This window comes from Streptomyces sp. NPDC058092 (assembly GCF_042884935.1).
Lineage (GTDB): Bacteria > Actinomycetota > Actinomycetes > Streptomycetales > Streptomycetaceae > Streptomyces.
Window position 1 is genome coordinate 1 of record NZ_JBHVSY010000007.1, and the last position, 57,671, is coordinate 57,671.

The 57,671-nt window shown below is 71.3% G+C and carries 51 protein-coding genes and 1 pseudogene; 42 read left to right on the plus strand and 10 right to left on the minus strand.

Going from position 1 to position 57,671, the window contains the following annotated elements:
- Positions 1–242: 242 nt before the first annotated feature.
- On the plus strand, positions 243–950 hold the full coding sequence (locus ACFVV1_RS13550) for a tetratricopeptide repeat protein (RefSeq protein ID WP_389989583.1): 708 nt from the start codon (positions 243–245) through the stop codon (positions 948–950).
- A 58-nt stretch (positions 951–1,008) separates the two neighbouring features.
- Here ACFVV1_RS13550 and ACFVV1_RS13555 read toward each other — a convergent pair whose 3' ends face one another.
- On the minus strand, positions 1,009–2,286 hold the full coding sequence (locus ACFVV1_RS13555; RefSeq protein ID WP_389989093.1) for a DUF1015 family protein: 1,278 nt from the start codon (positions 2,284–2,286) through the stop codon (positions 1,009–1,011).
- Between the two features lie 71 nt (positions 2,287–2,357).
- On the opposite strand from ACFVV1_RS13555, the gene ACFVV1_RS13560 reads away from it, so the two are divergent.
- Both ACFVV1_RS13560 and ACFVV1_RS13565 read left to right on the plus strand, forming a co-directional pair.
- On the plus strand, positions 2,358–3,386 hold the full coding sequence (locus ACFVV1_RS13560; RefSeq protein WP_389989095.1) for an HAD hydrolase-like protein: 1,029 nt from the start codon (positions 2,358–2,360) through the stop codon (positions 3,384–3,386).
- Between the two features lie 136 nt (positions 3,387–3,522).
- Positions 3,523–4,365 carry an ABC transporter ATP-binding protein gene (locus ACFVV1_RS13565; protein ID WP_389989097.1) on the plus strand — a complete coding sequence of 281 codons (843 nt, stop codon included), beginning with the start codon at positions 3,523–3,525 and terminating at the stop codon, positions 4,363–4,365.
- Between the two features lie 49 nt (positions 4,366–4,414).
- On the opposite strand, the gene ACFVV1_RS13570 is transcribed toward ACFVV1_RS13565, so the two are convergent.
- Positions 4,415–4,762, minus strand: a complete 348-nt coding sequence (locus ACFVV1_RS13570; RefSeq protein WP_389989099.1) for an SCP2 sterol-binding domain-containing protein — start codon at positions 4,760–4,762, stop codon at positions 4,415–4,417.
- A gap of 43 nt (positions 4,763–4,805) precedes the next feature.
- Between ACFVV1_RS13570 and ACFVV1_RS13575 the strand changes: the two genes are divergently transcribed.
- The 6 genes from ACFVV1_RS13575 (at position 4,806) to ACFVV1_RS13600 (ending at position 11,071) form a co-directional block, all read left to right on the plus strand.
- Entirely contained in the window at positions 4,806–5,177 is a 372-nt protein-coding gene (locus ACFVV1_RS13575) for a hypothetical protein (protein ID WP_389989101.1), read from the plus strand.
- 7 nt (positions 5,178–5,184) lie between these two features.
- Positions 5,185–6,000 (plus strand): TlyA family RNA methyltransferase, encoded by an 816-nt coding sequence (locus ACFVV1_RS13580; protein WP_389989103.1) that lies wholly within the window; start codon positions 5,185–5,187, stop codon positions 5,998–6,000.
- Complete coding sequence (locus ACFVV1_RS13585; RefSeq protein WP_389989105.1) at positions 5,997–6,902, plus strand: NAD kinase; 906 nt, start codon at positions 5,997–5,999, stop codon at positions 6,900–6,902. The genes ACFVV1_RS13580 and ACFVV1_RS13585 overlap by 4 nt, the downstream gene beginning before the upstream one ends.
- Before the next feature lie 108 nt (positions 6,903–7,010).
- Positions 7,011–8,756, plus strand: a complete 1,746-nt coding sequence (gene recN / locus ACFVV1_RS13590; protein WP_389989107.1) for a DNA repair protein RecN — start codon at positions 7,011–7,013, stop codon at positions 8,754–8,756.
- Between the two features lie 163 nt (positions 8,757–8,919).
- Positions 8,920–9,684, plus strand: a complete 765-nt coding sequence (locus ACFVV1_RS13595) for a hypothetical protein (protein ID WP_389989109.1) — start codon at positions 8,920–8,922, stop codon at positions 9,682–9,684.
- 289 nt (positions 9,685–9,973) lie between these two features.
- Positions 9,974–11,071 carry a glycosyltransferase family 4 protein gene (locus ACFVV1_RS13600; RefSeq protein WP_389989111.1) on the plus strand — a complete coding sequence of 366 codons (1,098 nt, stop codon included), beginning with the start codon at positions 9,974–9,976 and terminating at the stop codon, positions 11,069–11,071.
- A gap of 28 nt (positions 11,072–11,099) precedes the next feature.
- Here the strand turns inward: ACFVV1_RS13600 and ACFVV1_RS13605 are convergent, their stop codons facing one another.
- Together ACFVV1_RS13605 and ACFVV1_RS13610 are read right to left on the minus strand one after the other, a co-directional pair.
- The gene (locus ACFVV1_RS13605; protein WP_389989113.1) at positions 11,100–12,725 is read right to left on the minus strand and encodes a PucR family transcriptional regulator; all 1,626 of its coding nucleotides are present in this window, start codon (positions 12,723–12,725) and stop codon (positions 11,100–11,102) included.
- 331 nt (positions 12,726–13,056) lie between these two features.
- A complete protein-coding gene (locus ACFVV1_RS13610) occupies positions 13,057–14,859 on the minus strand; it encodes a glycoside hydrolase family 15 protein (protein ID WP_389989585.1) in 1,803 nt (600 codons plus the stop codon).
- 417 nt (positions 14,860–15,276) lie between these two features.
- Between ACFVV1_RS13610 and ACFVV1_RS13615 the strand changes: the two genes are divergently transcribed.
- The 13 genes from ACFVV1_RS13615 to ACFVV1_RS13675 all read left to right on the plus strand — a co-directional run bounded on the left by ACFVV1_RS13615 (position 15,277) and on the right by ACFVV1_RS13675 (position 29,996).
- Entirely contained in the window at positions 15,277–16,962 is a 1,686-nt protein-coding gene (locus ACFVV1_RS13615) for a CTP synthase (RefSeq protein WP_389989115.1), read from the plus strand.
- An 87-nt stretch (positions 16,963–17,049) separates the two neighbouring features.
- Positions 17,050–17,676: an NUDIX domain-containing protein gene (locus ACFVV1_RS13620; protein WP_389989117.1), complete on the plus strand. Its 627-nt coding sequence runs from the start codon at positions 17,050–17,052 to the stop codon at positions 17,674–17,676.
- Positions 17,677–17,899: 223 nt separating this feature from the next.
- A complete protein-coding gene (locus ACFVV1_RS13625; protein WP_389989119.1) occupies positions 17,900–19,963 on the plus strand; it encodes a tetratricopeptide repeat protein in 2,064 nt (687 codons plus the stop codon).
- Positions 19,964–20,106: 143 nt separating this feature from the next.
- Positions 20,107–21,222, plus strand: a complete 1,116-nt coding sequence (gene ald / locus ACFVV1_RS13630; RefSeq protein ID WP_389989586.1) for an alanine dehydrogenase — start codon at positions 20,107–20,109, stop codon at positions 21,220–21,222.
- Positions 21,223–21,591: 369 nt separating this feature from the next.
- Positions 21,592–22,710: a ParA family protein gene (locus ACFVV1_RS13635; protein ID WP_266745359.1), complete on the plus strand. Its 1,119-nt coding sequence runs from the start codon at positions 21,592–21,594 to the stop codon at positions 22,708–22,710.
- Positions 22,707–23,342, plus strand: coding sequence for a hypothetical protein (locus tag ACFVV1_RS13640; RefSeq protein ID WP_389989588.1), 636 nt, complete (start codon positions 22,707–22,709; stop codon positions 23,340–23,342). Before ACFVV1_RS13635 ends, ACFVV1_RS13640 begins: the two co-directional genes overlap by 4 nt.
- A gap of 114 nt (positions 23,343–23,456) precedes the next feature.
- Positions 23,457–24,491 carry a segregation and condensation protein A gene (locus tag ACFVV1_RS13645; protein WP_389989121.1) on the plus strand — a complete coding sequence of 345 codons (1,035 nt, stop codon included), beginning with the start codon at positions 23,457–23,459 and terminating at the stop codon, positions 24,489–24,491.
- The gene (gene scpB / locus ACFVV1_RS13650; RefSeq protein WP_389989123.1) at positions 24,488–25,135 is read left to right on the plus strand and encodes an SMC-Scp complex subunit ScpB; all 648 of its coding nucleotides are present in this window, start codon (positions 24,488–24,490) and stop codon (positions 25,133–25,135) included. Before ACFVV1_RS13645 ends, scpB begins: the two co-directional genes overlap by 4 nt.
- On the plus strand, positions 25,135–26,301 hold the full coding sequence (locus tag ACFVV1_RS13655; RefSeq protein ID WP_389989125.1) for a pseudouridine synthase: 1,167 nt from the start codon (positions 25,135–25,137) through the stop codon (positions 26,299–26,301). Before scpB ends, ACFVV1_RS13655 begins: the two co-directional genes overlap by 1 nt.
- A gap of 140 nt (positions 26,302–26,441) precedes the next feature.
- Positions 26,442–27,140, plus strand: coding sequence for a nicotinamide riboside transporter PnuC (pnuC, locus tag ACFVV1_RS13660; RefSeq protein ID WP_389989127.1), 699 nt, complete (start codon positions 26,442–26,444; stop codon positions 27,138–27,140).
- Between the two features lie 26 nt (positions 27,141–27,166).
- Positions 27,167–28,246: an AAA family ATPase gene (locus ACFVV1_RS13665; RefSeq protein ID WP_389989129.1), complete on the plus strand. Its 1,080-nt coding sequence runs from the start codon at positions 27,167–27,169 to the stop codon at positions 28,244–28,246.
- Complete coding sequence (locus ACFVV1_RS13670; protein WP_389989131.1) at positions 28,243–28,977, plus strand: NUDIX domain-containing protein; 735 nt, start codon at positions 28,243–28,245, stop codon at positions 28,975–28,977. Before ACFVV1_RS13665 ends, ACFVV1_RS13670 begins: the two co-directional genes overlap by 4 nt.
- Positions 28,974–29,996, plus strand: coding sequence for an ADP-ribosylglycohydrolase family protein (locus tag ACFVV1_RS13675; protein WP_389989133.1), 1,023 nt, complete (start codon positions 28,974–28,976; stop codon positions 29,994–29,996). The genes ACFVV1_RS13670 and ACFVV1_RS13675 overlap by 4 nt, the downstream gene beginning before the upstream one ends.
- A gap of 151 nt (positions 29,997–30,147) precedes the next feature.
- On the opposite strand, the gene ACFVV1_RS13680 is transcribed toward ACFVV1_RS13675, so the two are convergent.
- On the minus strand, positions 30,148–30,837 hold the full coding sequence (locus ACFVV1_RS13680; protein ID WP_389989135.1) for a DNA polymerase beta superfamily protein: 690 nt from the start codon (positions 30,835–30,837) through the stop codon (positions 30,148–30,150).
- A gap of 223 nt (positions 30,838–31,060) precedes the next feature.
- On the opposite strand from ACFVV1_RS13680, the gene ACFVV1_RS13685 reads away from it, so the two are divergent.
- The 6 genes from ACFVV1_RS13685 (at position 31,061) to der (ending at position 36,233) form a co-directional block, all read left to right on the plus strand.
- Complete coding sequence (locus tag ACFVV1_RS13685; RefSeq protein WP_389989137.1) at positions 31,061–31,510, plus strand: YidB family protein; 450 nt, start codon at positions 31,061–31,063, stop codon at positions 31,508–31,510.
- A 251-nt stretch (positions 31,511–31,761) separates the two neighbouring features.
- Positions 31,762–32,124, plus strand: coding sequence for a chorismate mutase (gene aroH / locus ACFVV1_RS13690; RefSeq protein WP_389989139.1), 363 nt, complete (start codon positions 31,762–31,764; stop codon positions 32,122–32,124).
- Entirely contained in the window at positions 32,121–33,206 is a 1,086-nt protein-coding gene (locus ACFVV1_RS13695; RefSeq protein WP_389989141.1) for a prephenate dehydrogenase, read from the plus strand. Before aroH ends, ACFVV1_RS13695 begins: the two co-directional genes overlap by 4 nt.
- Positions 33,207–33,330: 124 nt before the next feature.
- On the plus strand, positions 33,331–34,047 hold the full coding sequence (cmk, locus tag ACFVV1_RS13700; RefSeq protein ID WP_389989143.1) for a (d)CMP kinase: 717 nt from the start codon (positions 33,331–33,333) through the stop codon (positions 34,045–34,047).
- Positions 34,044–34,700, plus strand: a complete 657-nt coding sequence (locus ACFVV1_RS13705; RefSeq protein ID WP_389989145.1) for a lysophospholipid acyltransferase family protein — start codon at positions 34,044–34,046, stop codon at positions 34,698–34,700. The genes cmk and ACFVV1_RS13705 overlap by 4 nt, the downstream gene beginning before the upstream one ends.
- A 63-nt stretch (positions 34,701–34,763) precedes the next feature.
- Complete coding sequence (der, locus tag ACFVV1_RS13710; RefSeq protein ID WP_389989146.1) at positions 34,764–36,233, plus strand: ribosome biogenesis GTPase Der; 1,470 nt, start codon at positions 34,764–34,766, stop codon at positions 36,231–36,233.
- Between the two features lie 69 nt (positions 36,234–36,302).
- Here der and ACFVV1_RS13715 read toward each other — a convergent pair whose 3' ends face one another.
- On the minus strand, positions 36,303–36,659 hold the full coding sequence (locus ACFVV1_RS13715; RefSeq protein ID WP_389989148.1) for a hypothetical protein: 357 nt from the start codon (positions 36,657–36,659) through the stop codon (positions 36,303–36,305).
- 137 nt (positions 36,660–36,796) lie between these two features.
- Positions 36,797–37,588: a hypothetical protein gene (locus ACFVV1_RS13720; RefSeq protein WP_389989590.1), complete on the minus strand. Its 792-nt coding sequence runs from the start codon at positions 37,586–37,588 to the stop codon at positions 36,797–36,799.
- 365 nt (positions 37,589–37,953) lie between these two features.
- Between ACFVV1_RS13720 and ACFVV1_RS13725 the strand changes: the two genes are divergently transcribed.
- From ACFVV1_RS13725 to ACFVV1_RS13740, 4 genes are all read left to right on the plus strand, one after another.
- Positions 37,954–39,237, plus strand: coding sequence for a glycosyltransferase (locus ACFVV1_RS13725; RefSeq protein WP_389989150.1), 1,284 nt, complete (start codon positions 37,954–37,956; stop codon positions 39,235–39,237).
- Positions 39,234–40,157: a transferase gene (locus tag ACFVV1_RS13730; RefSeq protein WP_389989152.1), complete on the plus strand. Its 924-nt coding sequence runs from the start codon at positions 39,234–39,236 to the stop codon at positions 40,155–40,157. Before ACFVV1_RS13725 ends, ACFVV1_RS13730 begins: the two co-directional genes overlap by 4 nt.
- Before the next feature lie 58 nt (positions 40,158–40,215).
- The gene (locus tag ACFVV1_RS13735; protein ID WP_389989154.1) at positions 40,216–41,175 is read left to right on the plus strand and encodes a helix-turn-helix transcriptional regulator; all 960 of its coding nucleotides are present in this window, start codon (positions 40,216–40,218) and stop codon (positions 41,173–41,175) included.
- 516 nt (positions 41,176–41,691) lie between these two features.
- The gene (locus ACFVV1_RS13740) at positions 41,692–41,907 is read left to right on the plus strand and encodes an I78 family peptidase inhibitor (RefSeq protein WP_389989156.1); all 216 of its coding nucleotides are present in this window, start codon (positions 41,692–41,694) and stop codon (positions 41,905–41,907) included.
- Between the two features lie 110 nt (positions 41,908–42,017).
- Here ACFVV1_RS13740 and ACFVV1_RS13745 read toward each other — a convergent pair whose 3' ends face one another.
- Positions 42,018–43,046: a phosphatase PAP2 family protein gene (locus ACFVV1_RS13745; protein ID WP_389989158.1), complete on the minus strand. Its 1,029-nt coding sequence runs from the start codon at positions 43,044–43,046 to the stop codon at positions 42,018–42,020.
- A 546-nt stretch (positions 43,047–43,592) separates the two neighbouring features.
- Between ACFVV1_RS13745 and ACFVV1_RS13750 the strand changes: the two genes are divergently transcribed.
- Both ACFVV1_RS13750 and ACFVV1_RS13755 read left to right on the plus strand, forming a co-directional pair.
- Positions 43,593–45,299: an MFS transporter gene (locus tag ACFVV1_RS13750; RefSeq protein WP_389989160.1), complete on the plus strand. Its 1,707-nt coding sequence runs from the start codon at positions 43,593–43,595 to the stop codon at positions 45,297–45,299.
- A gap of 73 nt (positions 45,300–45,372) precedes the next feature.
- Positions 45,373–46,584 (plus strand): acyl-CoA dehydrogenase family protein, encoded by a 1,212-nt coding sequence (locus ACFVV1_RS13755; RefSeq protein ID WP_389989162.1) that lies wholly within the window; start codon positions 45,373–45,375, stop codon positions 46,582–46,584.
- Between the two features lie 22 nt (positions 46,585–46,606).
- Here the strand turns inward: ACFVV1_RS13755 and ACFVV1_RS13760 are convergent, their stop codons facing one another.
- The gene (locus ACFVV1_RS13760) at positions 46,607–47,050 is read right to left on the minus strand and encodes a cell division protein SepF (RefSeq protein WP_389989164.1); all 444 of its coding nucleotides are present in this window, start codon (positions 47,048–47,050) and stop codon (positions 46,607–46,609) included.
- A gap of 366 nt (positions 47,051–47,416) precedes the next feature.
- Between ACFVV1_RS13760 and ACFVV1_RS13765 the strand changes: the two are divergent.
- Positions 47,417–48,083, plus strand: a pseudogene (locus ACFVV1_RS13765) (DUF5685 family protein); the annotation flags it as partial.
- Between the two features lie 41 nt (positions 48,084–48,124).
- Here ACFVV1_RS13765 and ACFVV1_RS13770 read toward each other — a convergent pair.
- Positions 48,125–49,069, minus strand: coding sequence for an ABC transporter substrate-binding protein (locus ACFVV1_RS13770; protein WP_389989166.1), 945 nt, complete (start codon positions 49,067–49,069; stop codon positions 48,125–48,127).
- Positions 49,070–49,535: 466 nt separating this feature from the next.
- On the opposite strand from ACFVV1_RS13770, the gene ACFVV1_RS13775 reads away from it, so the two are divergent.
- From ACFVV1_RS13775 to ACFVV1_RS13805, 7 genes are all read left to right on the plus strand, one after another.
- The gene (locus ACFVV1_RS13775; RefSeq protein WP_389989167.1) at positions 49,536–50,405 is read left to right on the plus strand and encodes an amino acid ABC transporter permease; all 870 of its coding nucleotides are present in this window, start codon (positions 49,536–49,538) and stop codon (positions 50,403–50,405) included.
- On the plus strand, positions 50,402–52,258 hold the full coding sequence (locus tag ACFVV1_RS13780) for an FAD/NAD(P)-binding protein (RefSeq protein WP_389989169.1): 1,857 nt from the start codon (positions 50,402–50,404) through the stop codon (positions 52,256–52,258). Before ACFVV1_RS13775 ends, ACFVV1_RS13780 begins: the two co-directional genes overlap by 4 nt.
- 162 nt (positions 52,259–52,420) lie before the next feature.
- Positions 52,421–53,173 carry an amino acid ABC transporter ATP-binding protein gene (locus tag ACFVV1_RS13785; protein WP_389989592.1) on the plus strand — a complete coding sequence of 251 codons (753 nt, stop codon included), beginning with the start codon at positions 52,421–52,423 and terminating at the stop codon, positions 53,171–53,173.
- 92 nt (positions 53,174–53,265) lie between these two features.
- Positions 53,266–54,333, plus strand: coding sequence for an LLM class flavin-dependent oxidoreductase (locus ACFVV1_RS13790; RefSeq protein WP_389989171.1), 1,068 nt, complete (start codon positions 53,266–53,268; stop codon positions 54,331–54,333).
- Positions 54,330–55,670, plus strand: coding sequence for an NtaA/DmoA family FMN-dependent monooxygenase (locus tag ACFVV1_RS13795; RefSeq protein WP_389989173.1), 1,341 nt, complete (start codon positions 54,330–54,332; stop codon positions 55,668–55,670). Before ACFVV1_RS13790 ends, ACFVV1_RS13795 begins: the two co-directional genes overlap by 4 nt.
- Positions 55,671–55,674: 4 nt before the next feature.
- Positions 55,675–56,490, plus strand: coding sequence for a DUF1684 domain-containing protein (locus ACFVV1_RS13800; protein ID WP_389989175.1), 816 nt, complete (start codon positions 55,675–55,677; stop codon positions 56,488–56,490).
- Positions 56,491–56,740: 250 nt separating this feature from the next.
- A complete protein-coding gene (locus tag ACFVV1_RS13805; RefSeq protein WP_389989177.1) occupies positions 56,741–57,640 on the plus strand; it encodes a S1 family peptidase in 900 nt (299 codons plus the stop codon).
- Positions 57,641–57,671 lie beyond the last annotated feature (31 nt).

A 57,671-nucleotide genomic window follows, 5' to 3' on the forward strand; every position in this document is an offset into this window, starting at 1 on the left:
ACCGGCCGCGTGGGCCGCGTCGGGACGATGACAGCCGTGGTGGCGGGTTCCGTCGGGACGACCGCGACCGCGACCGTGGGCCGCGTCGCGACGACCGTGGCGACCGGGGCGGTTACCGCGGGCGCGACGACCGGGGTGGGTACGAGCGGCGGGACGACCGGGACCGTGAGCCCATCAAGCGGCTTCCGATCCCTGACGACGTCACCGGTGACGAGATCGACAAGGGTGTGCGGCAGGAGCTGATGAGCCTGCCGAAGACGCTTGCCGAGGACGTTGCCAGGAACCTCGTCATGGTGGCCCGGCTGATCGACGAGGACCCCGAGCAGGCGTACGCGTACTCGCGGATCGCCTTGCGGCTGGCCTCGCGGGTCGCTGCGGTGCGCGAGGCGGCCGGGTTTGCCGCGTACGCGACGCAGAAGTACTCGGAGGCGCTGGCGGAGTTCCGGGCGGCCAAGCGGATGACCGGTTCCGTGGAGCTGTGGCCCGTCATGGCGGACTGCGAGCGTGGACTCGGGCGGCCCGAGCGGGCGATGGCCATGGCCGGCGAGCCCGAGGTGCAGAAGCTGGACAAGGCCGGTCAGGTCGAGATGCGTCTGGTGGCTGCGGGGGCCCGCAGGGACATGGGGCAGATCGATGCCGCCATCGTCACGCTGCAGAGCTCCGAGCTCGCCTCGAACGCCGTGCACCCATGGACGCCGCGGCTGCGCTACGCGTACGCGGACGCACTGCTGGCGGCGGGGCGCGAGGACGAGGCGCGTGAGTGGTTCGGGAAGGCGCTGGAGGCCGACAAGGACGGCGCCACCGATGCCTCGGACCGGCTCGCCGAACTGGACGGTGTCGAGTTCGTCGATGCCCTCGGTGACGACGAGGACCAGGACAGCGACGAGAACGACGTCGCGGACGACGACAAGGGCGAGGCCACGGACACGGACGGCACGTCCGAGGCGTAAGGCATGAGAGAGGGCGGCACTCCGGAAGGGGTGCCGCCCTTTTTTGTTGCCGCGTGCGTCAATCGAGAGTGAGGCTTCGCAGGACCAGGCCGGTGGCCGGCTTGGGGCCGAAGGAGGTCGACTTGCGGGGCATGGTGACGCCCTGCCGGGCGAGGTCCCGGACGACCTCCTCGCGTACCGGATGCATGAGGACCGCCGTGGCGTTGTGACGTTCGGCCTGTTCGACGGCTGCCGCGGTGTCGTGGATGTACGCGATGTGTTCCGGGGCGTCGGGGATCTGCCAGACGTGGTCGAGCAGAGCCGCGTGCAGGACCGTCGCGTCGAGGGTCTGCCAGGCGGTCGGGCGGTCGGCCGGAATCGTACGGTGCAGAAGGCCGGTGTCGGGGCGGTCGACGAGATGGAAGCCGCCGTCGCCCGCGAGCAGGAACGCGTTGCCTTCGGCGGCCGCCTCGGCGAGTGCGTCCAGGGCCTCGGGGAGGGGGCCCGCGACGTCGCGGATGCGGAAGAGGCCGTTCAGCGCTGTGAGGGCGTCGGCGACCGGGAGGCGGTGCAGCAGCCGGTGGATGGCGCGGACCCGGAGCGGGTAGCGGGCCGTGTCGACGAGGAGGACCAGGCCGAAGTCCCAGGGGCCGGGAGCGGTGTGCTCCTGCTGGAGGCGGAGGTAGGTGGCCCAGCGGTGATGGCCGTCGGCGATCAGGGCCTGGTGGTGGGCGAGATCGGCTTCGATCTCGGCCCGGTCGGCCGCGTCGGTGACCGCCCAGAGCCGATGGCTGTAACCGTCCTCGGTGGTGGTGGCGAGCAGCGGTGGTCGCTCGATGGTCCGCTCGATGACGGCGGTCGCGCCCGAACCGTCGCCGTTGTTGCGGTACGTGAGCAGCAGGGGTTCGAGGTGGGCGGCCGTGGTCCGCATCAGGTCGGCCCGGTCCTCGACGACGTGCGCCATCACGTCCTCGTGCGGCAGGACGATGCCGTCGGCCGGGTCGGAGAGCGCCAGTGCGCCGACGATGCCGCGTTGCAGGATCTCGTCGTTGCGCTGTTCGTAGACGTACAGGGCGGGCTCGGGATCAGGAGCGAGTATGCCCTCGGCCAGCCAGCGGTTCAGGGTCTCGGCCGCCTGCGCGTGGCGGGCCTCGGCGGTGTCGGCCTGCGGCAGGATCAGCCGGACGATGTTGTGCGGATCCGCCGACTCCAGGTGATGCAGCCCGTCGGGGCGCACCACGACGTCGTACGGCGGCGAGGTCACCGCGGCGAGACTGCCGACGCGCTCGGGGACGTATCGCAGTCCACGGAACGGGATCAGACGCAATCCCTGGCCTGCCGGACCTGATGTGTTCATTTCTGCATGGTATGTGCGCGGCCGCGATGCGCGATGATCGGGACAGAAGCATGGAATGAGGAGCGCAAAGAATGAGTCAGGCGAGCAGGACCAGGCCGGGCGGCAGCAGCACCGCGTTGAACGAGGCGTACGACACGGCGCTGCTCGATCTCGACGGGGTGGTGTACGCGGGCGGCCACGCGATCGTCCACGCCGTCGACTCGCTGGGAGCGGCGCGGGACGGCGGGATGCACCTCGCGTATGTGACCAACAATGCGCTGCGGACCCCGGCCGCGGTGGCCGAGCATCTGACCGAACTCGGGGTTCCGGCCGAGCCCGCCGATGTGATCACCTCGGCACAGGCGGTGGCCCGGCTGATCGCCGATCAACTGCCTGCCGGAGCGCGGGTCCTGGTGGTGGGTGGCGAGGGGCTGCGCGTCGCGTTGCGGGAGCGCGGTCTGGTGCCGGTGGAATCGGCGGACGACGAGCCGGTCGCGGTGGCGCAGGGGTACGGCGGGCCCGACATGACGTGGGGGCGGTTCGCCGAGGCGGCGTACGCGATCGCGCGCGGGGTGCCGTGGTTCGCATCCAATACGGATCTGACGATTCCGAGTGCCCGGGGGATCGCGCCGGGGAACGGTGCGGCGGTGGAGGTCGTACGGATCGCGACCGGGGCCGAGCCGCAGGTCGCCGGGAAGCCATTGCCGCCGATGCACCGGGAGACGGTGCTGCGGACCGGGGCCGAACGCCCGCTGGTGGTCGGGGACCGGCTGGACACGGACATCGAGGGGGCGTTCAACGGCGGTGTGGACTCGCTGCTGGTGCTCACCGGGGTGACGGACGCGGCGCAGTTGGTGGCCGCCGAGCCGAAGCACCGGCCGACGTATGTGGACGCCGATCTGCGGGGGCTGCTGACCGGGCAGCCCGAAGTGACGCGTACGGGCGACGCATTCGGCTGTGGCGGCTGGACGGCTTCGGTGCGCGGCGACGCCCTGGTGCTGGAGGGGGACGGGGATGTGCTCGACGGGCTGCGGGCGCTCTGTGCGGCGGCATGGTCCTACGCCGGGGACGGCTCGTGCGGGCTGGACAGTGGGAAGGCGGTCGCCAGGCTGGGGCTGTAGGGCGGACGGCTCCCGGTGAATCGAACATAAAGGCGAGCATGGGAGAGGGTAGGCTAACCTAACTTCACCTCTGTGTGGTGTGCCGCCGTCCGGATGGCCCTCGCACCCGATCACCTCCGACTCCGGGAGTACGACCATGCAGCGCCTCACTGCGGACTCGGTGACCCTCGGCTACGACCAGCGGGTCATCGCGGAGAATCTCTCGGTCGAGATTCCCGACAACTCTTTCACGGTGATCGTCGGCCCCAACGCCTGTGGCAAGTCGACCCTGTTGCGCGCGCTTTCGCGGATGCTGAAGCCGACCAGCGGGCGGGTGCTCCTGGACGGGCGGACGATCCATGGGATGCCGGCGAAGAAGGTCGCCAAGACGCTGGGGCTGTTGCCGCAGTCCTCCATCGCACCGGACGGCATCACGGTGGCCGACCTCGTCGGGCGCGGCCGGTACCCGCACCAGGGGCTGCTGCGTCAGTGGTCGCCGGACGACGAGCGCATTGTCGAGGAATCGATGACGGCGACCGGAGTCGGCGTGCTTGCGGATCGCTATGTCGATGAATTGTCCGGCGGGCAGCGGCAGCGGGTCTGGATTGCCATGGCGCTCGCCCAGCAGACACCGCTGCTGCTGCTCGACGAGCCGACGACGTACCTCGACATCCAGCACCAGATCGATGTCCTCGACCTCTGTGCGGAGCTGCACGAGTCGCAGGGACGCACCCTGGTGGCCGTCCTGCACGATCTGAATCACGCCGCGCGGTACGCCACGCACCTCATCGCGATGCGGGAGGGCGAGGTGATCGCCGAGGGGGCGCCGGGCGAGGTCGTCACCGCGGAGCTGGTGGAGCGGGTCTTCGGGCTGCGCTGCCAGGTCATCGACGATCCGGAGACGGGGACGCCGTTGGTGGTGCCGGCCGCGCGCAAGCCGCGGAGCGGCAGGGTGGGCGTGCAGGGCAAGGCGTCCGCCGGGGTATCGGCCCGGGGCTGACCGCGCTGACCGCCCGGGACCGCTCTCAGGGAAACGGCCCGTCCCGCGGCTACAGCAGAGACCTGAGCCTCAGCAGATCGCGGAAGCCGGCCTCCAGCCGGACCCGGCCCGAACCCCACGCCTTGGCGAAGTTCAGCTCGCCGTTCACCATCGCCACCAGGTCGTCGCCGGTCATCGCGAGCCGGATCTCCGCCTTCTCCCGGGGCGGGCCCTCGACCGTGTCCAGGACCTGGATCCGGCCATTGGCCAGCCGGCCGGTGAAGGTGACCTCGAGATCCTTGATGTGGCAGCTCAGGGAGCGGTCGAGGGCGGCCGCGCTGCGCACGTCGCCGTCGGCCCCCGCGAGGTTGTCGGAAAGTTTGTCGAGTGCGCTGCGGCACTCCGCCATGGTCGCCATTGCGATCGACGGTACCGCAGGCCTTCGCGGTAGCGTTTCCCGCATGAGCGACTCGATGCCGGGGCCCGGGACGGCGCCCGGAACAGCGCCCGGAGCGGCCCCCGTGGATGTGGCGGAGGACCCGTCCGCGGGAACCCCGGACGGCGAGGGCGCGACTCCGGCCCCGGCCGCGGCGCCCTCTCCCGAACCCGCCGCACCCGCGCCCCTCGGCATCGGACGCACCCCCACCGGCAACGCCGGGGTCGACGCGCGGCTGGAGCGTCTCGCCGATGCGGACCACCTACCGGCGGACGGACACATCGAGGTGTACGAGGATGTACATCGTGGGCTGCGCGACGCGCTGACCGCGCTGGACGCCAGGCCCGCACCCGCACCGGTACCCGCACCGATGCCCTCGTACGACAACAGGAGCTGAACCGAACGTGGCAGGAGTGGCACGACGCCGCCTCGACGCCGAGCTGGTACGCCGTAATCTCGCCCGCTCACGCGAGCATGCGAGCCAGCTGATCGCCGCAGGGCGGGTGACCGTCGGCGGCAACACCGCGACCAAACCCGCCACCCAGGTCGAGACCAGCGCCGCTGTCGTCGTGATCAAGGACGACAGCGACCCCGAATACGTCTCGCGCGGCGGGCACAAGCTCGCCGGCGCCTTCGCCGCCTTCGTGCCCCTCGGGCTGAAGGTCGAAGGGCGGCGGGCGCTGGACGCCGGGGCGTCGACCGGCGGCTTCACCGACGTACTGCTGCGGGCCGGCGCCGGTCATGTCGTCGCCGTCGACGTCGGCTACGGGCAGCTCGCCTGGTCGCTCCAGTCCGATGCGCGCGTCACCGTGAAGGACCGCACCAACGTGCGGGAGTTGACGCTCGAAGCGATCGACGGGAAGCCGGTGGACCTGGTGGTCGGCGATCTGTCGTTCATCCCGCTTGGCCTTGTCCTGCCCGCCCTGGCGCGCTGCGCCGCCCCCGACGCGGACCTGGTCCTCATGGTCAAGCCGCAGTTCGAGGTCGGTAAGGAGCGGCTCGGCAGCGGCGGTGTGGTGCGCAGCCCCGAGTTGCGGGCAGAAGCGGTACGGGAGGTGGCGCGCCGGGCGTGGGCGCTGGGCCTCGGAGTGCGGGGGGTGACGGCGAGCCCGCTGCCGGGGCCCGCGGGAAATGTCGAGTACTTTCTCTGGCTGCGGGCCGGAGCACCTGAGCTGGATCCCGCGGATGTCGACCGTGCAGTGGCGGAGGGGCCTCGTTGACGACGAATGCGGCACGAACTGTCTTTCTTTTGGCACACACCGGCCGCCCGGCCGCGATCCGCAGCGCCGAGCTGGTCGTGCAGGGACTGCTCCGCAGCGGCCTCGGCGTCCGCGTGCTGGCCACCGAGGCGGCCGATCTGCCGCTGCCGCCGTCCGTCGAGACGGCCACGGACACCACGCCGGCAGCCGTGGACGGTTGTGAGCTGCTGGTCGTGCTCGGCGGGGACGGGACGCTGCTGCGCGGCGCCGAGCTCTCCCGGGCCTCAGGGGTGCCGATGCTCGGCGTCAACCTCGGCCGGGTCGGCTTCCTCGCCGAGGCCGAGCGCGACGACCTGGACAAGGTCGTCGACCGGGTCGTCACCCGGGCGTACCAGGTCGAGGAACGCATGACGCTCGACGTCGTCGTGCGCAGCAACGGCGACATCGTCCACACCGACTGGGCGCTCAACGAAGCGGCCGTGCAGAAGGTGTCGCCCGAGCGGATGCTGGAGGTCGTCCTGGAGATCGACGGCCGCCCGGTGACCGGTTTCGGCTGCGACGGGATCGTCTGCGCGACCCCGACCGGATCGACCGCCTACGCCTTCTCGGCGGGCGGCCCCGTCGTCTGGCCCGAGGTCGAGGCGCTGCTGATGGTGCCGATCAGCGCCCACGCGCTGTTCGCCAAGCCGCTGGTGACCTCGCCGACCTCGGTGCTCGCCGTCGAGGTCCAGCAGCACACCCCGCACGGGGTGCTCTGGTGCGACGGACGCAGGACCGTGGAGCTGCCCGCGGGCGCGCGGGTCGAGGTGCGGCGCGGTGCGGTGCCCGTACGGCTGGCAAGGCTGCACCACGCCTCGTTCACGGACCGGCTGGTCGCGAAGTTCGCACTGCCCGTCTCGGGGTGGCGGGGCGCGCCGCAATGACCGGCGGACATCTTCCCGGGGGCGGTGCACATTCCGAAGGTGCACACGGGAGAGTGAACGCTGGAGGGCGGGGTCCGTCGCACATCGGGGCCCGGACCTCGTAAGGTCATGTCCGTGTTGGAGGAGATGCGGATACGGTCGCTCGGAGTCATCGACGACGCGGTGGTCGAGCTGTCGCCCGGTTTCACCGCGGTGACGGGTGAGACCGGCGCGGGCAAGACCATGGTCGTCACCAGCCTGGGGCTGCTGCTCGGCGGGCGTGCCGATCCCGCCCTGGTACGGATCGGGGCCAAGGCCGCCGTCGTCGAGGGGCGGATCACGGTGTCCGACGGCGACGCCGTGGCCCTGCGGGCCGAGGAGGCCGGGGCCGAGTTCGACGACGGCGCGCTGCTGATCAGCCGGACCGTTTCCGCGGAGGGGCGCTCCCGGGCGCATCTCGGCGGCAGGTCCGTGCCGGTGGGAGTGCTCGCCGAGCTCGCCGACGAACTCGTCGCCGTGCACGGCCAGACCGACCAGCAGGGGCTGCTCAAGCCCGCGCGGCAGCGACAGGCACTCGACCGGTACGCGGGCGACGGTGTCGCCGTGCCGCACGCCGAGTACGCGGCGGCGTACCGGCGGCTGCGGACCGTCGCCACGGAGCTCGACGAGCTGACCACGCGCGCCCGCGAACGCGCCCAGGAGGCGGATCTGCTGCGCTTCGGGCTCAACGAGATCGCCGGGGTCGAACCACGGGCGGGTGAGGACGGCGACCTGGCCGCCGAGGCCGAGCGGCTCGGCCACGCCGAAGCGCTCGCCTCCGCGGCGTCCCTCGCGCACACCGCGCTCGCGGGCAACCCGGAGGACCCGGAGGGCGTCGACGCGACGACCGTGGTCGCGGCCGCCGGACGGTCCCTGGACGCCGTACGGGCCCACGATCCGGCGCTGGCCGCGCTCGCCGACCGGATCGGCGAGATCTCGATCCTGCTCGCCGACGTGGCGGGCGAACTGGCCGGGTACGCCGACCAGCTGGACGCCGATCCGCTGCGGCTCGCCGCGGTGGAGGAGCGGCGCGCCGCGCTCACCGGCCTCACCCGCAAGTACGGCGAGGACATCACCGCCGTGCTCGCCTGGGCCGAGGAAGGAGACGCCCGGCTCACCGCACTGGAGGGCGACGACGACCGCATCGGCGAGCTGACGGCGGATCGGGACGCGCTGCGCGCCGAACTCTCCGGCCTCGGACAGACGTTGACCGATGCGCGTACGGGTGCGGCGGAGCGCTTCGCCGAGGCGGTGACCGCGGAGCTGGCCTCCCTGGCCATGCCGCATGCCCGGGTCTCCTTCGACATCCGGCAGACCGAGGCGGCCGACGAGGCGTCCGGCATCGAGATCGGCGGGCGGAGCGTGGCTTACGGGCCGTCCGGCGCCGACGAGGTCGAGCTGCTGCTGGCCCCGCACCCCGGCGCGCAGCCGCGGCCGATCGCCAAGGGCGCGTCGGGCGGTGAGCTGTCCCGGGTGATGCTCGCCGTCGAGGTGGTCTTCGCCGGCTCCGATCCCGTACCCACGTACCTCTTCGACGAGGTCGACGCGGGGGTCGGCGGCAAGGCCGCCGTCGAGGTCGGGCGGCGGCTCGCGAAGCTCGCCAGGTCCGCGCAGGTCGTCGTCGTGACGCATCTGCCGCAGGTGGCGGCCTTCGCCGACCGGCAGCTGCTGGTCGAGAAGACGGTCGACGGGTCGGTGACCAGCAGCGGGGTCACGGTCCTGGAGGGCGAGGACCGGGTACGGGAGCTGTCCCGGATGCTCGCGGGCCAGGAGGACTCGCAGACGGCACGGGCCCATGCGGAGGAACTGCTGGCCGCGGCGCGGGCGGACGGGTAGCGGGGGCGGCGCGCACGGGTAGCGGGTTCGACGCGCACAAGTAGCGGGGGGCTGCGCGGCCGGTCGACGCGCGTCTGTGCCGAATTGCCGGGGTCCGCCCGGTGGTCTCCGTACGGGGCGGCCGCCGGGCGGAGCCTGCGGACGGGTGCGTAGCCTGGCCCGTATGGGAGCAGCATTCAGCAGGGCCGCCGTGTCCGGTGCCGTCGCAGCCGCCGTCGCGGGGGGTGTGTACCGGGCGTTGCGGACCCGGCCGCGCAGGGGCTGGCAGCGCACCAACTACGCGGGCCGCACCGTCGATCTGTACGCGGGACCGGCCGTCGCCCTCGGCGCCGCAGCCGGAACCGCCGTCCTCCCCCTCCCGGCCCGTACCAAGTACGCCGCCGCGCTCGCCGTACTCGCGGCAGGCGGCTGCGGGGCGTACGACGACCTTGTCGGTACGGACGATCCGCGCCGCGGGTTCCGCGCCCACCTGGGGGCTCTGCGGGGCGGTGAGGTGACGAGCGGCGCGGTGAAGCTGTTCGGAATCGGGGCCGCCGGGCTCGCCGCCGGTGCGCTGCTCAAGGACCGGCCCGTCGACCGGATCCTCGCCGGGGTGGTGATCGCCGCGACCGCGCACCTCGTCAATCTGACGGACGTACGGCCCGCCGCGGCCGCCGCCACCGTGCTCGCCCTCGGGGCCCCGGGCCTGTTGGGCGGCCCGCTCGCCGCCGCACCGATGGGGGCAGTGGCGGCCCTCGTAGCCGACGACCTGGGGGAGCGCACCATGATCGGGGACACCGGGGCCCACGCCCTGGGCGCCGCGGTCGGGGTCGCCATCGTCGCGGGCCGTGGCCGGGCCGGGCTCGTCGCCCATGCGGCGGGACTCGTCGCGGCGACGGTGTACGGGGACCGGGTCAGCCGGCTCGCCCAGTTGACGGCGGACCGCTGACGGGAAGTCCCGGGCGCACGACCACGGCAACATTGCGCCGCTTCATCACCCGTACGAGTGGTACGCCACGACCGGTTGCTGTTGTATGCACCGCGACAGTGGCCCGACTGTGCCGGAACGTGCGTACGGACTGGCATCCTTGGCGGTGCCATCACCCCGACTAGTGCCGTGACCGGCAAGGTTCTGCCCGGAAGGAGCGTCGTCCAGTGCGTGCGAGCGTGCGTGCTGGACGACGCGACGGGGCAAACCTTGCCGGGAGGGACACAGGGACTCCCGGGAGCCATTCAACGTGTCACAGCTGCGTACGGTCCAAGTCCTGGGCGGCGGCAGCGCGGGCAGCAGCGCCCACGTCGGCTCGCTGGCCGCGGGGCTGGTGGCGAGAGGCGTGCACGTCACCGTCTGCGCCCCGGCCGAACTGGACCACGCCTACGACTTCTCCGGTACGGGCGCCCGGTTCACCCCCGTACCGCGGCGCAGCGATCCCGCGGCCGTCGCCGCGCTGCGTACCGCCTGCCTGACGGCGGACGTGGTCCACGCGCACGGTCTGCACGCCGCCGTGCGCGCCGCTCTCGCGCTCGGCGGCCGGAGTGTCCCGCTGGTCGTCACCTGGCACGCCCGCGCGCACGCCGAAGGCGCCCGTAGCCGGCTGCTCCACCTGATGGAGCGAAGGGCCGCCCGTACGGCGGCGGTTGTGCTCGGTACGACATCGGACCTGGTCGACCGGGCGCGGCTCCGAGGCGCGCGCGATGCCCGGCTCTCGCCGGTCTCCGCCCCGGTGTCGCCCCCTGCCGCCCTCGTCCACGAAAACAAGACGCGGGCCGAACTCGGTGCGGTGGAACGTCCGTTGATCATGTCGTACGGGAGTCTCGTACCGCACCACGGGTACGACATGCTGCTCGACGCCGCACGGGTATGGCGTGAAATCGACCCCGTACCGCTGCTGATCATCGTGGGGGAGGGGCGCGAGCGGGCCGCTCTGCAGCGCCGGATCCGGAACGAGGAGCTGCCCGTACGGATCGTCGGCAGCCGCGACGACGTCGCGGAACTCCTCGCCGTCGCCGATCTGGCCGTGCTGTCCAGTCGGTGGGAGGCGCGCTCGGTGCTGGCCCAGGAGGCGCTGCGGCTCGGCGTTCCGCTGGTCGCCACCGCGGTCGGAGGGGTGCCCGAACTCGTGGGGGACGCGGCGGAGCTCGTACCGTACGGGAACGCTGAGGCGCTCGGGCGGGCGGTGGTCAGGCTGCTCGGCGATCCGGAGCGGCGTGCGGAGCTGGTGGACGCGGGGCGTGCGCAGGCCGCGAGTTGGCCGACGGAGGACGACACGATCGCTCAAGTGCTCAGCGTCTACGACGAGTTGACGCAGCCGCTGGCGGCAGCCCGGACACGGTGAACGGGCTGCTCGGCGGACCGCTCCGGCGCTACGACGTGTGGCGGCGGGCGCGCAGGGCAAGGCTCAGGGCCAGGACGGCCTGGGGGTCGTCCAGATCGGTGCCGAGGAGCTCGCCTATGCGGGCCAGCCGGTTGTACAACGTCTGGCGGTTCAGGTGCAGTTCGCGTGCCGTCTCCGCCTTGCGGCCCGCGTGGGCGAGATACGTCTCCAACGTCGGCAGCAGCGGAGGGCGCGAGGTGCGGTCGTGATCGCGCAGCGGACCGATCGCCCGGTCCACGAACGCCGCCAGATCCGGATGGTCCCGCAGCCGCCACAGAAGCAGATCGATGTCCAGGCGCCGGGCGTCGTACCAGGGCCGGTCGCCGAGACCGTGCGCGGCCGTCGCCGTCTCCGCCGCGTGCCGCAGCCCCGCTCCGGCCGCCGCCCAGCCGCCCGCCACGCCCACCACCACGACCGGCGGATGCGAGCCGGCACGCTCAAGACCGGCCCGCTCCACGCCGGCGCGCAGCGCCGCCGCGACCCGGTCCGCGACCGCCGTGCGCTCCGTCTCCGACCGCAGCCCCAGCAGCACCGGAACCCGACCCTCCACGGGCCGCACGCCGAGCAGCACCGGCACACCCACCGATGAGAGTTCCTCCAGCACCGCCCGTGCCAGCAGTGCCCAGTTCCCCGACACGGACAGCTCGGGGGCCAGCCGCATCACCACCGGCAGCAGCGGCATCTCACCCGGCTTGAAGCCCAGCACGCGGGCCTGCGCCGGCGCGTCCTCCGGCGTGATCCGGCCCTCCGCGAGATCCGTCAGGAAGTCGCCCCGGCCGCGCGCCGCGAGCTCCTCCTCCTGGCGGGCCTGCATCAGCACGACGGCGAGAATCCCGGCCGCCCGCTCCGCCGCCATCCGGTGCACCGGCACCAGCGGCCCGGACACGGCCAGCAGCACCAGCCTGGCCCGTACCGAACCCGTCCCCGGACCGCCACCCGGCACATCCACCAGCACCGAACCGGCGGGCGGCGACTCACGGGCCGCCCGGCCGCCGCGCATCCCGTCCCACACCTGGAGCGGGTCGGCGCCGACCGGGCCGGACGTGGGTCCCGCCGCGTACAGCAACTGGCCGTCCGCCGTCTCCAGGAAGACCGGATTGGCCGCGAAGTCCGCGAGGATGCCCAGCACCTGGGGCACGCCGCCGCCGCCGAGCAGCGCCTCCGTGCACCGCCGGTGCACGTCCTCGGCCTGCCGCAGCAGCGCGTAGTGACCGTTGACGATCTCGGTGTGGATCTCCTCGGTCACCGTCACGAACGGCACCTCTCGGTGCAGCTGCACCAGCGGCAGACCGGCCGCGCGGGCGGCGTCCACGATCGACGCGGGCAGCCTGCTGAACCGCGGTCCGAGCTCCACCACCAGGGCGGCGATCCCGCGGTCGGCGAGCCTGCGGACGAAGGCACGCTGCTCGGCGGGGCGCGTGCCGAGCCCCAGGCCGGTGGTGAGCAGCAACTCGCCGCCCTTGAGCAGCGAAGCGATGTTCGGGACCTCGCCCGCGTGCACCCAGCGCACCGTACGGTTCAGCCGGTCCGCGCCGGCCACCACCTCCGGCAGCCCGCTGCGCAGCCCCGGCAGCTCAAGGGCCCGCTGCACGGTGATTCCGCCCTGATTGTCCATGGGGCCGGACGCTACCCGTGCTCGCGCTCCGGAGACATCACCGGGTGGTCATGGACCGGACAGCGAGGCTTTTCTGCCCGACAACTCGGCGGGCAGCCAAGTGAATTGAACGACCCCCTGTCGATTGTGGCGTACGCCACACGGGGCCGGGCCGTGAATGGCGCAGCGAGTCCGTCTCACACGCTGCTTGATCTGGCGGCGGGTGAGCAGCTCGGGCTGCGGCCGGGACGAGGCGGCCGCCGGAAGTCCTGAATCCCATCCCCGTGTCCTGCCGGCCATGCGGTGGACATCGCCGCCGGGAAAGGACACGGGGTGGGATCCCACCCGGCGCTCAGCCGACGTACGCCCCGCTCGCCGTCAGGCGCAGTGCCGTGTCGATCAGCGGCACATGGCTGAACGCCTGGGGGAAGTTCCCCACCTGGCGCTGCAGTCGGGGATCCCACTCCTCCGCGAGCAGGCCCAGATCGTTGCGCAGGGACAGCAGCCGCTCGAAGAGCTGGCGGGCCTCGTCGACCCGGCCGATCATCGCCAGGTCGTCGGCCAGCCAGAACGAGCAGGCCAGGAACGCGCCCTCGTCGCCCTCCAGGCCGTCGACGCCGGCGTCCTCGCCCTTGGTGGGGTAGCGCAGCACGAAGCCGTCCTCCGTGGACAGCTCGCGCTGGATCGCCTCGATCGTGCCGATCACGCGCTTGTCGTCCGGCGGCAGGAATCCCATCTGGGGGATCAGCAGGAGGGCGGCGTCCAGCTCCCTCGATCCGTAGGACTGGGTGAAGGTGTTGCGTTCCTTGTCGTAGCCCCGGTCGCAGACATCGCGGTGGATGTCGTCGCGCAGCTCGCGCAGGTGCTCCAGCGGCCCTTCCGCGTCCCCGGACTCGATCAGCTTGATGGTGCGGTCGACGGCGACCCAGGCCATCACCTTCGAGTGGACGAAGTGGCGGCGCGGGCCGCGCACCTCCCAGATCCCCTCGTCCGGCTCGTCCCAGTGCTTCTCCAGGTACTCGATCAGCTTGAGCTGGAGGCCCGTCGCGTAGTCGTTGCGGGTCAGGCCGGTCATATGGGCGAGGTGGAGTGCCTCGATGACCTCGCCGTACACATCCAGCTGGAGCTGGCCCGCGGCGCCGTTGCCGACCCGGACCGGGCCGGAGTTCTCGTAACCGGGCAGCCAGTCCAGCTCGGCCTCGCCCAGTTCGCGCTCGCCCGCGATGCCGTACATGATCTGCAGGTTCTCCGGGTCGCCGGCGACCGCCCGCAGCAGCCACTCGCGCCAGGCGCGGGCCTCCTCGCGGTAGCCGGTGCGCAGCAGGGAGGAGAGGGTGATCGCGGCGTCGCGCAGCCAGGTGTAGCGGTAGTCCCAGTTCCGGGAGCCTCCGATGTCCTCGGGCAGGGAGGTGGTCGGCGCGGCGACGATACCGCCGGTCGGCGCGTACGTCAGGGCCTTGAGGGTGATCAGGGAACGGACCACGGCCTCGCGGTAGGGCCCGTGGTACGTGCACTGCTCGACCCATTCACGCCAGAAGTCCGCGGTCGCGTCCAGCGAGCCCTCCGGGTCCGGCAGGCCCGGCGGCTCGTGGTGCGAGGGCTGCCAGCTGATCGTGAACGCGATCCGGTCACCCGGCGCGACCGTGAAATCGGAGTACGTCGTCAGGTTCTCGCCGTAGGTGTCGGCGGGGGTGTCCAGCCAGACGGAGTCCGGGCCCGCGACGGCCACCGTACGGCCGTCGACCTTGTGCACCCACGGCGTCACCCGCCCGTAGCTGAACCGCATCCGCAGCTCGGAGCGCATCGGCACCCGGCCGCTGATCCCCTCCACGATCCGGATGACCTGCGGGGCACCGTCACGCGGCGGCATGAAATCGGTCACTCTGACCGTTCCGCGCGGTGTGTCCCACTCCGATTCCAGGACGAGGGAGTCCCCGCGGTAGCGGCGGCGGTCCGCGGACGGCGGCTCCGCCCCGTCCTCCCGCGCCGGTCCCAGGCGCCAGAAGCCGTGCTCCTCGGTACCCAGAAGTCCCGCGAAAATGGCATGCGAATCGAAGCGGGGAAGGCACAGCCAGTCCACTGTGCCGTCCCGGCAGACCAGGGCGGCGGTCTGCATGTCTCCGATGAGTGCGTAATCCTCGATGCGCCCGGCCACGTGCATCTCCAGTCGAACGGCCATGTCGCCCCGTAGGGCATTACTGCGGGTCAAGAGGTCGTCGCAAGGGGTTGTTGTGGGGGAACCTGCGAGCTCGGTACCTCGCCCGGAGCGAGTGTCCGAGCAGGATACGACGCACCGGATTGATCTGCGCGACTGTCTCGGTAACGCCCACCGATACGCCTGAGCCGAACGGGTGTGGTGTGAGGGACCTGTGGCAATCACGTGGGGTGATTGTGCGGGGCGTGGCCGGAAGCAGGCCCCCTTTGTCGCTGATACCCTGGTAGCCCGTGGACCGGTGGTCGTTCGCAACAGCAGACGAGGCCCCCGAACCGCAGCGACGGCACCTCCGGAATTCTCCGGACGGCAACGCCGGCACGCACCTCACGATCGCGACCACGGGAGCCCCCTTTGGCTATGCAGCCCACATCCACGACGACCAAGCACATCTTCGTCACCGGGGGTGTCGCCTCTTCCCTCGGCAAGGGTCTGACTGCGTCAAGCCTCGGTGCCCTGCTCAAGGCGCGCGGCCTCCGGGTCACCATGCAGAAGCTCGACCCGTATCTGAATGTCGACCCGGGCACGATGAACCCCTTCCAGCACGGTGAGGTGTTCGTCACCAACGACGGCGCCGAGACCGACCTGGACATCGGCCACTACGAGCGCTTCCTCGACGTCGACCTCGACGGCTCCGCCAACGTCACCACCGGCCAGGTCTACTCGCAGGTGATCGCCAAGGAGCGGCGCGGCGAGTACCTCGGTGACACCGTGCAGGTCATCCCGCACATCACCAACGAGATCAAGCACCGCATCCGCCGCATGGCGACCGACGACGTCGACGTCGTCATCACCGAGGTCGGCGGCACGGTCGGTGACATCGAGTCGCTGCCGTTCCTGGAGACCGTCCGCCAGGTCCGCCACGAGGTCGGCCGGGACAACGTCTTCGTCGTGCACATCTCGCTGCTGCCCTACATCGGCCCGTCCGGCGAGCTCAAGACCAAGCCGACCCAGCACTCCGTCGCCGCGCTGCGCAACATCGGCATCCAGCCCGACGCCATCGTGCTGCGCGCCGACCGTGACGTACCGACCGCCATCAAGCGCAAGATCTCGCTGATGTGCGACGTCGACGAGGCCGCCGTGGTGGCCTGCGTGGACGCCAAGTCGATCTACGACATCCCCAAGGTGCTGCACACCGAGGGCCTGGACGCGTACGTCGTGCGCAAGCTCGACCTGCCGTTCCGCGACGTCGACTGGACCACGTGGGACGACCTGCTGGACCGCGTCCACAACCCCGACCACGAGGTCGTCGTCGCGCTCGTCGGCAAGTACATCGACCTGCCCGACGCCTACCTCTCGGTCACCGAGGCCATCCGGGCCGGCGGCTTCGCGAACAAGGCCCGGGTCAAGGTCAAGTGGGTCGCCTCCGACGACTGCAAGACCCCGGCCGGTGCCGCGAAGCAGCTCGCCGACGTCGACGCGATCTGCGTCCCCGGCGGCTTCGGCGACCGCGGTGTCAACGGCAAGATCGGCGCCATCCAGTACGCCCGTGAGAACAAGGTGCCGCTGCTCGGCCTCTGCCTCGGCCTGCAGTGCATCGTGATCGAGGCGGCGCGCAACCTCGCCGAGATCCCCGACGCCAACTCCACCGAGTTCGACGCCGCCACCTCGCACCCCGTCATCTCGACGATGGAGGAGCAGCTGGCGTACGTCGAGGGCGCGGGCGACCTGGGCGGCACCATGCGGCTCGGCCTGTACCCGGCGAAGCTCGCCGAGGGCTCGCTGGTCCGTGAGGCGTACGACGACCAGCCGTACGTGGAGGAGCGCCACCGCCACCGCTACGAGGTCAACAACACCTACCGCGCCGAGCTGGAGAAGAAGGCCGGCCTGGTCTTCTCCGGCACCTCCCCGGACAACAAGCTCGTCGAGTACGTCGAGTACCCGCGCGAGATCCACCCCTACCTGGTCGCCACCCAGGCGCACCCGGAGCTCCGCTCCCGCCCGACCCGCCCGCACCCGCTCTTCGCGGGCCTGGTGAAGGCGGCCGTCGCGCGCAAGACGGGCGCCGGGACCGGCGCCGAACAGGGCGCCACGTCGGGCAAGTAGTCCGACGGTGCACAGGCACTAACGTTGACCGGGGTACGGATCCATCGAGGACACGTGCCCCGGTTCCGGTTTTTGTGGGAGGACGAGATGGGTTTCCAGGACACGCCCGAGGAGTGGCAGGTCACCGCGACCAAGACGCCCTTCACCGGCAACAAGACCAGCGTCCGCACCGATGACGTGGTGATGCCCGACGGCACGGTCGTACGCCGCGACTACCAGGTCCACCCGGGCTCGGTCGCCGTGCTCGCGCTCGACGAGGAGAACCGGGTCCTCGTGCTGCGGCAGTACCGCCACCCGGTGCGCCACAAGCTCTGGGAGATCCCGGCCGGACTGCTCGACATCCCCGGTGAGAACCCGCTGCACGCGGCCCAGCGCGAGCTCTACGAGGAGGCGTACGCCAAGGCCGAGGACTGGCGGGTGCTGACCGACGTCTACACCACCCCCGGCGGCTGCGACGAAGCCGTACGGATCTTCCTGGCCCGGCAGCTCTCCGAGGCCGACGGGGAGCGTTACCTGGTCTCCGAGGAGGAGTCCGACATGGAGCTGGCCCGGGTGCCGCTCCAGGAGCTGGTACGGGGGGTGCTCGCCGGGGACCTGCACAACAGCTGCCTCGTGGTGGGCGTCCTTTCGCTCGCGGCGGTGCTCGCCGGTGACGGGATCGACTCGCTGCGTCCGGCCGAGGCGCCGTGGCCCGCCCGCCCGTTCGAGGTCTGACGGTGCGTTGCCCGACGGCTCGTGAGGACCGTGCGTGGTCCGGCGGTCCGCGGGGCGGCCGCTGAACGGTTCACCCAAGTCCCCCGATCGGAAAAGATGCTGATCCGATCGGGGGACCTCTGCGCCCCGCTCCACGGAATTCGTCCACTTGCCTGAACTACGCTCGGAATGCCCTGACCGGAGTCCCGGCGGGCAATGCGTGCAGCGAAGTGGAGCGTGGCCCGTGACGGATCAGGCGGTGGACACCAGCGGCCCGGCCAAGGCGGCGGGGGCCGAGGAGCCGTCCGGCGCCGCACCACCCCAATTCTTCGGCCGCGAACGTGAGTTGAAGGCGCTGCGCGCCGACATCGAGCGGGCCGGGCTGGACACCCTGGCCGGTCGCAAGGCCGCGCGCGCCCGGGTCCTGCTGATCGCCGGACGCCCCGGCTCCGGACGCACCGCACTCGCCGGCGAGCTCACCCGCCGGCTGCTCTCCACCGGCGACCACCCCGACGGTCTGTTCCGGGCCCGGCTCACCGACCCCGGCGGCGCACCGGTTCCCACCGAACGCACCGCCCGGGAGCTGCTCGACCAGCTGGGCATCACGGGCCCGCCCGGCGCCGACGGGGACGAACTCTCCCAGTTGGTCCGCGAGGCGCTCGCCGGGCGCAGCGCCCTGCTCCTCCTCGACGACGCCGTGGATGCGGAACAGGTCGACCCGCTGCTGCCGGACAACCCCGACTGCCTGGTCGTAGCCACCTCCGAGGGCCCGCTGACCGGAATCCCGGGCGTCCGGCCCTGCACCATCGGCGGCCTGGACGCGGGCTCCGCCGTCCGGCTGCTTGCCCGCATCATCGGCCAGGTCAGGATCACCGTCGACCCACGGACCGCCGAAACCCTCGCCGAGGAGTGCGGCGGACTGCCGGCCGCCCTCGTGATGGCCGGCGGCTGGCTCGCCGCGCATCCCATGGCGTCCGTCGCCGACGTCACCAAACAGCTGCGCGAGCTCCCGGACGACCCGGAGCAGTCCACCGGCGCCCGCCCGCTGGCCCGCGCTTTCCGGCTGGTCCACGACTCCCTGCCGCCGGCCGCCGCACGGATACTGCGCCTGCTCGCCCTCGCCCCCGCCGGGCTCGCCGACGCCCACACCGCCTCCGCCCTGGCCGGCTGTTCCGTCTCCGCCGCCCGGACGACCCTCGACGACTTCGTTGCCCTGGGGCTGTTGCGCAGCGACGGGGCGGATCAGCCGCAGTACGAGGTGCCCGGCTGCCTCGCCCCGCTGCTGCGGGCGCTGCTGGAGGCCATGGACCGGCCGACGGAGATCCAGCTCGCCAGGGCCCGGATGCTGGAGCGGACCGTACGGCTGCTGCAGTCCTGCCGGGCGGTCACCGACCCCGAGGGTTCCGCGGCCCGCCGCAAGCTCGCCGGGCTGCCGCGCTCGCTGCGCTTCCCCGGCCCCGATGCGGCCGCCGTATGGCTGCGGATTCGTCGGCCGGCCCTGCTCGCCTCGGCCCGTGTCGCCGTCGAGGACGGTGAACTCGACACCCTGGCAAGGCGGTTGGTGGCGGCGCTGGTGCGGGCGCTGGCGGTGCACCAGGGCACCGAGGCCGCCGCGCCCGAGCTGTACGGACTGCACGGTCTGGTCCTGGCCGTCGCCGAGCGGCGCGACCTGCCGCGCGAGCGGGCCGCCGCGCTGCTCAACCTCGCGGACCTCGACGCGAGGACCGGCCGTACGCGGGAGGCGCTGATCCGCTACCGGGCCGCGCTGGACGCCGGACGGGCCGCGAAGGATCTGTACGCCATCGGCCGCGCGATGGAATCCGTAGGTGGCGCCTACGCCGAGCTGGGGGACTTCCAGCGGGCCTCCGACTGGTACGGCCGGGCGTTGGCCCAGCGGCTCACCCAGGGCGAGCGGGCCGACGAGGCGCGGCTGTACGGGCGGCTCGGCGCCGTCCACACCTACGCGGGGCGGTACGGCGAGGCGCTGCGGAACTGGCGGGCCGCCGCGGCCGGGTACCGCAGGCTGGGCGATGTGCCGGCCCAGGCGCGGGCGCTGAGCGAGGCGGCCCGGGTACAGGAGTACGCGGGCCGGCCGCGCGAGTCGCTGCGCACCTGCCAGGAGGCCGTTCACTGGGCCGGGCAGGCGGGGGACGTGCGGCTGCAGGCGGCGCTGGAGATGCGGCTGGCCGACACGTTCGACCGGCTCGGCGACCCGGCTGCGGCCGGGCTGCACCGGGGTCTCGCCGACAGATTGCTGGGCGAGAAGGGTGCCGCCTACGAAATCCGCAGTGCGGTGACTGAAAATTAATGCTTTGTAAGGCTAGACAGCGTGAAACCCTTCATTAGACTGGCTCTACCGCGTGCGTTCGCGGTGTCTCCATTTACGCTGTGTCTACCCGGGTATGTAGAGCTATGCCCGGGTAACCCTCTGAGCCAAGGACCGTGATCGACGTGAAGGTCGGCATCCCCCGCGAAGTCAAGAACAACGAGTTCCGCGTGGCGATCACGCCCGCCGGTGTGAACGAGCTCGTACGCCACGGCCACCAGGTCGTCGTCGAGGAGAGCGCCGGGGCCGGCTCCTCCATCACGGACGAGGAGTACATCGCCGCCGGGGCGCAGATGCTCCCCACCGCCGACGAGGTCTGGGCCACCGCCGACCTGCTGCTCAAGGTCAAGGAGCCGGTTGCCGAGGAGTACCACCGCCTGCGCAAGGACCAGACGCTCTTCACCTACCTGCACCTTGCCGCCTCCCGCGCGTGCACGGACGCGCTGCTGGAGTCGGGCACCACGGCCATCGCGTACGAGACGGTCGAGACCGCGAGCCGCGCGCTGCCGCTGCTCGCCCCGATGTCCGAGGTCGCGGGCCGGCTGGCCCCCCAGGTCGGCGCCTACCACCTGATGCGCTCGGTCGGCGGCCGCGGTGTGCTGCCGGGCGGCGTCCCGGGCACGGCCCCCGGTGAGGCCGTCGTCATCGGCGGCGGCGTCTCCGGCTGGAACGCCACGCAGATCGCCGTCGGTCTCGGTTTCCACGTCACGCTGCTCGACAGGGACATCAACAAGCTGCGCGAGGCCGACAAGGTCTTCGGCACCAAGGTCAAGACCGTCGTCTCCAACGCCTTCGAGCTGGAGAAGGCCGTCGTCGAGGCCGACCTCGTCATCGGCGCCGTGCTGATCCCCGGCGCGAAGGCCCCGAAACTGGTCACCAACGAACTCGTCGCCAAGATGAAGCCCGGAAGTGTACTTGTCGACATTGCGATCGATCAGGGTGGTTGCTTCGAGGACTCGCACCCGACGACGCACGCCGACCCGACCTTCATGGTCCACAACTCGGTCTTCTACTGCGTCGCGAACATGCCGGGCGCGGTGCCGAACACCTCCACGTACGCCCTCACCAACGCCACGCTGCCGTACATCGTGGAGCTCGCCAACCGCGGCTGGGCCGAGGCGCTGCGCCGTGACGCCGCACTCGCCAAGGGTCTCAACACCCATGACGGGCAGGTCGTTTACCGTGAGGTGGCCGAGGCGCACGGCCTGGAGCACGTCGAGCTGAGCTCGCTTCTCGGCTGAGTGGTCAACACTTCCCGTCAACCTCACGCGTCCGGCCGGACCTTGCCGAGCAAGGTCCGGCCGGACGCATGTCGGGCCCCTGTGCGGCCCTCGTTCAACTTGTCTCGAACGTAGCCCTGTAACCGATTCGTGCACCCGTGAGAAGTGCGCCCGGGTGGCTGCGTGCCCTTGACAGGGAGGTGTTCGATTGCCGACACATCGGGCCGGGTCCGGCGGATTGTGTTGCTGCGGAGCGGTGACACGCCATAGAGTCGCCAATCGTCGGCATGGTGCCACGCTGACCTATCGATAAGTTTCCTGGTCACGTCCAAGGAGGTAAGACGACTTGTGAATGAGTCGACAATTACTCCCGGGGGTGTTCAACCAGGGATGCCTGCACGGGGCCGGAGCCCGCACGGGCTGGAGGCTGTCGGCTCCGTCGCTGTCCGCACCTTCGCCACCAATCAGCACATGACGACAGCTCCCCAGATGATGGACGGCCTACACGTGAACGCCATGGCCGGCAACGAGAGTGGCCGAGAGACCGCCCACTTCGCCGACTTCGACGAGGTGCCCCAGGGGCACTTCTACGACCCCGACGCCGAGTACGAGCCCGATCCGGAGTACGCGGCCACCCTCGCGCCCGACGCTGCCCGCCAGCGCCGCGAGCGGATCGGCCCGACCGGTCGGCCCCTGCCCTACTTCCCGATCCCGGGACCGCTGACCGACCACGGTCCCGCGAAGATCATCGCGATGTGCAACCAGAAGGGCGGCGTGGGCAAGACCACGTCGACCATCAACCTGGGCGCCGCGCTCGCGGAGTACGGGCGCCGCGTCCTGCTCGTCGACTTCGACCCGCAGGGAGCCCTGTCGGTCGGGCTCGGCGTCAACCCGATGGAGCTCGACCTCACGGTCTACAACCTGCTCATGGAGCGGGGCATGTCGGCCGACGAGGTCCTGCTGAAGACCGCGGTCCCGAACATGGACCTGCTGCCCAGCAATATCGACCTGTCGGCTGCCGAGGTGCAGCTGGTGAGCGAGGTGGCCCGGGAGTCCACGCTGCAGCGCGCCCTGAAGCCGCTGATGGCCGACTACGACTACATCGTGATCGACTGCCAGCCCTCGCTGGGCCTGCTCACCGTGAACGCCCTGACGGCCGCCCACAAGGTCATAGTGCCGCTCGAGTGCGAGTTCTTCGCGCTGCGAGGTGTGGCACTGCTCACCGAGACCATCGAGAAGGTCCAGGAGCGGCTCAACCCGGATCTGGAGCTCGACGGCATCCTCGCCACGATGTACGACTCCCGTACGGTGCACAGCCGCGAGGTCCTCGCGCGCGTCGTCGAGGCCTTCGACGATCACGTCTACCACACGGTCATCGGGCGTACCGTGCGCTTCCCGGAGACCACGGTCGCCGGTGAGCCCATCACCACGTACGCCTCCAACTCGGTCGGTGCCGCCGCCTATCGCCAGCTCGCCAGGGAGGTGCTCGCCCGGTGTCACGCCGAGTGAGTCTGCCCGGGGCCGACGAACTGTTCCGTACCACCGGGGGGATGGGCCTGCAGGCGTCGTCCCCGGCGGACCGGCGGCGCAAGGCGAACGGCGAAGCCCGGGTGCCCGGTCCGGCCGGCGAGAGCGATCCCGGGGCCGACGGGTCCGGGGCGGGCGCGACGGAGACCGCCGCTCGGGAGGAGCACTCCGCGGCGGACACCGACGCGGGGGAATCACGCAGCCGCGGCGGTGACGGCGGCCGGGGCGCGGTGGCGGCGCAGCCGGGACGCAGGCCCCAGCAGTCCTCGCCGTCGGAACGGTCGGCCATTCAGTCCGCCACGTCGTCGTCCGCACAGTCGTCGGCCCAGGAGGCGGTTCCCGCCCCCGCCGTTCAGCAGCAGCGCAGGCGCGGAGGCGGGCGCGGGGCGAACCGGCGGCCCAGCGGCCGGGAGCGGCACGACGAGAAGATCACCGTCTACGTCTCGGCCGAGGAACTGATGGACCTCGAACACGCCCGTCTGGTGCTGCGCGGGGAGCACGGGCTCGCGGTCGACCGCGGGCGGATCGTCCGCGAGGCGGTCGCGGTGGTTCTCGCGGACCTGGAGTCGCGGGGCGACGCGAGCATCCTCGTACGGCGGCTGCGCGGGCGCTGACCGGTGGGGCGCCGGTAGCCTGCCCGGAGCGCATCCTTCCGGCGGTCCGGCCCTTCTCGTACGCCCGCCGCTCTCGTGCGCACGCCGCCCGAATCCCGCCGTCCCTGGACCCTCATGCCGACGACCGACGAGCCCGCCCGCACCCCTCGCCGCCCCTTGGGCCGCGGCCCGGGCGGCCGGGCCGCGTCGGTGGGGGACGGGGACGGTGAATCCGTTGCCCCGGCGGTGGCCGATGCGGCAGCGGCCGCCGCATCCGTCGCATCCCCCGGGCCCGAGGCGCCCGTAACGCCCGCCGTACCGGCACCACCGGGCTCGACCCCCGAGCCTGCCGACGACGGGCGGTTCACCGTACGGCTGGCGAACTTCGAGGGGCCCTTCGATCTGCTTCTGCAGCTCATCTCCAGGCACAAGCTGGATGTGACCGAAGTCGCACTGTCCAAGGTCACCGACGAGTTCATGGTGCACATCCACGCCATGGGGCCGGACTGGGACCTGGATCAGACCACCGAGTTCCTCGTCGTCGCCGCGACCCTGCTCGATCTGAAGGCCGCCCGGCTGCTGCCCGCCGCCGAGGTGGAGGACGAGGCGGATCTGGCGCTGCTCGAAGCGCGGGACCTGCTCTTCGCCCGGCTGCTCCAGTACCGCGCGTACAAACGCATCGCCGACATCTTCAGCGACCGGCTGGAGTCGGAGGGGCGGCGTTTCCCGCGGACCGTGGGGCTGGAGCCGCACCACGCCGAGCTGCTGCCCGAGGTCGTCATCAGCATCGGGGCCGAGGGGTTCGCCAGGCTGGCCGTGAAGGCGATGCAGCCCAGGCCCGAGCCGCAGGTGTACGTCGACCACATCCACGCACCGCTGGTCAGCGTGCGGGAACAGGCCGAGATCGTGGTCGCGCGGCTGCGGGAGGCGGGGGAGATCAGTTTCCGGGTGCTCACCGAGGACGCCCAGGACACCCTCACCGTCGTCGCCCGGTTCCTCGCGCTGCTGGAGCTGTACCGGGAGAAGGCTGTCGCGCTCGACCAGGACGAGGCCCTCGGAGAGCTTCTGGTGCGCTGGGCCGGGGGAGAGGGGGCCGAGCCCGTCGTGACGGACGAGTTCGACACCGAGGTGACCGAGGCGCAGGACGTCCAGGAGGATGTGAAGGCATGAGTCAGCAGGACATCACCGGTTCCGCCGTCGCGGACCTTGATCTCAAGCCCGCCCTGGAGGCCGTCCTCATGGTCGTCGACGAGCCCGCCACCGAGGAGCACCTCGCCAAGGTGCTGGAGCGGCCCCGCAGAGCCGTCGCCGACGCGCTGCACGAGCTGGCCGACGAGTACGCCGTGCAGCGCCGCGGTTTCGATCTGCGGCTGGTCGCGGGCGGCTGGCGCTTCTATACCCGCCCGGAGTACGCGGCGGCCGTCGAGGGCTTCGTCCTGGACGGCCGGCAGGCCCGGCTCACACAGGCGGCCCTGGAGACTCTCGCCGTGGTCGCGTACCGCCAGCCGGTCAGCCGGTCGAGGCTGTCCGCGGTCCGCGGCGTGAACTGCGACGGGGTCATGCGGACCCTGCTCCAGCGGGGCCTCGTCGAGGAAGCGGGCGCGGAACCCGAAACAGGTGCGATCCTGTACAGGACGACGAACTACTTTCTGGAGCGGATGGGCCTGCGTGGCCTGGATGAGCTTCCGGAGCTCGCGCCCTTCCTCCCCGAGGCGGACGCGATCGAGGCTGAGACGCTAGAGGGTGTGCCGTCGTTCGATCCGGACGCACCGGACACCCCGGATACTCACGCAGACGACAAGACGGATTTTTGATGCGAAGCAGTGGCAGGAACAGCGGAAGCAGCGGCGGCGGAGCCAGGAGCGGCGGCGGCAGGAGCGGCGGCAGCGGCGGCAGGAACAACAGCGGCAGCGGCAGGAACAGCAACCCGAACCCCCGGGTTCCCGGCTCCGAGCGCGACGACAAGCAGGAGCAGCGCCCCCGCCGGCCCCGGCCCGAGGAGCGGCGCTACGACGTGGGCAACGACAAGCCCGGCGGCGACGGCGGCACCCGCAAGGGCCGCGGCGCGGCCGCCCGCGGTGGCGCCAAGGGCGGCCCGAAGGCCGCGTCGGGCGGTTCCAAGGGCGGCGGCCGGCGGGCCCCGTACGGCGCCCCGTCCCGTCCGCGCGAGCTCGACGCCAAGATCGAGCAGCGCAACCGGGACAGGTACGCCAACAAGCCCGACATCAGGACGCCCAAGACCCACCCGGGCGCCGAGCAGGAGGGCGAGCGGCTGCAGAAGGTCCTCGCCCGGGCCGGTATGGGCTCGCGCCGCGCGTGCGAGGAGCTGATCGAGCAGGCCCGCGTCGAGGTCAACGGCGAGATCGTCGTCGAGCAGGGCATGCGCGTCGACGTGCACAAGGACGAGATCAAGGTCGACGGCCTGACCGTGGCCGCCCAGTCGTACCTCTTCTTCGCGCTGAACAAGCCCGCCGGTGTCGTCTCCTCCATGGAGGACCCGGACGGCCGCCAGTGCCTCGGCGACTACGTCAACAACCGTGAGACGCGGCTCTTCCACGTCGGCCGGCTGGACACCGAGACCGAGGGCATCATCATGCTCACCAACCACGGCGAGCTCGCCCACCGCCTGACCCACCCCAAGTACGGGGTGAAGAAGACCTACCTGGCCGCCATCCAGGGACCGCTCCCGCGCGACCTGGGAAAGCGGCTCAAGGACGGCATCCAGCTGGAGGACGGGTACGCCCGCGCCGACCACTTCCGGGTCGTCGAGAACACCGGCAAGAACTACCTGGTCGAGGTGACCCTCCACGAGGGCCGCAAGCACATCGTCCGCCGGATGCTGACCGAGGCCGGCTTCCCGGTGGAGCGGCTCGTACGGACCTCCTTCGGACCGATCCCGCTGGGCGACCAGAAGTCCGGCTGGCTGCGCCGCCTCACCAACACCGAGGTCGGCATGCTGATGCGCGAGGTCGGTCTGTAACCCGGCTCTGTAACCCGGCTCCGTCCGCTCCACGGCCCGCGGCCGGTTCCTGCTTTCGATTTTCGAACAGGAATCGGCCGCGGGCCTTTTGCTGCACCCGTTCCGCCTTTATAGTCAGAGTGACTATTAAGGAGGCGGGAGTGAGTCTCGCGGATGTCCTCGATCCCCTGCAGCAACCCCTGGTGACGGTCCTCGACACCCCGGTCAGCTGGACCGAGGTGCTCGGCTTCGGCAGTGGGGCACTGTGCGTCTGGCTCGTGGCCCGCCAGCACCTCGCCAACTGGCCCGTCGGCATCGCCAACAACCTCTTCTTCATCCTCCTGTTCACCCAGGCCGGCCTGTACGCCGACGCCGGCCTCCAAATCGTCTTCATCGCCCTTGCCGCGTACGGCTGGTGGACCTGGACCCACGGGGGTGGACCAGGTGCACCGGACCTGCCGGTGCGGCGTACCGCCCGCACCGAATGGACCTGGCTGCTCGCGGCAGGGGCGGTGGGGACCGTCGCCCTCACCGTCCTGCTGGACCACGCCACCGACTCGACCGTGCCCTTCTGGGACGCCCTGACGACCGCGCTGTCCCTGACGGCGACGTACGGGCAGTGCAGGAAGCTCGTCGAGTCGTGGTGGCTCTGGATCGCCGCCGATGTGGTGTACATCCCGCTGTACGCGTACAAGGAGCTGTATCTGACCTCCCTGCTGTACGTCGGCTTCCTCACGCTGTGCCTGATCGGCCTGCGCAACTGGCAGCGCGATCTCGCCGTACAGCACCGGCCCGTGGAGGTGGCGGCGGCACCCGGGTACGAGGTCGGCGTGGGCCGGGGGCGTGGGGGGTCGCTGTGAGTGGTCGGTCTCCACGGGTCAACGGCGTGAAGCGCTTCGCGCACGGGCTCGTCCTCGGCAAGTTCTACCCGCCCCACGCCGGCCACCACCACCTCGTCCGCACCGCGCAGGACCGGTGCGAGCGGCTGACCGTCCTGGTGTGCGCCGCCTCCGTCGAGTCCGTACCGCTCGACGACCGGGTGGCGTGGATGCGGGAGGTGCACCCGGACGTACGGGTCGTGGGCGCCGTCGACGACATCCGCATGGATCTCCACGACCCGGCCATCTGGGACGCCCACATGGCCGTCTTCACCGGGGCCGTGCCCGATCCGGTGGACGCCGTCTTCACCTCGGAGTCGTACGGGGACGAACTGGCGCGCCGGTTCGGCGCCGAATCCGTCTGCGTCGACCCCGACCGCACGGTCTTCCCGGTCTCCGGCACCGCCGTCCGCAAGGACCCGGTCGGCTGCTGGGACTTCCTCGAACCGCCCGTACGGGCCGCGCTCACCCGCCGGATCGTCGTCCTCGGCGCGGAATCCACCGGCACCACGACGATGGCCCGCGCCCTCGCCGACCACTACCGGCGGCGCGGCGGCGTCTGGGCGCAGACCCGCTACGTCGCCGAGTACGGGCGGGAGTTCAGCGAACAGAAGCTGGCCGCGCTGCGCGCCCGGCGGCCCGGGGCGCAGTGGGAGGACGTCGCCTTCACCACCGAGGACTTCCCGCTGATCGCCGAGGCGCAGAACGCCAAGGAGGAGGTGGCCGCGCGCACCGGGTCGCCGGTGCTCTTCTGCGACACCGACTCCTTCGCCACCACCGTCTGGCACGAGCGGTACATCGGCGGCCGCAACCCGCTCGTCGAGGAGACCGCCGACCGCGTCGCCCATCACCTGTGGCTGCTCACCGACCACGAGGGCGTCGCCTTCGAGGACGACGGGCTGCGCGACGGCGAGGAGCTGCGGCCCTGGATGACCGACCGCTTCCGGGCCGAACTCACCCGTACCGGGAGGCGGTTCATCGAACTCACCGGAAGCCACGAGGAACGCCTGGCCACCGCGGTCGCCGCCGTCGACACCCGGCTCGCCGCCGGCTGGAACTTCGCCGCGCCCCTCCCGGAGCACCGATGAGCGCCGACGCGCCCGCGGGCTACGACCCGTACGCCTTCGAACCCTTCGCGGTCACCGTCGACCTCGCCGTCTTCACGGTCCGCGACACCCGGCTGAACGTCCTGCTCGTCGAGCGGGGCGAGGACCCGTACAAGGGCCACTGGGCACTGCCCGGCGGCTTCGTCCAGCCTCGCGAGTCCGCCGAGGAAGCCGCCCGCAGGGAGCTCGCCGAGGAGACCGGCCTGACCGAGGGCACCGTGTCCGCGTTCCACCTGGAACAGCTGCGCACCTACAGCGACCCGGACCGCGACCCGAGGATGCGGGTCGTCTCCGTCGCCTACGCCGCGCTCGTCCCCGACCTGCCCGAACCCCGCGGCGGCGGCGACGCCGCCAACGCCCGGTGGTGGGACGCCGAAACCCTCGGCCCGCTCGCCTTCGACCACGACCGCATCCTGGCCGACGCACACCATCGCATCGGCGCCAGGCTCGAATACAGCTGCCTCGCCACCGCCTTCTGCCCGCCCGAATTCACCCTGGGAGAACTCCAGCGGGTCTACGAGACGGTCTGGGGTGTCGAGCTGGACCGGCCCAACTTCCGGCGCAAGGTCCTCACCACGCCCGGCTTCGTCCAGGCCGTGGAAGGATCGCCGCGCCGCACCGGCGGACGGGGAAAACCGGCCGCTCTCTACCGGGCGGGTGCCGCTACCGCCCTGCACCCCCCACTCCTGCGACCGGAAGGAAGAACCACGTGATCGTGACCAGGATCATCACCAAACAGGCCGCCACCGGCGCACTGACCGGGCTCGCGCTCGGCGATGCACTGGGCTTCCCGGCCGAGTTCAACAACGTGCCCTCGATCCTCGCCCAGTGCGGGCCGTGGCGCCAGATGCGGCTGCCGAAGCCGGCGATCGTCACCGACGACACCCAGATGACGCTGGCCCTGGGGCGGGGCATCCGTACCGCCATGGACCGCGGGCTGCTCACCCCGCTGCGGCTGGCCCGCCCGGTGCGCGAGGAGTTCGTCGACTGGTACCACTCGCCCGACAACAACCGTGCCCCCGGCCGCACCTGCATGACCGCCTGCCGCCTGCTCGACAGCGACCGGCTCTGGCAGGAGGCCAGCCAGACCGGCTCCAAGGGCTGCGGCGCCAACATGCGGGTCGCGCCGGTCGGGCTCGTGCCGGGGCTGAGCGACGAACAGCGCTCCGGCGCCGCCCAGTTGCAGGCCGCCCTCACCCACGGACATCCGACCGCGCTCGCCGCGTCCGACCTGATGGCCCGCGCGGTGTACCTGCTGGCGCAGGGCGCGGAGCCGATGGGGCTGATCGGGCAGTTGCGCAGTTACGCGTACGAGAACAGCAGCCGCTACCTCACGCGCTGGCTCGGCGACCTCTGGCGGTACGCGGGCGACTCCTCGCCGGAGCTGTACATCCAGCGCGGCTGGGACGAATGCCTCACCGCCCTGGCCCGCGTCCAGGACGCCCTGCGCGACCCGTCCCCGGAGACCGATCCCTGCGAGACGACCGGCGACGGCTGGATCGCCGAGGAGGCTCTGGCCACGGCCCTGCACTGCTTCCTGCTCTTCCCCGAAGAACCCGTCACGGCCCTGCGCCGGGCCGCCTGCACCCGGGGCGACTCGGACTCCCTCGGCTGCCTGACCGGCGCGCTCGCCGGGGCGCATCTGGGGGCGGGGGCCTGGCCCAAGGAGTGGTCGGAGCGGATCGAGTACCGGAGCGATCTGCTGTCGTTGGGGGCGCTCTGGGACTCCTGACCTCATGCGGGCGAATTCCCGTCCGGGGACGCGGATGCCGTGGACGACCGGTTCGCCGTACGAACGGAGGTGCCGTGTCGGTTCCGAGGCGACGGCCGGGAGGGCCCCGTCCGCCGCCCACCCCGGGCGCGGCCGTTCACCCCGGGTCGGGTCATGACACGGAAGCCCGACGGGTGCGGACCAGGAAGTCCTCCACCCGGGCCCGGTCCGGCCCGGCCGGCAGTGGTGAGGCGGTGACCGCCTCGTCGTTCTCCTCGGTCAGGCGAGTCATGCGGCGTTCGACCTCCGCCCACGGGATCTCGCCGCGTTTCACCGCCAGCAGCTCCTCCCGGGCCGCTCCCACCTCGATCGTGAGCTCGCCCGTACGCAGCAGATCCCGGCTGCTGGCCAGCAGCCGCAGCAGATGCATGGCGTGTTTCCAGCGCGGCGCCCCGTACTGCCGGACGTCCGCCTCCAGCTTCCTGCGCTGGCCCGACGCGTAGCGGACGAAGGTCTGATGGGCCAGCCGGGACAGGAACGCCCCGCGCAGGGACAGGAGCTCACGGCCCACGGCGTCGACGTGTTCCACCAGCGGTGAGTGCAGGCACTCCAGCACATTGGGGTTGGCGCGCAGGGCCAGCTCGCAGAAGCGCTCCAGCTCCCAGGAGAACTGCTCCTCCGCCGGGCCCTCGACATGCGTCGGCGGCTTCTCGAACCGCCAGAACAGCGGGGTCGGGGCGAGGAAGACACCGCGCCGGTCCGTGTCGCTGCCGTCCGTGGCGAGCCCGAAGGCGCGTGAGCCCATCACACAGGCGTAGACCGTGTGATCGCGTACGAGAGCCTCTGGGTCAGGGGTGATCATGCCGGCGAGGGTACGTGAGCGAAGCGCCCGCGATCCGGCGGCCGGGGTGCCGCTGCTCGACCGGGCCCCCCTCATCCGGTCACCGGCATGGCGATGGCAGGTGTCGTGCGCGTCGGTGCGTGGAATGCGGCAACCGCCGTGTGAGGGCGGAGCCGCCGGGCTCAAGTGGCAGAAGCTCCGGATCTGATCGACATTGTCGATAAATCATCCCCTCTGGAAAGGCATGACCATGGCGGGAAACGACCTCGGCGGTCTGCTGGGCGGTTTGCTATGCGGTGGCGGCCAGGGCGGCGACGCCTCCAGTGAGACCGGAGGCGCCGGGAACATCCTCGGTTCGTTGCTGGGCGCGCTGGGCGGCGGCCAGGGCGGTTCGGGCGGGAGTGGCAACGCGCTCGAAGGGCTGATCGGGATGCTCACCAGGTCCGGCCTCGTCGACCAGGCGCAGTCCTGGGTCGGGACCGGTGAGAACCATGCGGTCAGCGGCGCCCAGATCGCCGAGGCGCTGCCGGACGAGACTCTGAAGAGGGTCGCCCGGGAAACCGGGGTCTCCACGGAACAGGCGGCCGACGAGATCGCCCGGTCGCTGCCGACGGCGGTCGACAGACTGACTCCGACGGGGGAGGTCCCGGAGGGCCGCTCGATCGAGGAACTGGTCCGGGAACAGCAGCTCTGAGCCAGGGGGGCGGCCGGAGGGACCGTTCACCGTGCAGAAGGCCCCCGGGGACACCTCGCGCGGCCGGAGGGTCTTCGCCACCACGGCGGAGCCCTCCGGCCGCCGCCCTTCTCCCGCCTCACCGCCCTGTCCCGTCTCACTGGGAGAGCACCGAGGCCGCCCCTCGCCCCTGCCCCTCTAGGCTGGTCCCGCAGAAGGATCACGCAGGCGGACAGCAGGCGCGACACGTACGAAGAAGCGAGGAGCACGACGTGGCGGTACGAGCGGTCCGTGGAGCCGTCCAACTGGAGCAGGACGAGGCCGGACACATGGGCGAGCGGGTCGGCGCCCTGCTCACCGCCGTCCTGGAGCGCAACAACTTCGTCGCGGACGACCTGATCAGCATCTGGTTCACGGCCACCCCCGATCTGCACAGCGACTTCCCGGCCGCCGCGGCGCGCGGGCTCGGTATCGTCGACGTACCGCTGATCTGCGCCCAGGAACTGGACATCGCGGGCGCCATGCCCCGCGTGGTAAGGATCCTCGCGCATGTCGAGACGTACCTTCCCAAGTCCGAGATCGCGCACGTGTACCTCGGTGCCACCGCCGCCCTCCGCAAGGACATCGCCCAGTGAGAACCGCCCTCGTCATCGGAACGGGCCTCGTCGGCACCTCCGCAGCCCTCGCCCTCGCCGGGCGCGGCATCCATGTCCACCTCGTCGACCACGACCCCGAATCGGCCCGCACCGCGGCCGCGCTCGGCGCCGGTACGGACGAGGTGCCCGAGGGCCCCGTCGACCTGGCGATCATCGCCGTGCCGCCCGCGCACGTCGCCTCGGTCCTGGACACCGCCATGCGGGACGGCGTCGCCCGCGGCTACCTCGACGTCGCCAGCGTCAAGGGCGGCCCGCGCCGCGAGCTGGAAGCCCGTGGCGTCGACCTCAGCCCGTACATCGGTACGCACCCCATGGCCGGCAAGGAGCGGTCCGGCCCCCTCGCCGCCACCGCGGATCTCTTCGAGGGCCGCCCCTGGGTCCTCACCCCGACCCGTGACACCGACACCGAGGTCCTCAACCTCGCCCTGGAACTGGTCGCGCTCTGCCGCGCCGTCCCGGTCGTCATGGACGCCGATGCCCACGACCGGGCCGTCGCCCTGGTCTCCCACACCCCGCAGCTGATCTCGTCGATGGTCGCCGCCCGGCTGGAGGAGGCCGACGAGACCGCCGTACGCCTCTGCGGCCAGGGCATCAGGGACGTCACCCGGATCGCCGCCTCCGACCCCCGGATGTGGGTGGAGATCCTCTCCGCCAACCCCGGCCCGGTCGCCGACGTGCTGGCCGGGGTCGCCGCCGACCTGGACGAGACGGTACGCGCGCTGCGCGGTCTGCAGTCCGGCGACGACGACAAGCGCCGCGCAGGCACCGAGGGCATCGAGGACGTGCTGCGCCGTGGCAACGCGGGCCGGGTCCGCGTCCCCGGCAAGCACGGGACGGCCCCCGCCTCGTACGAGATCGTGTCCGTACTCATCAGCGACCGGCCGGGCGAACTGGCCGGGATCTTCGCCGACGCCGGCCGGGCCGGGGTCAACGTCGAGGACGTCCGTATCGAGCATGCCACCGGGCAGCAGGCGGGCCTGGTCCAGCTCATGGTCGAGCCGAGCGCGGCCGCCGAGCTGCGCACGGCGCTGCGCGAGCGAGGCTGGTCGATACGCCAGTAGACCCGGGGCGGCGGGCCCGGGAGGCGGTTGTCCACAGGGGTGCAGAGGACCGCTCCGACACTCGGTAACCTTGTGCGGGGCGGGTTCGCGCGTCCCCGTCCCGCCCACCCCGTGTACCAGGAAGGTGTCCACCACCGTGGAAACCGCAAGCGCCGCCGCCCGGACGGCCCCGGCCGCAGTGATCGTCGCCATCGACGGGCCCTCCGGCACCGGCAAGTCGAGCACGTCCAAGGCCGTCGCCGCCCAGCTCGGCCTGAGCTACCTGGACACCGGCGCCCAGTACCGGGCGATCACCTGGTGGATGCTGAACAACGGCGTCGACGTGCAGGACGCGATGGAGGTGGCGACCGCCGCCGCGAAGCCGGTCATCGTCTCGGGTACGGACCCGGCCGCCCCGACGATCACCGTCGACGGCGAGGACGCCTCGGGCCCGATCCGTACCCAGGAGGTCACCTCCAAGGTCAGCGCCGTCAGCGCGGTCCCCGAGGTGCGCACCCGGATCACCGAGCTGCAGCGCACCATCGCCGCCGCGGCCGACCGGGGCATAGTGGTCGAGGGCCGCGACATCGGCACCACGGTGTTGCCCGGCGCCGACCTGAAGATCTTCCTCACCGCATCGCCGGAGGCGCGTGCCGCCCGCCGCAGCGGGGAGGTCAAGGGCTCCGATGTCGACACCACCAAGAAGGCGCTGATCAAGCGGGACGCGGCCGACTCCGGCCGCAAGACCTCCCCGCTGGCCAAGGCGGACGATGCCGTCGAGGTGGACACCACCGCGCTGACCCTCCAGCAGGTCATCGAGTGCGTCGTCACCCTCGTCGAGGAGAAGCGGGCCGTGAAGTGACCCGAGCCACTGGCTCGCCCTCGCGGCGCGGCGCGGCGGTCGGGCGCGGGATCGGGATCGGCCTGATGTACGGGCTGTGGAAGCCCCGCGTCCTCGGCGCGTGGCGGGTTCCCGCCTCCGGACCCGTCATACTCGCGGTGAACCACTCCCACAACATCGACGGTCCGATGCTGATGGGCACCGCGCCCCGGCCCGTCCACTTCCTGATCAAGAAAGAGGCGTTCGTCGGCCCGCTCGACCCGTTCCTGCGCGGAATCGGGCAGCTGAAGGTGGACCGCACGACCGCCGACCGCACCGCCATCACCGACGCCCTCGGCGTGCTGGAGAACGGCGGGGTGCTCGGAATCTTCCCCGAGGGCACCAGGGGCGAGGGCGACTTCGCCTCCCTGCGTGCCGGGCTCGCGTATTTCGCCGTACGCAGCGGGGCGCCGATCGTGCCCGTGGCCGTACTGGGAAGCACCGAGCGTCGCGGACGGCTGGTATCGGCACTGCCGCCGTTGCGCAGCCGGGTCGATGTCGTCTTCGGCGATGCCTTCGAGGCGGGCGAGAGTGGGCGGCGGACGCGGAAGGCGCTGGACGAGGCGACGGTGCGGATCCAGGCGCGGCTGACCGCCCATCTGGACGAGGCCAGGCGTTTCACCGGGCGTAGGTAAGACTTGAGTAGTGGGCCGCATGGTCGTGGCCCATCGATGATGACGCAAAGAGGAACGGACTTCATGAACGACCAGATTCACTCCGACGGCTCGGACCACGAGCACGGAGCGCTTGGCGACGCCGAGTACGCGGAGTTCATGGAGCTCGCCGCGGAGGAGGGCTTCGACGCCGAAGAGGTCGAGGGCGCGATCGGTGAGGCCGGTCACGGACCGCTTCCCGCGCTCGCCGTCGTCGGCCGCCCCAACGTCGGCAAGTCGACGCTGGTGAACCGGATCATCGGCCGCCGCGAGGCAGTCGTCGAGGACAAGCCCGGCGTCACCCGCGACCGCGTCACCTACGAGGCCGAATGGGCGGGCCGCCGCTTCAAGGTCGTCGACACCGGCGGCTGGGAGCAGGACGTGCTGGGCATCGACGCCTCCGTCGCCGCCCAGGCCGAGTACGCGATCGAGGCGGCGGACGCGGTCGTCTTCGTGGTCGACTCGACGGTCGGCGCGACCGACACCGACGAGGCCGTCGTCAAGCTGCTGCGCCGGGCCGGCAAGCCCGTCGTGCTGTGCGCCAACAAGGTCGACGGGCAGAGCGGCGAGGCGGACGCCACCGCGCTCTGGTCGCTGGGCCTCGGCGAGCCGCATCCGGTCTCCTCGCTGCACGGCCGCGGCACGGGCGACCTGCTCGACGCGGTGCTCGAAGCTCTTCCCGAGGCCCCGGCGCAGCGCTTCGGCACCGCCATCGGTGGACCGCGCCGGATCGCCCTCATCGGCCGTCCGAACGTCGGCAAGTCCTCGCTGCTGAACAAGGTGGCGAACGAGGACCGCGTCGTCGTCAACGAGCTCGCGGGCACCACGCGTGACCCGGTCGACGAGCTGATCGAGCTCGGCGGCATCACCTGGAAGTTCATCGACACGGCCGGTATCCGCCGCCGCGTCCACCTCCAGGAGGGCGCGGACTACTACGCCTCGCTGCGTACCGCCGCCGCCGTGGAGAAGGCCGAGGTCGCCGTCATCCTGATCGACGCCGGCGAGTCCATCAGCGTCCAGGACCAGCGCATCATCACCATGGCCGTGGAGGCCGGGCGTGCCCTGGTGATCGCGTACAACAAGTGGGACACCCTCGACGAGGAGCGCCGCTACTACCTGGAGCGCGAGATCGAGACGGAGCTCGCGCAGATCGCGTGGGCCCCGCGGGTCAACGTCTCCGCCGTCACCGGCAGGCACATGGAGAAGCTGGTCCCGGCGATCGAGACCGCCCTCGCCGGCTGGGAGACCCGCATCCCCACCGGCCGGCTGAACGCCTTCCTCGGTGAGGTCGTCGCCTCGCACCCGCACCCCGTCCGCGGCGGCAAGCAGCCCCGGATCCTCTTCGGCACCCAGGCGGGCACCAAGCCGCCGCGCTTCGTGCTGTTCTCCTCGGGCTTCCTGGAGCACGGCTACCGACGCTTCGTCGAGCGCCGGCTGCGCGAGGAGTTCGGCTTCGAGGGCACCCCGATCCACATCTCGGTGCGGGTCCGCGAGAAGCGTGGCCGCAACAAGTAGTACGCAGGCCCCATGGGCGGAGCCCCGGACCGTTTCGGATAGGAAACGGTCCGGGGCTCCGTCGTACGGTCAGGCCCCTCGCGATCCCGATCCCGGGGGCAGAGCCGCGGGCTGGGCCCGCCCGGAGTGCCGCCCCACCCGCTGCCAGGAACCGAGACCGCTGGTGTGCGTGCTCGCGCCGCCGCCGTGTCCCGTGGCCCCGCTGTGTACGGAGAGACCGACGGAGAGGGCGGCGGAGTGACCGGAGTGGCCGCTCAGCGGCGCGCGGCTGCCGAACCACCCGCTGCCGAAGGCCACGAAGCCGAGATTCTCCTCGCCGCTACGGTCACCCGGAAGCGCCCGGAACGACCGGCGGTACTCGGAGTACAGCGCGTCGTAGATCGGGGTGTGGGACTGACCGCCCGATGGGTCCTGCGCGGGGCGCATGGCAGGGATCGGGCTCGGGCGCTGGTGGGAGGAGTCGTATGAGTGCACGTATGTGCCAACGACCCCACTGGCCGTCGGATGCGGGCCCGGCGGAGAAATAGCTGTTCGCCGCAGGTGCGAGGAACCGACGGCCACGATCAGGTCCCGGCCAGCGGCATCGCGGCGGCGACCAGGAGCCCGCCGGCGGCGGCCTTGTCCAGCGCGTCGCGCAGCAGGTCCTCGCGGGGCTGCTGGCCGATCACCCCCGCCGGGGCGGCGAAGACGAGCACGGTCTGCGACTTGTTGGCCGTGGTCCGCCAGCCCTCGGTGACCTGGAGCGGCGCATGTGCCTGCCACCAGGCGACCGGGGCGCCGCCATCGGTGCCCGGCTGGAGCACGGCGTGCAGCTGGCCCATCGCGAGCAGGATCGACCAGCCGTGCAGCACCGGGGGCATCCGATCCATCCGGTGGACCGGCTGGAAGCCCTGCTCCAGCAGCAGCTGGAGGAATTCGTCCCCCCGGCTGCCGTCCGTGCCCGGGCGGGCGATCGGGCCGGTCGGCTCGACGACGAGGGCCGGGTGGACCTCGTCGTCGATCAGGACGAGGCCGCTGGTGATCCCGAGGACGGCCTGTTCGGTGCCGAGGCCCTCCGGGTGCTCCCGGTGCTCCGCGTCACCGCCGGTGATGCTGCGTACCGCGCCCTGAAGCTGCTCCTCGGCGACCTGGACGACCTGCGAGGGGATGCAGGTCGCGTGCGCGAAGGCGAGGACGGCGGTCTCGTCACCGACGAAGAGAACCGTGCTGGTGCGTTCCTGTTCGGAGTCGCCGGGGGTGCGGCAGGAGGTGCAGTCGTAACTGCCTGGGGTGTTGTCGCCGACGAGCAGCCGGTCGGCTTCGGCATCGCCGATCTCGGCGCGTACGTCCTCGCTGACGTCGAGCATGCGCGGCACGGTTGGCTCCTCGAACTCGGTGCGTGCGCCGGGCGGTTCCCGGCTCATGAAGAAGACAACGGGCGATCCGTGGCCGGGGTCACGCGAGAAAGGGAACGTAATCGAACCATCCGGAGCAGAGGGTGAATCCCGGGCTCGGAAGGGCCGCTTGCGACCTGTTTGTCCAGATGTTCTGCATTTTCCGCGCGGTGATGTGGTCGACTCGACCGTGGGTCAGTTCGCAGATACATCGACAAATCGGGAAAACGGGTGAAAGTGAGAGTGGCTGAATCTGGTCGGCGCCGGAGTGAACCACGAGCCGGCCTTTGCCGTCATGGCAAGTGTTGTTCGCAGCTGACCAGCCGACCCGGGAGATATGGCGCTTCATGCACATTTCGTTCCTGCTTCACAACGCCTACGGAGTCGGGGGCACCATCCGTACGACGTTCAATCTCGCCGGGGCCCTGGCCGAGCACCATGACATCGAGATCGTGTCGGTCTTCCGGCACCGGGACGTCCCCGCGCTGGGAGCCCCCGCGGGCGTGCGCCTGAACCACCTCGTCGACCTGCGGAAGAAGAGCCCGACGTACGACGGCGACGCCGCCGAACACGCCCGCCCCGCAACCGTGTTCCCGCGCGGCGACAGCAGGTACCGGCAGTACAGCAGGCTGACCGACGCCCGGGTGGCGGACCATCTGCGCTCCATGGACGCGGATGTGGTGGTCGGTACCCGGCCCGGGCTCAATGTGCAGATCAGCAGGCAGACCCGGCGCGGCCCGGTCCTGATCGGGCAGGAGCACCTCACCCTCGACAGCCACAGTTACCGGCTGCGCCGCGAGATCGGGCACCGCTACGCCCTGCTCGACGCGATCACCACCGTCACCGAGGCCGACGCCCGCGCCTACCGGAGCGGGTACAAACTGCCCGGCGTACGGATCGAGTCCATCCCCAACAGCGTGCCCGCGCCGGGGATCGCGCCCGCCGACGGCACCGGTAAATGGGTGATCGCCGCGGGCCGGCTGCACAAGGTCAAGCGGTACGACCTCCTCGTCCGGGCGTTCGCCGACGTGGTCGCCGCCCGTCCGGACTGGCGGCTGCGCATCTACGGCGGCGGCGACGCGACGGGGAACGAGCGCCAGGCGCTGCTCGAGCTCATCGGTGAACTCGGCCTGCACAACCATGTGTTCCTGATGGGGCCGGTCAACCCGCTGGAAGCCGAGTGGCCCAAGGGGGCGATCGCCGCGGTCACCTCGGACCGTGAGTCCTTCGGCATGACCATCGTCGAGGCGATGCGCTGCGGACTGCCGGTCGTCGCCACCGACTGCCCGCACGGCCCCCGCGAGATCATCGAGGACGGCACCGACGGACGCCTGGTGCCGGTCGGTGACGCGGCGGCGGTGACGGGCGCCCTGCTCGGTCTGATCGACGACGACGAAGCACGGCGCCGCTCGGGACGCGCCGCGCTGGCCGCGGCAGAGCGGTTCGACCCGTCGCGGATCGCCGAACGCCACGAGCGCCTCTTCACCGAACTCGCCTCCCGAACCCCGCGCGACCGCTCGCACGGCGCTCTGCGCACCACACTGCACCGCGCCCGCGGCACCGTGCTGGACGGGGCGTACGCCCTGCGCTACAAGGCCGCCGACGTCATCCGCAAGGGGAAGCCCGCATGACCGTCTCCACAGAGCGACCGACACCACGAGCCGACTGCACCGCGGGCGCCGACGGCGGAATCGTCTTCGACCTCCACCTCGGCCCCGGCCCCGAACGGTACGAGGACGGGGAGGCGCCCGAGCTGCTGCTCCGGCTGCGCGACGCCAAGAACAAGGGCGGCGGCACCACCGTACGGCTGCCCCTGACCCCGCTCGGCGAGGGACGGCTGCGAGCGGTGCTGCCGAGCACCGTGGAGCCCGCCGAGGGCCGCTGGGACGTCCATGTGCGTGCGCCGGGCACCGACGACGACGGGGCCGTGGCCGTGGAGCCCGGGATCAGGGACGTGCGGCTCCTCATGGACCGCACACCGGACACCGGGCGGATCACGGTCCGTATCCCGTACCCGACCGCCGACGGCCGGCTCGCGGTGCGCTGCTGGATCCGCTCACCGCACGCCGAGGCCGGGCCGGTCACCTTCGACGGGGACGCAATGACCGTGGAGGGCGCGCTGTACGGGACCGCCCTCGGCGACGACGCCCGCGTCGAGGCGCGACTGGCCGGCGCTCCCGACCGGACCTGCCGGGTGCCGGTCACCGTGAAGGAGGGCGCGTTCTCCTTCACGCTTCCCCTCGACCGGCTGGGCGCCGGGCCGGTCACCGGGCAGCAGCTGTGGACGCTCTGGCTGGTCCCCGGAACGGCCGACGGGGAGCCTTCCGAGCGGAGTCGGACCGACGGGAATCGGACCGACGGGAATCGGACCGACGGGAAGCCGGCCGGCGGCGTACGGATCTCCCGCATCCTCGACGACGTCTGGGACCGCAAGAACAGCTTCGTCTATCCCGGCCGCAGCGCCGGAGAGGGCGTCCGCGCCACTCCCTGCTACTCGGGCGACAACGACCTGTGCGTACGGATCGAACCGGACCCGGCGCAGGCCCGGTAGGCCGTCGGCCGCCGATCGCGGACGCAGGCTGTCCGCAACCCCTGGCAGACTCGCCCCCATGTTGGAGACCTCGGCACGGCTGCTGCGCCTGCTCTCACTGCTCCAGGCGCACCGGGACTGGTCGGGCGGCGATCTCGCCGAACGACTCGGCGTCACCCCGCGGACCGTCCGGCGTGACGTCGACAAGCTGCGCGAACTGGGCTATCCGGTCAACGCCAGCCCCGGCACCGGCGGCGGGTACCAGCTCGGCGCCGGTGCCCAGCTGCCGCCGCTGCTCCTCGACGACGAGGAGGCCGTCGCCGTCGCCGTGGGGCTGCGCACCGCGGCGGGCAACGGCGTCGAGGGCATCGGCGAGACGTCGGTACGCGCCCTGGCCAAGCTCGAACAGGTGCTGCCGGACCGGCTCCGGCGCCGGGTGAGCGCGCTGAACACCTTCACCGTGCCGTTGTTCCGCGGGCCCGGTGCGTCCACCGCCGATCCGGGTGTCCTCACCGAACTGGCCGGAGCCTGCCGGGACAGCGAGCGGCTGCGCTTCGCGTACCGGGACCACTCCGGCTCCGGATCGCGCCGGACCGTCGAGCCGCACCGGCTGGTGTGTACCGAGCGCCGCTGGTATCTCGTCGCCTGGGACCTGGACCGCGCGGACTGGCGGACGTTCCGCGCGGACCGGATCACCCCCACGCCGCCGCACGGCCCCCGATTCGTCCCCCGAGACGCACCGGCCGAGGATCTGGCCGCCTATGTCTCGAAGGGGATCTCCACCACCGTGTACGCGAGCCACGCGGTGATCCGGCTGAAGGCCGGGATCGAGCACGCGGCCGAGCGGATCTCGCCGTCCGCCGGGGTGCTGGAGGCGGACGGCGCCGACAGCTGTCTGCTGCACACGGGGGCCGCGAGTCTCGATGTGCTGGTCATCCACGTCATGTTGCTGGGGATCGACTTCGAGGTCGTCGAACCGTCGGAGCTCAATGACGCGATCAGGGTGGCCAGGGACCGCCTGTCCCGGGCCCTGGACTGAGCGCTGCCACCACAGCCGCCCTGATGCGGGGACCGATGGGTGGACCGGTCGGGGACGGATCAGTGGACCGGTCGGGGATGGATCAAGGGTCGGTCGGGACGGTTCGCAGAGTCATCGCGGAGGTTCGAGTTGTCCGTTATACGGGCGGTGGCGGCGGGCGGCTGCGGGAGCTTCCCCGGTCCGTGGTGTGGATTTTGTGACCAGAAGATAAGGCTGCCATAAGGAAGCGTGAATTCCCGGTGGCATGCTCATTTACACGGCTTATTCGGCGAGAGAATTCCAGTCGCTCGGCAGTGGGTATTCTGTTTTGTTTTCTGGCCTTCCGTGTGTTCGCTTCCTGGTTCGTGTGATTACTGTGTGTCGGGTCGTGGACCGCATGTCCGGGTGGCGTGATGCGAGCCGCAGGCGTGTCGTGATCCTGTGACACAAGCGTGACCGGCAGGGGATGTGAGGATGCCGTGCGGCGGTCGGTGCCCCGGCTTCCGCCGCGGTCCGCAGCCGCCTACGGTGAGAGGCATGGCACCCCTACCGACCCCTCCGGTCCAGCCCGACGACACACCCGGTGCGTATGTCGGCCTCGCCGTCGACGCGGCCGAACAGCGGGCCCGCAGGCAGGGCTGGACCAGCGTCAGATCCCTGCCGCCCGGCGCGATCATCACCATGGAGTTCCAGGCCGGACGGATCAACTTCGAGGTCGACGATGCCGTCGTCACCCGGTGCTGGGTGGGCTGAGGATTTCTGCGGCCCGGGCCCCGGGCACGCGCGAAGGCCCCGACCGGAGTCGGGGCCTTCGCGGTGCGGGGCAGCGGTTGTGCGTACCGGCCCCACGGCTTCCGGGGTGTTCAGCCGCCGGACATCGGGTGGGCCGGGGCCGTGCCGCCGCGTGGCGTACGGTCCGCGTGCGGCGGGCGGCGGCTGCCGGCCGGGGTGACAGGGGTCCGTTCCGAGCGCACCAGATGTGACGAGGTCGCCGGGTGCGCCCGCGAGCGGGCACCGGCGACCGTGCCCGTGGTGGTCGCCGTGTGTCCTCCGGCGGCGACCGGCTCCAGCACCGGGGTCTCCGCCGCGGCGCCGACCGGCTGCGGGAGAACCGCGGGCCGGGGTCCTCCGGCCGCGACGGGCACGGAGGGAACAGGACGGCCGCGTCCCCGCAGGGCTTCGCGCTGGGCGAAGATCCAGGCCTCGGCCCGGGTGATCAGCGGCTCGACCCAGGGCAGACCCAGCAGGATCAGCAGCCCCGCGGTCCAGCCGAGCAGTACATCGCTGAGCCAGTGCGTGCCGAGGTAGACGGTGGTGAGCCCGACGCCGAGCGAGACGATCGCCGAGGCGGCCGACAGATAGCGCCTGGCCCTCGGGGTGGTCGCCAGATAGGCGAGGATTCCCCAGGTCACGACGGCGTTGGCGGTGTGGCCCGACGGAAATATATCGCCGCCGGCGAAGAGCTCCGCCGAGCCGATCTGGGTCGCGTAGTGCGGGCCGAGCCGCCCCAGGCCGATCTTGACCGCGCCGACCGTCACATTGAGCAGCAGCAGCGAGGCGCCGAGCGTCAGCAGGGGCCGCATCGTGTGCTGCCGCCAGGAGCGCCAGCCGAGCCAGCAGGCGACCATGGTGGCGGTGGGGCCGCGCTGGCCGAGCACGATGTAGTAGTCGAGGAAGGCATGGATTTCCGGCCACTGTTGATACGGCCGGAAGAGCATGACCTTCCAGTCCAGGGTCACCAGCCAGGAAGAGACCAGCACGGCAACGACGATGGCGAGATAGAACGCCAACGTCCCGCAGAAGAGAGCGATGCGGTGACGGCTCATCCGCGGCGGCTCTATCTTCGGCGGCTCCGGCTCCCGGTCCAGGCGGGCAAAGATGTCGGTACGCACCCAATCGACGTTACAGCGAGTTAGCGAGTGAACTGGTCGATCCGGTCTCTTTGTGATGACGATGTGATGTGGACTATGTCTCAGCCGGCCCTTAATTCCTGATCCGAAGAAGCGCATCGACGAGTCTCCGCGCTATTGATTTCGCACTTATTTCGGAAGGGTGTTTGGGTGCGGGCAGAAAAGCGCAGGAGGTGCCGGTATGAATTTCTCCGGAATCCCGGGGAGGCGAAGCGGACCGTATCCATCCGGTCACCGGCCGCCTACTGCGCGGGCCCGGCGCGTGCTCGCGGCATGACGCCGAGTACCTTCTGTGCCGGGTGCGGAGGGTCGTCCTCGCAGGTCCGAGGGGTCCGGAGGCGGCGGCGCGGCGTGGCGTACGCCACACTTCACGGGTCATCGAGGTATGAGGTGGACCACGTGTGAGTGCTCCGAACTCGCGTACGCTGACGGATCACTCGCCCGTCGATGCCGGGCCCCGGGAGGCAGCGAAACGCTGCGTTCCCGGCTGGCCCGCCGAGCGCGAGGGACCTTTTGGGAGGTACATGCATGTCCGGGACGACCACAGCCCGATTCCGGCTGCGCTCAGCAGCCGACGGTGCCAACCGATGGGTCGTCCTCGTCGTTCTCTGCCTCAGTCTGCTGCTTGTCGCGCTCGATGCGACCGTGCTCCACGTCGCCGTCCCCGCCGTCACCGAGGACCTGCGGCCCAGCGCCGTCGGGCTGCTCTGGATCGTGGACGCCTATCCGCTGGTCTGTGCCTCGCTGCTGATCCTTTTCGGCACCCTGGGTGACCGGGTCGGCCGGCGCCGCATCCTGCTGCTCGGCTATGCCCTCTTCGGTGTGGCCTCCGCGGTCGCGGCGCTGGCCGACAGTCCAGGCGTGCTGATAGCGGCCCGCGCCCTGCTCGGTGTCGGCGGCGCGATGATCATGCCCGCGACGCTGTCGATCCTCCGCCAGGTCTTCCCCGACCGGCGCGAGCGGGCCGTGGCGATCGGTGTCTGGACCGCGGTCGCCGCCGTCGGCGCCGCCACCGGACCTGTCATAGGCGGCTTCCTCGTCGAGCACTTCTGGTGGGGCTCGGTCTTTCTGATCAATGTCCCGCTGATGGCCCTGGTCCTGCCGGTCGGCCGCCTGCTGCTGCCCGAGTCGCGCGGCAGCGACGACGGCCCGTGGGATGTGCTCGGTGCGCTGACGGCTGCGGCCGGAGTGCTCGGTGTCGTCCTCGGGGTGAAGCGGGCGGGCACCGGCGAGGGGCTGCTGAGCCCGGCCACGCTGGCCCCGCTGCTGATCGGGGTCGTACTGCTCATCGCCTTCGTACGCCGTCAGAAGCGCCGTACGTATCCGCTGATCGACATCGGGATGTTCACCAGGCCCACCTTCTCCACGGCGGTGGGCTGCATCGTCCTCGCGATGCTCGCCCTGGTCGGGCTGGAACTGATAGCCGTGCAGTACCTCCAGCTCGTCCTCGGCCTGAGCCCGCTGGAGACCGGACTGCGGCTGCTGCCGCTCACCTTCGCGGCCATGGCCGCGGGCGCCACCGGCTCGTACACGCTGCGCCGCATCGGGCCGCGCCGGATGGTCGGCTGGGGCTTCGTGCTCACGGCCGCCGCGGTGCTGGTCCTGACGGCGATGGGGCAGCACGACCGGCCCGGCCTGCTGACCGCGGCCTTCGTCGCACTCGGCTTCGGGCTCCAGTCCACGCTCTTCGGGGCGTACGAATCCATGCTCAGCGAGGCACCGGCCGACCGGGCGGGCGGAGCGGCGGCGATAGGGGAGACCTCGTACCAGTTGGGCGCGGGGATGGGGATCGCCCTGCTCGGCAGCGTCATGAACGCCGCCTACACCCCCGGACTCGCGAAACTTCCCGCAGAGGGTGTTCCCGCCGGGGACGGCGCGGCTGCCGCCCACTCGCTCGGCGAGGCCTACCAGGTGGCGGACCGGCTGGGCGGTCCGCTGGGCGAGGCGCTGCGCTCCACGGCCCGCCATTCCTTCATCACCGGGCTGCACGTCACGTTGCTGGTCAGCGCGGCTCTGCTGCTGATCGGGGCGCTCGCCGCGCTGCGGCTGCCACGGATGATGGAGTGTCTGTCGCCGGTTCTCCGCGAACCCCGCGAGGCCGACGCGAGCGAGGCGCCGGAGCTCCACGGCCCGCAGGAGGCGCCCGGCGCAGGCTGTGCGCAGCGACCGCTCCCGATACCCGCCCGGCGCCGGCGACCCGCCGGGGCGACTGGCTCTGGACGGGCGGGACACTGAGCCGTAACGTCGGTACGACGCCATAACTAACACCGCTAGTTTTAGCATCGTGCGAGCCGCCGGAGGCACCCTCATGTCCACCACTCCGTCCTCGAAGCTCCCGCCCTTCGACCCCGCCGACCCGATCGGCATCGATGATCTGCTCAGCGCCGAGGACCTCGCGATCCGCGACACCGTCCGCGACTGGGCCACCGACCGGGTCCTGCCGCACATCGCCGAGTGGTACGAGAACGGCGAGCTGCCCGGCATCCGCGAACTGGCCCGCGAACTCGGGTCGCTCGGCGCCCTCGGCATGTCCCTCCAGGGATACGGCTGTGCGGGCGCCACCGCCGTCCAGTACGGACTGGCCTGCCTGGAACTCGAAGCGGCGGACTCGGGAATCCGCTCCCTCGTCTCCGTACAGGGATCGCTCGCCATGTACGCCATCCACCGCTTCGGCTCCGAGGAGCAGCGGCAGCAGTGGCTGCCGGGCATGGCGGCCGGCGAGATCATCGGCTGCTTCGGCCTCACCGAGCCGGACCACGGCTCCGACCCGGCCGGGATGCGGACGTACGCCAAGCGCGACGGCGAGGACTGGGTGCTCACCGGCCGCAAGATGTGGATCACCAACGGCTCGGTCGCCGGTGTCGCCGTCGTCTGGGCGCAGACCGACGAGGGCGGTGCGGGCGGCGGAATCCGCGGCTTCGTCGTGCCGGCCGGCACCCCGGGCTTCTCGGCGCCCGAGATCAAGCACAAGTGGTCCCTGCGCGCCTCGGTCACCAGCGAGCTGGTCCTCGACGAGGTGCGGCTGCCGGCCGATGCCGTACTCCCCGGGGTCACCGGTCTGCGCGGTCCGCTCAGCTGTCTCAGCCATGCCCGTTACGGCATCGTCTGGGGAGCCATGGGTGCGGCGCGCGCCAGCTTCGAGGCGGCCCTCGACTATGCGAGGACCCGTGAGCAGTTCGGCAGGCCGATCGGCGGCTTCCAGCTCACCCAGGCCAAGCTCGCGGACATGGCCGTGGAACTGCACAAGGGCATCCTGCTCGCCCACCATCTGGGACTGCGGATGGACGCGGGCAGGCTCCGTCCGGAGCAGGTCAGTTTCGGAAAGCTCAACAATGTGCGGGAGGCGATCGAGATCTGCCGTACCTCGCGCACGATCCTCGGTGCCAACGGGATCTCGCTGGAGTACCCGGTGATGCGCCATGCGACGAATCTGGAGTCGGTGCTCACCTACGAGGGGACCGTGGAGATGCACCAGCTGGTGCTGGGCAAGGCGCTCACCGGTCTCGACGCGTTCCGGTAGACCGGTCCGGCGAGCGCCCTGCTCAGCTCTGGTTGAAGAAGCCGTCGGCCGGCCGGCCGACGGCTTCGCCGTTGACCACCTGGGTGTCGGCCGGGGTCAGCAGGAAGACCCGGGTGGCCACGCGCTCGATCGAGCCGCGCAGGCCGAAGGTCAGCCCCGCGGCGAAGTCCACGACGCGCTTGGCGTCGGTGGGGTCCATGGTCGTGAGGTTGACGATCACCGGGACGCCGTCCCGGAAGAGCTCGCCGATGGCCCGCGCGTCCCGGAAGCTGTCCGGGGTGACGGTGGCGATCCGGCGGCCCGTCTCCTCCGCCGTCTCGGAGGCCACCTGCACCCGGGGGTCGGTCACCCAGGCCTGACCGGTCCCGGTCTGCGCACCCCCGGCGTATTCGTCGTCGTCGTAGTACCGCTCGTCGTTGTCCTCTACGAGGCCCAGCCAGGCACTCGCCTTGCGCACCGATCCCATGGACGCCTCCTCTCACCGCGGTTCCGTGGTGTTCCGCATCTCTTTCGTGTCCCTATGGTCGTCCATGATGCGGATCGTGCGCCAAGTGGATAGTCGGCGCGCAGGGGATTCGTGACGGTACTGGTGCAGAAGATGTGGCGGTTCGTCAAGGTTCCTCCTGTCAGGGGCCTGGAAGAAGGAAAATATGATGCGCCGGTCCGTACGGGTGACGTGGGGGACGTATGGGTGAACGGGGCGCTCGATACGATGCACGTCGTGCGTGCGCACGAGCTCGGCGCACAGGTGAACGACTCCCGGGGGATCGTCCTGTTCGGAATCGTCAGGCCCTGTACGCACCGGTTGTCCGAGGGGCTCAGAACCGAGTGGATGGCCCATCTCTGCGGGCTCTGCCTCGCACTTCGCTCGGACCACGGGCAGTTCGCCCGGATCGTCACGAACTATGACGGCCTGATCGTCTCGGTCCTGACGGAGGCTCAGTCCGAACGCACCACCGGGTGGCGACGCACCGCGGGGCCCTGCCCTTCCCCAAGCTCTCAAGGAGCAGGGGAGACCCCATCCGCGCCATGCGCACCGCGCCGGTCGCCCGCGGCGAGGGCGCCAGGCTGGCCGCCGCCGTCTCCCTGGTGCTGGCATCGGCGAAGGTACGGGACCACGTCGCCGACGGAGACGGCCTGTTGAAGCGCCGCCCGGTCGCCGCCGCCGCGCGCCGGGTCGCCGCGGGGTGGGACCGGGCGGGCGCGCGCACCGGCGCACAGCTCGGCTTCGATACGGCGCTGCTCGTCGACGCCGTCGACCGGCAGACCGGCAGACCGGCATCGAACTGCTCGCCGGCCCCGGCACCCCGCTGCTCACCCTCACCGAGCCGACCGAGACCGCCACCGCAGCCGCCTTCGCCCACACCGCGATACTCCCGGGCAGGCCGCAGAACGCGGAGCCGCTGGCCGAGGCGGGCCGGCTCTTCGGACGCCTTGCCCATCTGCTGGACGCCGTGGAGGACCAGGAAGCTGACGCCGCGTCGGGTGCCTGGAACCCTCCCCCAAGGCCTAAAGGGCCAGGGGGTACGGCCCGGACCGGTCACTTGATCTCGGGCGGCGAGATCTGCGAGGTCCTGATCGCCGACGCGCCGATGCCCCACTTCTTCAGGATCCGGTCGTAGGTGCCGTCCGCCTTGAGACCGTTGACCGCGGCCTGGAACGCGGGCGCCAGCGGGGTGCCCTTCTTGAAGGCGAAGCCGACGTCGAGGCGCTTGAACTCATTGAGGAAGCGCACACCCTCCTGCTGCCGCACCGCGTACCGCAGTCCGTTGATGGTCGACATCACCACATCGCTGCGGCCCTGCTGGAGCGAGCCCCAGACCGCGCCCTGCTCGCTGTAGGTCTTCACCTCGTACGGCTTCCTGCCCGCGTCGGAGCACCGGTGCCGGTTCTCCTCCAGCGTCACCTCGAAGGTGGTGCCCGCGCCGGTGGCCACGGTCAGGCCGCAGAGCTGGACGAGATCGGTGACGTTCTTCAGCTTGCTGTCGTCGCGGACCGCGAAGCCCTGGCCGTCATTGATGTACGTGACGAAGTCGATCGTCCTGCGGCGCTCCTCGGTCACCCCGAAGTTTCCGGTGCCCACGTCGTACTTCCCGCTGCCCAGGGCCGGCAGGATCGCTTCGAAGGAGGCCACCTCGCGCTTCGGCTTCAGCCCGAGCTTCCTGGCCACCGCGTCCGCGAAGTCGATGTCCGTACCGGCCGCCGTCCTCCCGTCCGGGAGGTAGGTGGCACTGGGCGGGTTGCCGATGCTGGAGGCGATGGCCAGGGTGCCGGAGGCGCGGACATCGGCGGGCAGCAGCTTCGCCGCGGCCTCGTCCTTGTGCACCGACGACACGACATCGGCCGTCGGGACCGCTCCCTTGGCGGCCGCGGTCCCGGCGGCGCCGGCCGGTGCGGTCGCCGGATCGCCGGACCCGCACGCGGTGAGAGCGAGAGTGGCGACGGTGATCAGCGCGAAGGCAGCGGTGTGCCGGGTTCGGGGCATGAGGCGTGGTTCTCCAGGGTCGTCGGCCGTGGGAAGGCGCGGCAGCAGGCCCGTGCGGGGAAGCCGCAGAGCCGGAAATCCGCAGAACGAGGGGAGGGGAGGGCGAAGCGATGTTGTGTTACGTGAAGACACGCAGGGAAAAGTGCTCAGGCGCCGCACACGGCGCGAGGCAGAGACATGAGGAACCGCAGGGGGTCAGCTCAACAGGAAGAGGACCACACGCGACCGAAGTCGATGTGGGAGCGCTTGACCAGCCACTGCTGCGAATGCATGGCCCCAGTGGAACAGGCATCCGGTGGTCCGTCAACTGACCTGAGACGTACGACTCACAGTGTGGACAAGCTTGACAACACGCGGCGAACAGCGCTTACCTCGGAGGCGGACCGGCGCTGAGGGGCCCGGTCCACGTTGTGTTTTCGCCGAAGGCACGCCCCGTGTTCGATCTCTGCATCCACGGAGCCTTCGCATGTCCGCGCAGACAGAAACCCTCCCTTCCGCCCTCCCCGCCACCCCACTCACCAAGAGCGACGAGGCCGACCGGCTCCGGATCGTCCCGGTACGCCGAACAGAGCAGTGGGTGGCGGCCGTTGCCGCCCTGGCAGTCCTCGCCCTGGCGCTCAGCTCCGTCATCCGCAACGAAGCCTTCCAATGGGATGTCGTCGCCGACTACGTCACCACCACCGCCGTCCTGCGGGGCCTCGGTCTCACCCTGTGGCTGACGGCGCTGGTCATGGTGCTCGGCTTCGCCCTCGGCACGCTGCTCGCCGTCCTCAGGCTCTCCGGCAACCGCGTTCTGCGGGCGGTCGGTTGGGGATACGTCTGGCTCTTCAGATCCACTCCGATCCTGGTCCAGCTGCTGTTCTGGTTCAACATCGGCGCGCTCTACCCGGAGATCCTCGGCGTCCGTACGGTGAACCTCCTCGGCCCCGTCACGGTCGCCGTCATCGGGCTCACCCTGCACGAGGCCGCCTACGCCGCCGAAGTCGTCCGCGGCGGCATTCTCTCCGTCGAACGCGGACAGATCGAGGCCGCACAGTCGCTCGGCCTCGGCCCCTGGCGCCGGCTCCGCCGGATCGTGCTCCCGCAGGCGATGCGCTCCATCGTCCCGCCCGCCGGGAACATGCTGATCGGCACGCTCAAGGGCACCTCGATCGTCAGCATCATCGCCGTACAGGACCTGCTGTACTCGGTGCAGCTCGTGTACCACCGCACCTACCAGGTCATTCCGCTGCTGCTGGTCGCCACCCTCTGGTACGCCCTCGTCACCTCGCTGCTCAGCCTCGGCCAGCACTACATCGAGCGGCACTACGCGCGCGGCACGGCGGGTGCCCGGTGAGCGGAGCACCGACACTCGTCGTCATCGGCGCCGGACCGCGCGGCACCGGCCTGATCGAGCGCATCGCCGCCAACGCCCCTGACATGTACGAGAGTTTCCCGCTGGACATCCATCTCGTCGATCCGTATCCGCCGGGCGGCGGACGGATCTGGCGGCACGACCAGTCGCCGCTGCTCTGGATGAACTCCATGGCCCAGGACGTCACGATGTTCACCGACGACACGGTCCGGCAGGAAGGTCCGATACGCCCCGGACCCGCGCTCCACACCTGGGCGGCGGACATCCGGGACGGACGTCTCACGCTCCCGGACGAAACCGGCATCGAAGCTGAACTCCTCGCCGAGATAAAGGCGTTGACGGGCAGCGACTTCCCGAGCAGGCGGCTGCAGAGCGTCTATCTGCGCTGGGTGTACGAGCAGGCCGTGGCCGCCCTGCCGAACGGCGTCACCGTCCACCGGCACCGGGGCACGGCTGTGCGCGTCACCGGGTCGCGCGAAGGCCGTCAGCGTGTCTGGCTGGAGGGGGACGAAAGACCACTCCTCGCCGATCTCGTCGTCCTCACCGTCGGCCACCTCGACGCCGAACCGGAGCCCGAACAAGTCGAGTTGACGGACTTCGCGGCCCGGCGCGGGCTCGTCCACCTCCCGCCCGGCTTCACCGCCGACACCGATCTGACCCGCCTGCCCGCAGGCGAACCGGTCATCGTCCGGGGCTTCGGACTCGCCTTCGTCGACCTGATGGTGCTGCTCACCGAAGGACGCGGCGGACGGTACGAGAACGGCGAGTACATGCCGTCCGGCAAGGAACCCGTGCTCCACATCGGCTCGCGCCGGGGCGTCCCGTACCACTCCAAGATCGGCTACGCCTGGCAGGGCGAACGGCCGCCGCTGCCGCGCTTCCTCGGCCCCGACCGCACCGAGGCGCTGCTGAAGACCGACGAACCGGTCGACTTCCGGCGCGATGTGTGGCCCCATGTCGACAAGGAGCTCGGCCATGCCCACTACCACCGGCTCTTCACCGCCCACCCGGAGCGCACGACGGCCGACTGGCCCGACTTCGAGGCGAAGTACGCCGCCGCGGACCCGGCCGGTCCCGAGCTGCGCGCCCTTGTCGCGGCCGCCGTCCCCGACCCCGCCGACCGGCTCGACCTCGAAGCGCTCGACCACCCACTGGAAGGGGTGCGCCATCCCTCGTACGACGCACTCCAACAGGGTGTGCGCGACTACATCACCGCCGACCTGGAACGCCGCCACGACCCGGACCACAGTCCGGACCTCGCCGTCTTCCTCGGACTGCTCTCCGCCTACGGGCAGTTGATCCGGCTCGGCGACATCGGCGGCTGGTGGCACGGCTTCTTCAGCTATCTCGCCTCCGGCCCGCCGGGGCCCCGGCTGCACCAGCTCCTCGCGCTCTCCCGCGCCGGTGTGGTCCGCTTCCTCGGTGCCGGGATGACCGTCGAGGCCGATGAGCGCCACGGCGTCTTCCGGGCCGGCAGCGCCACCGTGCCCGGACAGCGGATCGAGGCCCGCGCCCTGGTCGAGGCCCGGCTGCCGGAACCCTCGCTGGAACGCACCCGCAGCCCGCTGCTCCGGAAGCTGTACGAGGACGGGGCCGCCGCCACCGACACCGGGCTGCTCCGGGTCGACCCCGACGACGGCCGGATCCTGGGGCGCGACGGCCGCCCGCACCCGCGCCGCTTCGCCCTCGGCCCGTTCACCACCGCGCGCGCCGGCGGAGCCTTCACCCGGCCGCGCACCGGCAACCCGGCCTTCCGGCAGAACGACGCCACCGCCCGCACGGCGCTCGCTTTCCTCCGGGACCGCGCCTGTAGCGGCGACCCCTGCTGCGTCTGACCGCCACCCCCGCGCAGAACTCCCCGGCCCACCCCCGTAGCTCAAGGACCCCTCATGTCCCACACCAGAACTCAAGGACCCCTCATGTCCCACACCAGCGATCCACCCATCGGCAAAGCGACAGGACCACATGTCGCCGCCACCACCGGATCCACGGACGCCATGGTCGAGATCCGTTCCGTCCACAAGCGTTTCGGCAGCCTCGAAGTGCTGCGCGGCATCGACCTGTCCGTGCGCACCGGGGAGGTGACCGTCGTCCTCGGCCCGTCCGGTTCCGGCAAATCCACACTGCTGCGCACCATCAACCACCTGGAGAAGGTCGACAGCGGCTGGATCAGCGTCGACGGCACCCTGGTCGGCTACCGCAGGGACGGCGACAAGCTGTACGAGCTCCGCGAGCGCGAGGTCCTGCGGCAGCGCACCCGGATCGGCTTCGTCTTCCAGAGCTTCAACCTCTTCCCGCACCTGACCGTTCTGGAGAACGTCATCGAGGCCCCGGTCGCCGCCCTCGGCCGCCCGAAGAACGAGGCCGTCGCCGCCGCGGAGACGCTCCTCGCCCGGGTCGGGCTGGCCGACAAGGCGGGGGCGTACCCCAAGCAGCTCTCCGGCGGGCAGCAGCAACGGGTCGCCATCGCCCGCGCCCTGGCCCTCGAACCGAAACTGCTGCTCTTCGACGAGCCGACCTCGGCGCTCGACCCCGAGCTGGTCGGTGAAGTCCTCGACGTCATCAAGGACTTGGCGTTCCAGGGCACCACGATGATCGACGTCACCCACGAGATCGGTTTCGCCCGCGAGGTCGCCGACACCGTCGTGTTCATGGACGAGGGCCGGATCGTCGAGCAGGGCGCCCCCGGCGACGTACTCGACCGACCGCAGCACGAACGCACCCGTGCCTTCCTCTCGAAGGTTCTGTGAATCCGGTCCCAGTCCGGATCCCGACCCCCGCACCGGCCCCCGAAAGAGCCCCCAGAGCCCCCAGAGCCTCAGAGCCCCGAGAGGTACCACCCATGCCTGGAACCACACCCCTCCACCTGGCCGTCGAGATCGGCGGCCCGCCCCGCTACGACCCCGAGCACTACATCGGCCTCGCCCGGCTCGCCGAGCGAGGCGCCCTCGACTTCGTCACCCTCGGCGACTCGTTCGCCAGGCCCGGGCTCGACGCGCTCGCCGTGCTCTCCCGGGCCGCGCCCGCGACCGGCCGGATCGGTCTGGTGCCGACCGTCACCACCACCCACACCGAGCCGTTCCATGTGTCGTCCGCCGTGGCCACCCTGGACTGGGTGAGCCGCGGCCGGGCGGGCTGGAATGTCGATGTGTCCACGACCGGGGCCGAGGCCCGGCTCTTCGGCCGGCGCCCGGCGGCGCCCGCCGACGAGCTGTGGCACGAGGCCGGCGAGGCCGCCGACGTGAGCGCCCGGCTCTGGGACAGCTGGGAGGACGACGCCGAGATCCGGGACGTCGCCACCGGACGCTTCATCGACCGCGACAAGCTGCACCACGTCGACTTCGAGGGCGCCTCCTTCTCGGTCCGCGGCCCGGCCATCGTGCCCCGGCCCCCGCAGGGACACCCGGTCACCGTCGTCGACGGAACCGGCGGCCCGGCGAGGGATACCGCGGCCCGGCACGCCGATGTCGTCCTCGTCCGGGCCACCGACCCCGAGCGGGCCGCCGCGATCCGCTCCGATCTGCGCCGGCGCGCCACGGCGTACGGACGCGACCCCGACACGCTCCGGTTCCTGGCCGCGCTCACCGTCGACCTCGGCGACGCCGAGACCGCCCCGGAACCCGGACTGGAGAGCGGACCCCCGCTCGCCGCCGGCGGCTCCTACTACCGGGGCGGCCCGGTCGACCTCGCCGACCTGATCACGCGGTGGCACCGCGGCGCAGCGGTGGACGGCTTCCACCTCACGCCCATCACCCCCGGGCGCGATCTCGAACGGATCGTCAACGGAACCGTGGCCCTGCTCCAGCACCGCAGCCTGTTCCGCACCTTCTACCCGGGCGGCACCCTGCGCGAGCACCTCGGACTGGCCCGCCCCGCCAACCGGTACGCCCTCGAAGGGGGACACGCATGAGCACCGCACCGAGGCAGATGCATCTCGCCGCCCACTTCCCGGGTGTGAACAACACGACTGTCTGGGCGGACCCCCGTTCCCGGAGCCAGATCGACTTCTCCTCCTTCGAACACCTCGCCCGCACCGCGGAACGCGGCATGTTCGACTTCTTCTTCCTCGCGGAGGGGCTGCGGCTGCGCGAGCACAACGGCCGGATCCACGACCTGGACGTGGTCGGCCGCCCCGAATCCCTCACGGTGCTGGCCGCGCTGGCGACCGTCACCGAACGGCTCGGCCTCGCCGCCACTGTCAACGCCACCTTCAACGAGCCGTACGAACTGGCCCGGCGCCTCGCCACCCTCGACCACCTCAGCGACGGCCGGGCCGCCTGGAACGTCGTCACCTCCTCGGACGCCTTCACCGGGGAGAACTTCCGGCGCGGCGGCTATCTCGACCGGGCCGACCTCCCCCAAGTTCTCGGCTCCGCTCGAACAGGGGGGACCCCCTACACCAGGGCCGCCGAGTTCGTCGCCACCGCCCGCGAACTGTGGGACACCTGGACGCCCGACGGCACCTCGCGCCCGTTCGCACACCACGGGCAGCACTTCGGCATCGAGGGGGAGTTCACCGTCCCGCGCTCCCCGCAGGGCCAGCCGGTCGTCATCCAGGCCGGGGACTCCCCGGAGGGCCGCGAGTTCGCCGCGTCCGCCGCCGATGTCGTCTTCACCCGGCACGGCACCCTGGAGGCGGGCCGCACCTTCTACGCCGACGTCAAGGCGCGGCTGGCGAAGTACGGCCGGGGCCCCGACGAACTGAAGATCATGCCCGGGGTCACCTTCGTACTCGGCGACACCGACGCCGAAGCCCAGGAGAGGGCGGCCGAGATCCGGCTCCAGCAGATCTCCCCGCAGAACGCGCTGCTGGCCCTGGAACTGGTCTGGGGCCGTGACCTGTCCTCCTACGACCCCGACGGTCCGCTCCCCGGGATCGACCCGGACCCCGGATCCTCGCTGGTCCAGGGCCGGGTCAGGCACGGCGACCCGCTCGCGGTCGCGGCCCGCTGGCGTGCGGTGTCGGAGGAGAAGGGCCTGTCCATCCGGCAGACAGTCATCGAGACGACCGGGCGGCAGTCCTTCATCGGCAGCCCGCGGACGGTCGCGGCGCAGCTGACGGAGTTCGTGGCCGCCGACGCCGCCGACGGCTTCATCGTCGTACCGCATCTCACCCCCGGCGGCCTGGACGACTTCGTCGACCGGGTCGTCCCGCTCCTCCAGGAGCGCGGTGTATTCCGCTCCGAATACGCCGGTCCCACGCTGCGGTCGCATCTCGGGCTCGCCGAGCCGGTATGGAAGGCTTGAGCGCATGAGTACGGACGCACAGCAGCCGCCCGGTTCCGAGCAGGCGGCGCAGGACTGGAAACACTGGCACGAGGCGCGCACCGCCACGGTCGCCGCACCGTACGGACCGCTCTCCCTCACCGGCACCCACTGGCTCTCCGACTACCCGGACGGTCACATTCCGGGAGTGCCCGGGCAGTGGCGGGAGGACGGCGAGGAGCTGGTGCTCAGCGCCGCCGCCGCGGACGGCCTGACCGTCGACGGCAAGCCCTTCACCGGCCAGGTCCGCCTCACCGCCGACCGCGGCCCGATCGACGCTTCCCGTGTCGCGCACGGCGAGCGGCGGCTGGTCGTGCTGAGCCGCGAAGGGCTCTGGGCGATACGGGACTTCGACCCGGACTCCGCCGCGCGGCGCGCCTTTTGGACCATCGAGGCCACCCCGTACGACCCCCGCTGGGCGCTGCCGGGCACCTTCCGCCCGTACGACACCGCCCGTACGATCCGGGTCGAGAACGCCGACGGTGTCGAGCGGGGCCTCGGACTCGGCGGTGAGATCGCGTTCGAGGTCGACGGTACGGAGTACACGCTGCAGGTCGCGGTCGAGCCCGACGGCTCGCTCTGGGCGGTCTTCGCAGATGCCACCAGTGGGAACAGCAGCTACCGCTTCCGGTTCCTGCGGCCCGCTGCCCCGTCCGAGGACGGCAGTGTGACGGTCGACCTCAACCGCGCGCTGCTGCCGCCCTGCGCCTTCGCGGACCACTTCATCTGCCCCTTCCCGCCGCCCGGCAACACCCTCCCCATCGCAGTCGAGGCGGGCGAGCGGAACCGTATCGACAGCTGACGCACCGCCATTTCGCCCCGGACAACGGCCCCGGCAGCCCATGTGCTGCCGGGGCCGCCCCGTGAGCCCAGCAAGTTCAGGCCAGAAGGCCCTCTTGCGCCACAAGTTGACGCCTTGAATACTCCCGATCAGCGCTTGTCAGGAGCACGGCATTCCGGAACGCAGGCATGCCGCCGTGCGAACGACTGCGCCTCACGGGTCCGACCACCCCACAGGCGGACCCCCGAATTCCTTTCGGGAGGAATGAAAAGTGAGGATCAAGCGCACCACCCCCCTCAGCGGCACCGCAAGACGCAGCAGGGCCGTCGCCATCGCCGCAGGCCTGGTCGCCGTCGCCGCGCTCGCCGTCCCCACGGCCCAAGCCGACACCGCCACCACGTTCAGCGCCAAACAGCTCTCCGCCGCGAGCGACGCCGTGCTCGGCGCCGATGTCGCGGGGACCGCCTGGAGCATCGACCCGGCGACCAGCACCCTCGTGGTCACCGCGGACAGCACGGTCTCGCAGGCCGAGATCAAGCAGATCAAGCAGTCTGTCGGAGCCAACGCCGGCGCCGTGCGGATCGAGCGCACCGCCGGAAAGCTCAGCAAACTGCTCTCCGGCGGCGACGCGATCTACGCCCCCGGCTGGCGCTGCTCCCTCGGCTTCAACGTCCACAGCGGCAGCACCTACTACTTCCTGACCGCCGGTCACTGCACCGACGGCAACCCGCCCTGGTACACCAACTCCTCGAACACGACCAAGATCGGCCCGACGGTCGGATCCAGCTTCCCGGTCAATGACTACGGCCTGGTGCGGTACGACAATGCCTCGCTCGCCCACCCGGGCACCGTCGGCAGCGTCACCATCACCGGAGCGGCCAACGCCACGGTCGGCATGTCCGTCACCCGCCGCGGTTCCACCACCGGCATCCACAGCGGCAGCGTCACGGGCCTCAACGCCACGGTCAACTACGGCAACGGCGACATCGTCTACGGCATGATCAAGACCAGCGTGTGTGCGGAGCCCGGCGACTCCGGCGGTCCGCTCTACTCCGGTTCGAAGGCCATCGGTCTCACCTCGGGCGGCAGTGGCAACTGCAGCTCCGGTGGCACCACGTACTTCCAGCCGGTCACTGAGGCACTCAGCGCGTACGGGGTCACCCTGAACTGACGCTCCAACACCCCGGTCCGGCCCTGGAACA

Coding starts and splice junctions, on each gene's coding strand:
- ACFVV1_RS13655 (WP_389989125.1), top strand. CDS start 25,135: ATGCGAAGCAGTGGCAGGAACAGCGGAAGCAGCGGCGGCGGAGCCAGG.
- ACFVV1_RS13605 (WP_389989113.1), bottom strand. CDS start 12,725: ATGGACAATCAGGGCGGAATCACCGTGCAGCGGGCCCTTGAGCTGCCG.
- ACFVV1_RS13565 (WP_389989097.1), top strand. CDS start 3,523: ATGCAGCGCCTCACTGCGGACTCGGTGACCCTCGGCTACGACCAGCGG.
- ACFVV1_RS13555 (WP_389989093.1), bottom strand. CDS start 2,286: ATGAACACATCAGGTCCGGCAGGCCAGGGATTGCGTCTGATCCCGTTC.
- ACFVV1_RS13575 (WP_389989101.1), top strand. CDS start 4,806: ATGAGCGACTCGATGCCGGGGCCCGGGACGGCGCCCGGAACAGCGCCC.
- ACFVV1_RS13775 (WP_389989167.1), top strand. CDS start 49,536: ATGTCCGCGCAGACAGAAACCCTCCCTTCCGCCCTCCCCGCCACCCCA.
- ACFVV1_RS13560 (WP_389989095.1), top strand. CDS start 2,358: ATGAGTCAGGCGAGCAGGACCAGGCCGGGCGGCAGCAGCACCGCGTTG.
- recN (WP_389989107.1), top strand. CDS start 7,011: ATGTCCGTGTTGGAGGAGATGCGGATACGGTCGCTCGGAGTCATCGAC.
- ACFVV1_RS13795 (WP_389989173.1), top strand. CDS start 54,330: ATGAGCACCGCACCGAGGCAGATGCATCTCGCCGCCCACTTCCCGGGT.
- ACFVV1_RS13550 (WP_389989583.1), top strand. CDS start 243: ATGAGCCTGCCGAAGACGCTTGCCGAGGACGTTGCCAGGAACCTCGTC.
- ACFVV1_RS13760 (WP_389989164.1), bottom strand. CDS start 47,050: ATGGGATCGGTGCGCAAGGCGAGTGCCTGGCTGGGCCTCGTAGAGGAC.
- ACFVV1_RS13735 (WP_389989154.1), top strand. CDS start 40,216: ATGTTGGAGACCTCGGCACGGCTGCTGCGCCTGCTCTCACTGCTCCAG.
- ACFVV1_RS13730 (WP_389989152.1), top strand. CDS start 39,234: ATGACCGTCTCCACAGAGCGACCGACACCACGAGCCGACTGCACCGCG.
- ACFVV1_RS13680 (WP_389989135.1), bottom strand. CDS start 30,837: ATGATCACCCCTGACCCAGAGGCTCTCGTACGCGATCACACGGTCTAC.
- ACFVV1_RS13755 (WP_389989162.1), top strand. CDS start 45,373: ATGTCCACCACTCCGTCCTCGAAGCTCCCGCCCTTCGACCCCGCCGAC.
- ACFVV1_RS13715 (WP_389989148.1), bottom strand. CDS start 36,659: ATGCGCCCCGCGCAGGACCCATCGGGCGGTCAGTCCCACACCCCGATC.
- scpB (WP_389989123.1), top strand. CDS start 24,488: ATGAGTCAGCAGGACATCACCGGTTCCGCCGTCGCGGACCTTGATCTC.
- ACFVV1_RS13595 (WP_389989109.1), top strand. CDS start 8,920: ATGGGAGCAGCATTCAGCAGGGCCGCCGTGTCCGGTGCCGTCGCAGCC.
- ACFVV1_RS13800 (WP_389989175.1), top strand. CDS start 55,675: ATGAGTACGGACGCACAGCAGCCGCCCGGTTCCGAGCAGGCGGCGCAG.
- ACFVV1_RS13670 (WP_389989131.1), top strand. CDS start 28,243: ATGAGCGCCGACGCGCCCGCGGGCTACGACCCGTACGCCTTCGAACCC.
- ACFVV1_RS13785 (WP_389989592.1), top strand. CDS start 52,421: ATGGTCGAGATCCGTTCCGTCCACAAGCGTTTCGGCAGCCTCGAAGTG.
- ACFVV1_RS13685 (WP_389989137.1), top strand. CDS start 31,061: ATGACCATGGCGGGAAACGACCTCGGCGGTCTGCTGGGCGGTTTGCTA.
- ACFVV1_RS13570 (WP_389989099.1), bottom strand. CDS start 4,762: ATGGCGACCATGGCGGAGTGCCGCAGCGCACTCGACAAACTTTCCGAC.
- ACFVV1_RS13790 (WP_389989171.1), top strand. CDS start 53,266: ATGCCTGGAACCACACCCCTCCACCTGGCCGTCGAGATCGGCGGCCCG.
- ACFVV1_RS13750 (WP_389989160.1), top strand. CDS start 43,593: ATGTCCGGGACGACCACAGCCCGATTCCGGCTGCGCTCAGCAGCCGAC.
- ACFVV1_RS13740 (WP_389989156.1), top strand. CDS start 41,692: ATGGCACCCCTACCGACCCCTCCGGTCCAGCCCGACGACACACCCGGT.
- ACFVV1_RS13770 (WP_389989166.1), bottom strand. CDS start 49,069: ATGCCCCGAACCCGGCACACCGCTGCCTTCGCGCTGATCACCGTCGCC.
- der (WP_389989146.1), top strand. CDS start 34,764: ATGAACGACCAGATTCACTCCGACGGCTCGGACCACGAGCACGGAGCG.
- ACFVV1_RS13645 (WP_389989121.1), top strand. CDS start 23,457: ATGCCGACGACCGACGAGCCCGCCCGCACCCCTCGCCGCCCCTTGGGC.
- ACFVV1_RS13615 (WP_389989115.1), top strand. CDS start 15,277: ATGCAGCCCACATCCACGACGACCAAGCACATCTTCGTCACCGGGGGT.
- ACFVV1_RS13620 (WP_389989117.1), top strand. CDS start 17,050: ATGGGTTTCCAGGACACGCCCGAGGAGTGGCAGGTCACCGCGACCAAG.
- ACFVV1_RS13725 (WP_389989150.1), top strand. CDS start 37,954: ATGCACATTTCGTTCCTGCTTCACAACGCCTACGGAGTCGGGGGCACC.
- ACFVV1_RS13635 (WP_266745359.1), top strand. CDS start 21,592: ATGCCTGCACGGGGCCGGAGCCCGCACGGGCTGGAGGCTGTCGGCTCC.